59 protein-coding genes, 3 tRNA genes and 2 pseudogenes (1 of these 64 running past the window's edge) are annotated in these 57,101 nt (G+C 45.7%); 41 read left to right on the forward strand and 23 right to left on the reverse strand.

The features are described from left to right. Positions 1-119: 119 nt before the first annotated feature. From GPK90_RS06560 to GPK90_RS06570, 3 genes are all read left to right on the forward strand, one after another. Positions 120-192, forward strand: a tRNA-Asn gene (locus GPK90_RS06560). 143 nt (positions 193-335) lie between these two features. Next, positions 336-407: transfer RNA gene (locus GPK90_RS06565), tRNA-Glu, on the forward strand. A gap of 13 nt (positions 408-420) precedes the next feature. After that, a tRNA-Cys gene (locus GPK90_RS06570) sits at positions 421-491 on the forward strand. A gap of 360 nt (positions 492-851) precedes the next feature. Here the strand turns inward: GPK90_RS06570 and GPK90_RS06575 are convergent. Together GPK90_RS06575 and GPK90_RS06580 are read right to left on the reverse strand one after the other, a co-directional pair. Next, positions 852-1,737, reverse strand: a pseudogene (locus GPK90_RS06575) (transposase); the annotation flags it as partial. 97 nt (positions 1,738-1,834) lie between these two features. After that, positions 1,835-2,248 (reverse strand): hypothetical protein, encoded by a 414-nt coding sequence (locus GPK90_RS06580; protein WP_147352740.1) that lies wholly within the window; start codon positions 2,246-2,248, stop codon positions 1,835-1,837. A 25-nt stretch (positions 2,249-2,273) separates the two neighbouring features. Between GPK90_RS06580 and GPK90_RS19755 the strand changes: the two are divergent. The 8 genes and pseudogenes from GPK90_RS19755 to GPK90_RS19545 all read left to right on the forward strand — a co-directional run. Beyond that, positions 2,274-2,345 (forward strand): annotated as a pseudogene (locus tag GPK90_RS19755) (helix-turn-helix transcriptional regulator); the annotation flags it as partial. 15 nt (positions 2,346-2,360) lie between these two features. Further along, entirely contained in the window at positions 2,361-2,816 is a 456-nt protein-coding gene (locus GPK90_RS06585; RefSeq protein WP_243022345.1) for a hypothetical protein, read from the forward strand. A gap of 246 nt (positions 2,817-3,062) precedes the next feature. Then, entirely contained in the window at positions 3,063-3,899 is an 837-nt protein-coding gene (locus GPK90_RS06590) for a sugar phosphate isomerase/epimerase family protein (RefSeq protein WP_215702553.1), read from the forward strand. Positions 3,900-3,920: 21 nt separating this feature from the next. After that, positions 3,921-4,757, forward strand: coding sequence for a sugar phosphate isomerase/epimerase family protein (locus GPK90_RS06595; RefSeq protein WP_118532685.1), 837 nt, complete (start codon positions 3,921-3,923; stop codon positions 4,755-4,757). Between the two features lie 114 nt (positions 4,758-4,871). After that, positions 4,872-5,123 (forward strand): BtpA/SgcQ family protein, encoded by a 252-nt coding sequence (locus tag GPK90_RS06600; protein WP_243022344.1) that lies wholly within the window; start codon positions 4,872-4,874, stop codon positions 5,121-5,123. Between the two features lie 752 nt (positions 5,124-5,875). After that, the gene (locus GPK90_RS06605; RefSeq protein ID WP_215702554.1) at positions 5,876-7,231 is read left to right on the forward strand and encodes an AAA family ATPase; all 1,356 of its coding nucleotides are present in this window, start codon (positions 5,876-5,878) and stop codon (positions 7,229-7,231) included. A gap of 30 nt (positions 7,232-7,261) precedes the next feature. Next, positions 7,262-8,101: an AAA family ATPase gene (locus GPK90_RS19540; protein ID WP_346011217.1), complete on the forward strand. Its 840-nt coding sequence runs from the start codon at positions 7,262-7,264 to the stop codon at positions 8,099-8,101. Next, positions 8,098-8,604 carry a hypothetical protein gene (locus GPK90_RS19545; RefSeq protein ID WP_346011218.1) on the forward strand — a complete coding sequence of 169 codons (507 nt, stop codon included), beginning with the start codon at positions 8,098-8,100 and terminating at the stop codon, positions 8,602-8,604. The genes GPK90_RS19540 and GPK90_RS19545 overlap by 4 nt, the downstream gene beginning before the upstream one ends. A 117-nt stretch (positions 8,605-8,721) precedes the next feature. On the opposite strand, the gene GPK90_RS06615 is transcribed toward GPK90_RS19545, so the two are convergent. Further along, a complete protein-coding gene (locus GPK90_RS06615) occupies positions 8,722-9,402 on the reverse strand; it encodes a recombinase family protein (protein WP_215702555.1) in 681 nt (226 codons plus the stop codon). A 188-nt stretch (positions 9,403-9,590) separates the two neighbouring features. Between GPK90_RS06615 and GPK90_RS06620 the strand changes: the two genes are divergently transcribed. Continuing rightward, positions 9,591-10,277, forward strand: coding sequence for a recombinase family protein (locus GPK90_RS06620; protein ID WP_215702594.1), 687 nt, complete (start codon positions 9,591-9,593; stop codon positions 10,275-10,277). Between the two features lie 65 nt (positions 10,278-10,342). On the opposite strand, the gene GPK90_RS06625 is transcribed toward GPK90_RS06620, so the two are convergent. The 4 genes from GPK90_RS06625 to GPK90_RS06640 all read right to left on the reverse strand — a co-directional run bounded on the left by GPK90_RS06625 (position 10,343) and on the right by GPK90_RS06640 (position 12,263). Next, a complete protein-coding gene (locus GPK90_RS06625; protein WP_015552225.1) occupies positions 10,343-10,618 on the reverse strand; it encodes a hypothetical protein in 276 nt (91 codons plus the stop codon). Positions 10,619-10,632: 14 nt separating this feature from the next. Beyond that, entirely contained in the window at positions 10,633-11,163 is a 531-nt protein-coding gene (locus tag GPK90_RS06630) for a hypothetical protein (RefSeq protein ID WP_215702556.1), read from the reverse strand. A gap of 453 nt (positions 11,164-11,616) precedes the next feature. Further along, positions 11,617-11,988, reverse strand: coding sequence for a putative toxin-antitoxin system toxin component, PIN family (locus GPK90_RS06635; protein ID WP_252197375.1), 372 nt, complete (start codon positions 11,986-11,988; stop codon positions 11,617-11,619). Then, positions 11,985-12,263 (reverse strand): AbrB/MazE/SpoVT family DNA-binding domain-containing protein, encoded by a 279-nt coding sequence (locus tag GPK90_RS06640; RefSeq protein ID WP_252197376.1) that lies wholly within the window; start codon positions 12,261-12,263, stop codon positions 11,985-11,987. Before GPK90_RS06640 ends, GPK90_RS06635 begins: the two co-directional genes overlap by 4 nt. Positions 12,264-12,533: 270 nt before the next feature. On the opposite strand from GPK90_RS06640, the gene GPK90_RS19760 reads away from it, so the two are divergent. Beyond that, positions 12,534-12,758 (forward strand): ArdC-like ssDNA-binding domain-containing protein, encoded by a 225-nt coding sequence (locus tag GPK90_RS19760; RefSeq protein ID WP_485663354.1) that lies wholly within the window; start codon positions 12,534-12,536, stop codon positions 12,756-12,758. 255 nt (positions 12,759-13,013) lie between these two features. Here GPK90_RS19760 and GPK90_RS19005 read toward each other — a convergent pair whose 3' ends face one another. Then, a complete protein-coding gene (locus GPK90_RS19005; RefSeq protein WP_252197377.1) occupies positions 13,014-13,343 on the reverse strand; it encodes a hypothetical protein in 330 nt (109 codons plus the stop codon). 24 nt (positions 13,344-13,367) lie between these two features. Here GPK90_RS19005 and GPK90_RS06650 point away from each other — a divergent pair, with 24 nt between their 5' ends. Then, complete coding sequence (locus GPK90_RS06650; RefSeq protein ID WP_486463664.1) at positions 13,368-13,679, forward strand: JAB domain-containing protein; 312 nt, start codon at positions 13,368-13,370, stop codon at positions 13,677-13,679. 36 nt (positions 13,680-13,715) lie between these two features. On the opposite strand, the gene GPK90_RS06655 is transcribed toward GPK90_RS06650, so the two are convergent. Together GPK90_RS06655 and GPK90_RS06660 are read right to left on the reverse strand one after the other, a co-directional pair. After that, entirely contained in the window at positions 13,716-15,488 is a 1,773-nt protein-coding gene (locus GPK90_RS06655) for a hypothetical protein (RefSeq protein ID WP_215702557.1), read from the reverse strand. Positions 15,489-15,906: 418 nt separating this feature from the next. Continuing rightward, positions 15,907-16,290, reverse strand: coding sequence for a type II toxin-antitoxin system HicB family antitoxin (locus tag GPK90_RS06660; RefSeq protein WP_215702558.1), 384 nt, complete (start codon positions 16,288-16,290; stop codon positions 15,907-15,909). A 203-nt stretch (positions 16,291-16,493) separates the two neighbouring features. Between GPK90_RS06660 and GPK90_RS06665 the strand changes: the two genes are divergently transcribed. The 7 genes from GPK90_RS06665 to GPK90_RS06695 all read left to right on the forward strand — a co-directional run bounded on the left by GPK90_RS06665 (position 16,494) and on the right by GPK90_RS06695 (position 24,759). Beyond that, positions 16,494-16,688, forward strand: a complete 195-nt coding sequence (locus GPK90_RS06665; protein WP_215702559.1) for a type II toxin-antitoxin system HicA family toxin — start codon at positions 16,494-16,496, stop codon at positions 16,686-16,688. A 686-nt stretch (positions 16,689-17,374) separates the two neighbouring features. Continuing rightward, a complete protein-coding gene (gene rpoN, locus GPK90_RS06670; protein WP_215702560.1) occupies positions 17,375-18,700 on the forward strand; it encodes an RNA polymerase factor sigma-54 in 1,326 nt (441 codons plus the stop codon). 69 nt (positions 18,701-18,769) lie between these two features. Continuing rightward, positions 18,770-19,231 carry a MarR family winged helix-turn-helix transcriptional regulator gene (locus GPK90_RS06675; RefSeq protein WP_215702561.1) on the forward strand — a complete coding sequence of 154 codons (462 nt, stop codon included), beginning with the start codon at positions 18,770-18,772 and terminating at the stop codon, positions 19,229-19,231. Positions 19,232-19,457: 226 nt separating this feature from the next. Next, positions 19,458-20,138, forward strand: coding sequence for a DUF554 family protein (locus tag GPK90_RS06680; RefSeq protein WP_215702562.1), 681 nt, complete (start codon positions 19,458-19,460; stop codon positions 20,136-20,138). A 226-nt stretch (positions 20,139-20,364) separates the two neighbouring features. Next, a complete protein-coding gene (locus GPK90_RS06685; RefSeq protein ID WP_215702563.1) occupies positions 20,365-21,888 on the forward strand; it encodes an amidohydrolase in 1,524 nt (507 codons plus the stop codon). After that, complete coding sequence (locus GPK90_RS06690; protein WP_215702564.1) at positions 21,881-23,302, forward strand: amidohydrolase; 1,422 nt, start codon at positions 21,881-21,883, stop codon at positions 23,300-23,302. The genes GPK90_RS06685 and GPK90_RS06690 overlap by 8 nt, the downstream gene beginning before the upstream one ends. 425 nt (positions 23,303-23,727) lie before the next feature. Further along, entirely contained in the window at positions 23,728-24,759 is a 1,032-nt protein-coding gene (locus GPK90_RS06695; protein ID WP_215702565.1) for a 3-deoxy-7-phosphoheptulonate synthase, read from the forward strand. 274 nt (positions 24,760-25,033) lie between these two features. Here GPK90_RS06695 and GPK90_RS06700 read toward each other — a convergent pair whose 3' ends face one another. From GPK90_RS06700 to GPK90_RS06740, 9 genes are all read right to left on the reverse strand, one after another. Continuing rightward, positions 25,034-25,249 carry a helix-turn-helix domain-containing protein gene (locus GPK90_RS06700; RefSeq protein WP_215702566.1) on the reverse strand — a complete coding sequence of 72 codons (216 nt, stop codon included), beginning with the start codon at positions 25,247-25,249 and terminating at the stop codon, positions 25,034-25,036. Continuing rightward, positions 25,236-25,676 carry an RNA polymerase sigma factor gene (locus GPK90_RS06705; protein WP_215702567.1) on the reverse strand — a complete coding sequence of 147 codons (441 nt, stop codon included), beginning with the start codon at positions 25,674-25,676 and terminating at the stop codon, positions 25,236-25,238. Before GPK90_RS06705 ends, GPK90_RS06700 begins: the two co-directional genes overlap by 14 nt. A 398-nt stretch (positions 25,677-26,074) precedes the next feature. Further along, positions 26,075-26,260, reverse strand: coding sequence for a cysteine-rich KTR domain-containing protein (locus GPK90_RS06710; RefSeq protein ID WP_117751003.1), 186 nt, complete (start codon positions 26,258-26,260; stop codon positions 26,075-26,077). A 1-nt stretch (position 26,261) separates the two neighbouring features. Further along, positions 26,262-27,992: an ABC transporter ATP-binding protein gene (locus GPK90_RS06715; protein ID WP_215702568.1), complete on the reverse strand. Its 1,731-nt coding sequence runs from the start codon at positions 27,990-27,992 to the stop codon at positions 26,262-26,264. Further along, complete coding sequence (locus GPK90_RS06720; protein WP_215702569.1) at positions 27,989-29,764, reverse strand: ABC transporter ATP-binding protein; 1,776 nt, start codon at positions 29,762-29,764, stop codon at positions 27,989-27,991. Before GPK90_RS06720 ends, GPK90_RS06715 begins: the two co-directional genes overlap by 4 nt. Before the next feature lie 104 nt (positions 29,765-29,868). Beyond that, positions 29,869-30,486, reverse strand: coding sequence for a TetR/AcrR family transcriptional regulator (locus GPK90_RS06725; protein ID WP_015553531.1), 618 nt, complete (start codon positions 30,484-30,486; stop codon positions 29,869-29,871). Positions 30,487-30,904: 418 nt separating this feature from the next. After that, positions 30,905-31,819: a DNA-3-methyladenine glycosylase family protein gene (locus GPK90_RS06730; protein ID WP_215702570.1), complete on the reverse strand. Its 915-nt coding sequence runs from the start codon at positions 31,817-31,819 to the stop codon at positions 30,905-30,907. Between the two features lie 163 nt (positions 31,820-31,982). Further along, on the reverse strand, positions 31,983-32,372 hold the full coding sequence (locus tag GPK90_RS06735) for a thioesterase family protein (protein WP_021905862.1): 390 nt from the start codon (positions 32,370-32,372) through the stop codon (positions 31,983-31,985). Positions 32,373-32,545: 173 nt separating this feature from the next. Next, the gene (locus GPK90_RS06740) at positions 32,546-32,785 is read right to left on the reverse strand and encodes a hypothetical protein (RefSeq protein WP_252197379.1); all 240 of its coding nucleotides are present in this window, start codon (positions 32,783-32,785) and stop codon (positions 32,546-32,548) included. Positions 32,786-33,091: 306 nt separating this feature from the next. Between GPK90_RS06740 and GPK90_RS06745 the strand changes: the two genes are divergently transcribed. The 11 genes from GPK90_RS06745 to GPK90_RS06795 all read left to right on the forward strand — a co-directional run bounded on the left by GPK90_RS06745 (position 33,092) and on the right by GPK90_RS06795 (position 44,220). After that, complete coding sequence (locus tag GPK90_RS06745; RefSeq protein WP_215702571.1) at positions 33,092-33,721, forward strand: lactate utilization protein; 630 nt, start codon at positions 33,092-33,094, stop codon at positions 33,719-33,721. A 23-nt stretch (positions 33,722-33,744) separates the two neighbouring features. Further along, positions 33,745-34,134 carry a zinc ribbon domain-containing protein gene (locus tag GPK90_RS06750; protein ID WP_215702572.1) on the forward strand — a complete coding sequence of 130 codons (390 nt, stop codon included), beginning with the start codon at positions 33,745-33,747 and terminating at the stop codon, positions 34,132-34,134. A gap of 3 nt (positions 34,135-34,137) precedes the next feature. Further along, entirely contained in the window at positions 34,138-34,833 is a 696-nt protein-coding gene (locus tag GPK90_RS06755) for an MBL fold metallo-hydrolase (protein ID WP_215702573.1), read from the forward strand. 13 nt (positions 34,834-34,846) lie between these two features. Further along, positions 34,847-36,070 carry a hypothetical protein gene (locus tag GPK90_RS06760; RefSeq protein WP_215702574.1) on the forward strand — a complete coding sequence of 408 codons (1,224 nt, stop codon included), beginning with the start codon at positions 34,847-34,849 and terminating at the stop codon, positions 36,068-36,070. A gap of 32 nt (positions 36,071-36,102) precedes the next feature. Continuing rightward, positions 36,103-36,477, forward strand: a complete 375-nt coding sequence (locus GPK90_RS06765) for a VOC family protein (protein WP_015552238.1) — start codon at positions 36,103-36,105, stop codon at positions 36,475-36,477. Positions 36,478-36,610: 133 nt separating this feature from the next. Beyond that, complete coding sequence (locus GPK90_RS06770; protein ID WP_215702575.1) at positions 36,611-37,885, forward strand: dihydroorotase; 1,275 nt, start codon at positions 36,611-36,613, stop codon at positions 37,883-37,885. Positions 37,886-38,033: 148 nt separating this feature from the next. Next, the gene (locus GPK90_RS06775; RefSeq protein WP_215702576.1) at positions 38,034-38,720 is read left to right on the forward strand and encodes a YjjG family noncanonical pyrimidine nucleotidase; all 687 of its coding nucleotides are present in this window, start codon (positions 38,034-38,036) and stop codon (positions 38,718-38,720) included. Between the two features lie 278 nt (positions 38,721-38,998). After that, positions 38,999-39,823 (forward strand): hypothetical protein, encoded by an 825-nt coding sequence (locus tag GPK90_RS06780; protein WP_117515863.1) that lies wholly within the window; start codon positions 38,999-39,001, stop codon positions 39,821-39,823. 194 nt (positions 39,824-40,017) lie between these two features. Continuing rightward, a complete protein-coding gene (gene malQ / locus GPK90_RS06785) occupies positions 40,018-41,517 on the forward strand; it encodes a 4-alpha-glucanotransferase (protein ID WP_215702577.1) in 1,500 nt (499 codons plus the stop codon). A 350-nt stretch (positions 41,518-41,867) separates the two neighbouring features. After that, entirely contained in the window at positions 41,868-42,080 is a 213-nt protein-coding gene (locus GPK90_RS06790; RefSeq protein WP_015552243.1) for a cold-shock protein, read from the forward strand. A 502-nt stretch (positions 42,081-42,582) separates the two neighbouring features. Continuing rightward, positions 42,583-44,220 (forward strand): ABC-F family ATP-binding cassette domain-containing protein, encoded by a 1,638-nt coding sequence (locus tag GPK90_RS06795; RefSeq protein WP_118297534.1) that lies wholly within the window; start codon positions 42,583-42,585, stop codon positions 44,218-44,220. Between the two features lie 124 nt (positions 44,221-44,344). Here GPK90_RS06795 and GPK90_RS06800 read toward each other — a convergent pair whose 3' ends face one another. Next, positions 44,345-45,703 carry an MATE family efflux transporter gene (locus tag GPK90_RS06800; protein WP_215702578.1) on the reverse strand — a complete coding sequence of 453 codons (1,359 nt, stop codon included), beginning with the start codon at positions 45,701-45,703 and terminating at the stop codon, positions 44,345-44,347. 441 nt (positions 45,704-46,144) lie between these two features. Between GPK90_RS06800 and GPK90_RS06805 the strand changes: the two genes are divergently transcribed. Further along, positions 46,145-46,702 (forward strand): biotin transporter BioY, encoded by a 558-nt coding sequence (locus GPK90_RS06805; protein ID WP_118532689.1) that lies wholly within the window; start codon positions 46,145-46,147, stop codon positions 46,700-46,702. A gap of 110 nt (positions 46,703-46,812) precedes the next feature. Here GPK90_RS06805 and GPK90_RS06810 read toward each other — a convergent pair whose 3' ends face one another. Continuing rightward, a complete protein-coding gene (locus GPK90_RS06810; RefSeq protein WP_215702579.1) occupies positions 46,813-47,556 on the reverse strand; it encodes an SDR family NAD(P)-dependent oxidoreductase in 744 nt (247 codons plus the stop codon). 48 nt (positions 47,557-47,604) lie between these two features. Beyond that, positions 47,605-48,720, reverse strand: coding sequence for an enolase C-terminal domain-like protein (locus GPK90_RS06815; protein WP_118532631.1), 1,116 nt, complete (start codon positions 48,718-48,720; stop codon positions 47,605-47,607). A 188-nt stretch (positions 48,721-48,908) separates the two neighbouring features. Between GPK90_RS06815 and GPK90_RS06820 the strand changes: the two genes are divergently transcribed. Continuing rightward, entirely contained in the window at positions 48,909-49,571 is a 663-nt protein-coding gene (locus GPK90_RS06820; protein WP_118298402.1) for an RraA family protein, read from the forward strand. 102 nt (positions 49,572-49,673) lie between these two features. Here GPK90_RS06820 and GPK90_RS06825 read toward each other — a convergent pair whose 3' ends face one another. Further along, complete coding sequence (locus GPK90_RS06825; protein WP_118298401.1) at positions 49,674-50,309, reverse strand: GntR family transcriptional regulator; 636 nt, start codon at positions 50,307-50,309, stop codon at positions 49,674-49,676. 174 nt (positions 50,310-50,483) lie between these two features. Between GPK90_RS06825 and GPK90_RS06830 the strand changes: the two genes are divergently transcribed. From GPK90_RS06830 to GPK90_RS06860, 7 genes are all read left to right on the forward strand, one after another. Next, positions 50,484-51,578 (forward strand): mandelate racemase/muconate lactonizing enzyme family protein, encoded by a 1,095-nt coding sequence (locus GPK90_RS06830; protein WP_215702580.1) that lies wholly within the window; start codon positions 50,484-50,486, stop codon positions 51,576-51,578. A 13-nt stretch (positions 51,579-51,591) separates the two neighbouring features. Next, the gene (locus tag GPK90_RS06835) at positions 51,592-52,611 is read left to right on the forward strand and encodes an alcohol dehydrogenase catalytic domain-containing protein (RefSeq protein ID WP_215702581.1); all 1,020 of its coding nucleotides are present in this window, start codon (positions 51,592-51,594) and stop codon (positions 52,609-52,611) included. A gap of 45 nt (positions 52,612-52,656) precedes the next feature. Further along, positions 52,657-53,745, forward strand: coding sequence for a C4-dicarboxylate TRAP transporter substrate-binding protein (locus GPK90_RS06840; RefSeq protein WP_215702582.1), 1,089 nt, complete (start codon positions 52,657-52,659; stop codon positions 53,743-53,745). Positions 53,746-53,805: 60 nt separating this feature from the next. Further along, complete coding sequence (locus GPK90_RS06845) at positions 53,806-54,306, forward strand: TRAP transporter small permease (RefSeq protein WP_118532625.1); 501 nt, start codon at positions 53,806-53,808, stop codon at positions 54,304-54,306. Next, positions 54,303-55,589 (forward strand): TRAP transporter large permease, encoded by a 1,287-nt coding sequence (locus GPK90_RS06850; RefSeq protein ID WP_215702583.1) that lies wholly within the window; start codon positions 54,303-54,305, stop codon positions 55,587-55,589. The genes GPK90_RS06845 and GPK90_RS06850 overlap by 4 nt, the downstream gene beginning before the upstream one ends. 73 nt (positions 55,590-55,662) lie before the next feature. Next, on the forward strand, positions 55,663-55,890 hold the full coding sequence (locus GPK90_RS06855; protein ID WP_215702584.1) for an IclR family transcriptional regulator domain-containing protein: 228 nt from the start codon (positions 55,663-55,665) through the stop codon (positions 55,888-55,890). A 246-nt stretch (positions 55,891-56,136) separates the two neighbouring features. After that, positions 56,137-57,101 carry the 5' portion of an amidohydrolase gene (locus GPK90_RS06860; RefSeq protein ID WP_118298395.1) on the forward strand. 352 nt of this gene lie beyond the right edge of the window, so the window shows 965 of its 1,317 coding nt (coding positions 1-965); its start codon is at positions 56,137-56,139; the stop codon falls past the right edge of the window.

Consider the following 57,101-nt stretch of genomic DNA (forward strand, 5'->3'; position numbering starts at 1 on the left):
CAGTAATGCATGGAGCTGACTGTTACTAATCGGTCGAGGGCTTATCCAGGAAGGTCAAGTGAAGATTCAAAGGTTGATGATGTTCAATATGTGGTTTTGAAGGTATGTTCCTTCATTATTCCTCGATAGCTCAGTCGGTAGAGCACGCGGCTGTTAACCGCGCTGTCGTAGGTTCGAGTCCTACTCGGGGAGTTTTTTCATACTATCCAATGTGTTCGGTAAACCTGATGAGATGTGGGTCTGAAACGCCCTGGTCACCAGTTCAAATCTGGTAATCGATGGATTCGCGTTTATCCGGTTGACAGAGGCAAGTAAATATGATAGTATATATTTAAGGCCCCATGGTCAAGCGGTTAAGACATCGCCCTTTCACGGCGGTAACACGAGTTCGAACCTCGTTGGGGTCATTTAGCTAAATATGGCGACATAGCCAAGTGGTAAGGCGTGGGTCTGCAACACCCTGATCACCAGTTCAAATCTGGTTGTCGCCTCTCTTATGAGAGCCTCAGAATCCTTTATTTATAAGGACTCTGGGGTTTTTTCTTTGTGATTTTGATGTTTGCGCGTGTTTGCGGTCTGAAAACAGTGCATTGTATGAAGATTTACCTATCTATATTCATACAATAAATTGAGTAGAAGGCTTCCTTCTCTTTTTGCTGGAATAGGAGTGGAATTAACATGGAAGATTCTGTTCACAGAAAATATAGTTATTATACGAGCCGTAACCGGCATCTGCTACCGGATATTTGGGGTAGAAGCCATAAATATCATGGAACTTATTCATGAGGGGGATGAAAAAGTCCATATCTGAACGGTATTGGTTCACATCAACAACCGCTATTACTCATCCGCCACACCGACCTGGACATTATACGCCGGGAGCAGCTGGTCATTTCCCATATAGTCCTTTTTGATTCGCATGAAAGTAGCGGAATGATCAGTCTTGGAATAGCTATTGCGTCCATCTCCACAGATTTGGATCTTTTCTACATAGTCATTCAGCTTTGACAGATATTCCTGAAGTTTTTCATAATGGCGCTGCTGGACTGACTTTCGATGTCCTTTCCCAGCGACAAACGTTGTTTCATCCAACTGCCAGATTTCTACGTATTTCGATGCGGCTTCCTTTAGGTATTTTGGCGAGTATTCCGTATTAATACTGAACTTTATCCCTGTGTATTGAAGCTCAAGATTAATTTCCTGAAACAGGGAAGTGATCTTCTCAAACAGGCGGTATCTGGATTTTTCAGTCGCTTTCTTCCATACCCAGGAATACTTGTTTGCGTTGGCTTCAAACTTAGAACCGTCAATATATAAATGTTGCAGGTCCGTATGTTCTTTCTCAAAAATTTTTTGATTGATATCACAGAATAGTTTCTCAATAGAATCGCTGAGTATCTCATTGATAAAATATCCAAAAGTCCGATAGGATGGGACTTCATGATCCATCAGATACATGAATCTTAGATTCACTTTGCAGCTGTCTTCCAGCTCACGAAGAGAAACATATCCATTTGTCATAAATCCGAACAGGATTGTTTTCAGCATACTGACCGGGTTATACCGAAGTCTTCCCACCTCATGTTTCGGGATTTCCTTCAGGTATTTCTCCAAATCGATTTCTCCCATAAATCGATTAAATGTCAGCACCGGATCACAAATGTCCAGATAATCTTGAATTAGTATTGGCAAAACTGCCTGTTTGGGGTTAGAATAAGTGTGTGTTATTTTTTTCATTGCAGATTAATTTTAACACAAAAAGAGGACCTTGGATTCATTATGAATCCTTGGTCCTTCTTTTTTATAGGCTATGTTTTTTCACAGCCCCTTTTTGTTAAAAGTGTTTACACGGTTTTGAAATTTTTGTATGTGAATGTGCCAAGTAGGAAATCCCTCCGACTATAATGGTACTAAAGATACTTCCCATAATAGTGCCTATGATTTTTCCGTTTATATAGTCTCTATTCGTATCAGAAATATCTTTATCAACCGCGTCCCAATCAATAGCTTCCGCCTTAGTGTATTTGATAAGCTCACCGTCATCAGATAGGCTGGTCGCGTAAACTGGCTTCCCGTGAACTGCTTCCATCTGATCTGCAGTAACAATTGCCTCTAGTAACGCTTTATCGTTACTAATAAACAGCTGTGTATGCTGTACTTTATACCAAGTAACAGCATTGATGATCCTTTGATCTGCGATCCGCCGGTGTAATATCCTAACATCAACCTCATCCGGCTCTTCTTCCAAGGAGAATTTATTTATATTACGAAAAATCTGTGGCTGGACCACACAGGAATTAGGGGATCGGATCGGGCTTACCAAGCAAACCATCAGCAATTTAGAAAATGGGAAATCCACAATGAGTAAATTGCAATATATTGGTTTGCGATATATTTTTGAATATGAAATTACTCACTCTAAAGCTCCTTATGTAGAACTCTTAAAAAATGCTATGGATAAATTATTAGACGCCAAGCTAACACGTGAGGAATTTAAAAATTATCAAGCAAAATTTTTGTACGAGGCTACAGCTCCGCAAAATAAATTTCGCAAAAAAGCCGTTTCAAGTATTGCACATGCAGCTACTGTTGGTGCAACAGTTGGTGCTGGCATACTGGGCGCTGGTTTATCTCCAATCGGTACAATCGGCGCCGTTGTCGGAATGACAACACCAATCGGTGCAATTGGTGCAATCGGCGCCGCTACAGGAGCGGTTGCTGGAATGGTTACTGGAGCAACAACTGATTGGTTCGCTCGATTAAATTCAAAAGACGATGATGTAGAAATTTTCCAAGATGATAATATGAACGACTAAGTATTTTCATTATGCTGAAATGCACTGTAAATTTATTTTTTCACTCTATAATAGCAAATTGCACAAAAAGAACGTACATCTTTCTATATGATAACGTTATCAATAAATAGAATAACGTTCTTTATAAATTGATGTGATCTATATTTTCAGACACTTTTTTCTTCCCTAGAAATAAAAATCTTTGTAAAGTATTTCATAAAATTATATGATATACTACTGCTATATAATACGAGGAGGAACAACTGGATGATAAAGATAAGGCGGGAACAGATTGCAGGAATGAATATGCACTATAAATACAGAACTTTGGATTATTTCTTTAAAACGCAGCAGGCTCTCGGAATAAAAAATATAGAGTTTTGGTGTGCAAGACCGCATTTCCTGCTAGATGATTATGGGTTTGAGGATGCGGCTGAATTAAAAAAGAATGCAGCAGATTATGGATTGACAATCGGAGCTTTTTCACCGGAGTGTACGATTTATAATTATGCACTTTGCTGTCATGACGAGACGGCAAGGAAGCATTCAATCGGATATTTTGAAAATGGAATCCGTGCAGCGGCAGAAGCTGGTGCGAAAGTGATGGTACTCAATTGCTGCGGCGGTGCAAGAAATGAAGATCCGAGACGTATTTTTGAACGTGCGGTTCAAACCTTGCGTCGGCTTTCAAAAACTGCTGCGGAAGAGGGGGTTGTTCTTGCAGTGGAAACAGTACGGCCAGAAGACGCAACGGTTATTAATATGCTTCCAGAGCTAAAAAAACTTTTGGAGTCGGTTAATGAGCCGCAGATACAGGCTGCCCTGAATTTGACGAGTGCCGGAGTGGCAGGAGAGTCGATGAAAGACTGGTTTGAAGCATTAGGAGACAAAATATATCATATCCGTTTTGTGGATGGACGTCCGCAGGGATGCCTTGCATGGGGAGATGGTTTGAGACCGTTAGAGGATCAATTGATTTGTCTGGATCAGTACAAATATAAAGGATTGCTAAGCCTGGCACTGAATGATGCACGCTACCTGGAGGATCCGGCTGCAGCCGATCGGCAGAATATGCGTGAATTGGAACCGTTTATAATGGATTAATTGTATGAGGAGGAAGCGAAAATGAAAATAGTTGATTTTGATAAACTTTCGGTATTGAATCTTCATTATTGCCAATATACGTTGGATTATTTCCTGGATTGTATGCAGGAACTGGGAATCAAAAATGTAGAATTGCTGGGAGGGCATCAAGGACTTTGGCTGGATCCAAATGAATATCAGGATCCAGAGCCAGTCCGTAAAAAATTACAGGAACACGGTTTGAAGTGCCCAGTATTTACACCACAGAATTGCCGGTTTGGTTATCAATTTGGTGTAAAAGAACCAGAACTGAGAGAAAAAACATTTGGATTTTTTGCAAATGCGATACGTCTGGGGGCTGCGCTGGGGGCAGACAAGATGGAAGCAAATTCTGGATGGGGTTACTGGGATGAAGCGGAGGAGGATGGGTTGAAGCGGGCAGCTGAGATGCATCAGAGACTTTGTGAGGTCGCAGAGGAAAATGGCGTGACAATTGTGGCAGAGACTTTACGGCCGCAGGAATCAAGAATTGGGTATAGTTTGCAGCAAATGAAACAGTTATTTGATTTAGTCGATCATCCGCGCTTTAAAGTTATGATTGATTTGACAGCAATGTCAGTTTCTGGTGAAACGATTCAGCAGTGGTTTGATGTTTTTGGAAAGGAAAACATTGTACATGCACATTTTCAGGATTGTGATCCCTATGGGCATTACATCTGGGGTGAAGGGAAGAGAAACTTAAGAAAGGATTTAGAGGACATGGTAAAAAATGGATATGAGGGATATTTTACGCAGGAACTGACAGCACCAGCGTATTACCTGGATCCATTTCGTTATGACAAAAGAAATGTGCAGAATTTGAGAATGTACATGGAATAGAGGAGAGAAAGAATATGTGGACAGATGAATTATTTCATGTAAAAAAGCCAATCATTGCACTGTTGCATTTGCGGGCGCTGCCGGGGGGATCCTCTGTATGAAAAAGACGCAACGATGGGAGAGGTAATTGAAAATGCAGCCAGAGAGCTTCAGGCGCTCCAGGAGGGAGGAGTAGATGGAGTTTTGATTGCCAATGAATTCAGCCTTCCGTATGAAAAAAAGGTTTCCTACGTAACTGTGGCAGCGATGGGACGGGTTGTGGGAGAATTAAAAAAAGAGATAAAAGTTCCATTTGGTGTCAATATTGTTTCTAATCCATTGGCGACGATTGACTTGGCAGCAGCAGTCGAGGCAGATATGGGATGAAAGTGAGCTTTAGGGAAAGAAAAAAGATATAAATGTAATCTGTAAATAAGCGGGCACTGTGAAATCTGATAGAGTGAAGGTTTTTGCAGTGCCTTTGTGTGTAGAGAGGAGAAAAATAAGATGGCAAATGGGGTAAGCACAACGCAGATACGAGAATTTCTTGCTACTTTACCGGTTAATAAGGTCTTTCATTTATCAGAAATCATGGAACTCATCGAAAAAGAACCTGGATGAGGGATTTAAAAGAGAAAACCAGTATAATCATACGGGGTGCAATGTCTATGATGGCCATACAATTAAGAGTCAGCCGATGGGGTTCTGGATAAGGGCAGACGTATTGCAATATAAAATGGATCATAGAATTCCCATCTGTTGCATATATGGAGAAGTGGTATGGGATAAAACGGGAGAATGGGTTACGACAGGCGAGAGCCGAACTGGCTGTGTGATGTGTGGATTTGGTTGTCATCTGGAGAAAGAGCCGAACCGAATTCAGAGGCTGCGGTGTTCAAAAAATCCGGTACATCGTCGGATGTGTGAAGGAATTTTAAAAATTGAGAATCATGGAGTTACATATGAGGAGGCGTTGCAGAGGTGCCATATTGCGACAACGATAGAAGAGATTCAGTCGGATGCAGAAGATAAGGGGAGGGCTGCATAAACGAATATTTTTTCAGACGATGATAGGAATTTTAAATGGAGTTTGCTATAATGATAACAACGATGGTTGAAGAGCAGGAAAGGAATCAGGGATGACCGGATTTGTACAGAGCAAAATCGAGTTAGAGCGGGATGTACAGAATGAGCTTCTGAACTGGAAGAATAAACGGCATCATACTGTATTACAAATAGAAGGACCATGGCATGTTGGAAAGACGCATGAGGTCAAGAAGTTTGTATATAGCCATTATAAACAGGTCGTCTATGTGAATCTCGTGCGTGATGAATATGGATTTGAAGATCTAATGCTTACAGATCATTTTATGCGGGAATATTGCAGGAATGCAGGAATTGGTGAGTATGTGGATGATGAAAGTACAGTTCTCGTGATTGATGAGATTCAGGAGCGTGCGAATGTCTACAATGCGATCCGTGATCTGCGGGAACAGCTTGGATGCGACATCATTGTCAGCGGCAGTTATCTTGCCAGAACCGTCAATTCCAGAGACTTCTTCCTTCCGGCAGGGATTGCGTACCTTCAAATGTACCCGCTGTCATTCAAAGAATTTTGCAGAGCATTGAATATAGAAGATATATTGGAAACAATCAGCTTGAAGTCAGAATCCAAGGATGAAGATTATCAGAAACTTGAAGAGGCCTATCAGGTATATCGAAAAATTGGTGGGTATCCGCTGGTTGTCACAACATTCATAGAATCCAGACAGATTGACGACTGTATGGTGGTTCTTGAAGATCTGATTCGTACCTTTACGGCAGAGTCAAGTCGATTCTTTACCAATAGTACGGCACTTAGTATTTTCCAGGAAGCGTATAAAGCAGTTCTGGTGCAGATTGCGGAAGAGGAGAAGGGCACTGGAAAGACATTTCTGGAATTTGTCACGAATTTTGTGAAAGACACGGTAAAGGAACCGGTGAGCAGGAATGAGGTGCGCACAGCGGCTTCGTGGCTGTTATATTCCGGAATTATCGGCTACTGCGATCTTTATAATAATGGGGATGTGACAGATGTTGTCAGCAATCGAAGGGCATACTTTGCTGATCCGGGAATCGCAAATTATATTTCCAGTATGGTTACAGTTCCGAAAGACGCGACCGAGGGAATGTTGACAGAGACATTTGCGTATACAGAGCTTAGTCGCTTGTATCAGGCTGCTCCGGGGAAAAAGCGTGTTCGGGGTGACAAGCCGTGCTTTTCTACCTGTGGAGACTATGAACTGGATTTTGTGGTTGTCGATAAAGATGATGTTCGCTATGGACTTGAGGTAAAGAGCGGAAATAATCGTGCCCAATCTTTGGAGTATTATAGAGATAAGAGTATGGTTGACAAAGGGTTCCGGTGTGCACTTTCTCATGGAGGTCAGGGATCACGCTTTGCAACGATACCGATTTATACGATCGGATGCCGATTCCCCTATGAGACAGTATAAAATGGATGAATGAGTGGACGGGAGGACAAGATGCAAATCGATTTAGAAAGAAAAGCATCTAGTAAATTGCTTGCACGGAAGAATAAACCGAACCATTCTACACTTGAAGTGTCAGGGGCAAGACAGGTTGGAAAAACTTATCTGGTCAATAAGTTTGCGGACCGGGAATATAAAAGAAAAATTTATGTAAATCTTCTGGAACTTTCTGGGGAATTACTGGTGAGCCATTACAGAGATCTCATTCAGAACATGAAACAGGGAGAACGGTATGAGAATCCTGTGTATGAGTTGATTAAACGATATGACCCTACGTTTGTTGATGACTCAGACACGGTTGTGATCATTGATGAGATTCAGGAATCGGTAGATATTTATAACCGGATTCGGGAGTTTACGAGAAATCTGGCGTGTGATTTTATCATTACAGGAAGCTACCGTGGAAGAATTATGAATGACGACTTTAAATATTCGGCTGGGGATTTGGACGCAATTGATATTCAGACTCTCAGCTTTGAAGAGTTTTTAATGGCATTAGGAAAGGAAAAGCTATACCAGCAGCTGGATTTATATGGAAACAGCAGTGAAAATACGTACCGGGAGCTGGAAGAGCTTTACCATATATACTGCACGATTGGCGGATATCCGGCAGTTGTGCTAACTTATATGGAGACAGGTAGCATCTCTCAGTGCCAATTGACTCTTGAGAAGATCGTTCGCCTGTTTGCAAATGAGAGCCGGAGATACTTTAAAGACATCTTGGAATACGATAGCTATGAGAACCTGTTTACGAGTGTCGCAAGACTTCTTGTGAGGGAAAAAAGGGATTCGAGGAAGACAGTTTCAGTGAAGAACTTCAAAGCCTTGTTGTGAGAGAATACTCAAGCAATCTTTCAAAAGCTGCGGTAAACCGGGCAATTGACTGGCTCCACAGTGCTGGAATTATTGGATTTGCCGGAAAACTGACTGGATGTGATATTCTGTCTTACAAAGCAAAATCAAGAGCGTTCTTCATGGATCTGGGACTTACAACGTATTTCCTGACCCAGACAGGGTGTAGCGCAGGGGATATTCAGGGGGTGGTCAACGAAAATTTCGTATATCTTGATCTGAAACGGAGAATTTCATATCCAAGGGAAATTGCATTGGAGACCCCGGCGTTTTCTACATGGGGAAAATACGAGATTGACTTTTTTGCGAAGTCGGTCCATACAGACCAGCACACATATGCGATTGAGGTTAAGACCGAAAAAACAGCGGAAAGACCGCAGAAGAAATCTTGGAAAAGAGAAAAGCGGATTATGTTCTGTATGCAAAGGGAAATACACATGGCGGAATCCATGGAAATATTTACACGATCCCGATCTATGGGATAGCGAAGTTTCAGTTTAATTAGAGGAAAGTCGGAAACTAAAGCATTTTACAAATTTTGAGAGCAGAAGCTATGTGGATAGCCGCTGCTCTCATTTTTTTGTGGGGCAGAAGGTGAAAATCTATGCATTAGTTGTCTGCTGTAAGTCCTTGCGATATCGATAATAGGTGTTGCGACTGATGCCGATTACCTTCATGCAGTCAGTCGGACATAGATCTCCGCCAAAGAGTTTGTCCCGCTTGATGATGATATTTTTTGCCTTCCGTTCCTTTTCTGTAATACAGCGACCATGTGGACGACCGAGTTTTTTCCCAGCTAAACGGGCGGTTTGCAGACCCTCAATGGTGCGCTGGCGGAGATCGTCAACCTCTTTCTGTGCCTGGTCAAAGGCGATTTTAATTTGCTTCTCAGCCAATTTCATCAGATACTGCTCCACGCCTTTAAGAATCAGATCAGCATCAGTACCGGTCATTGGAATATCAATCTGAAGAGATTCGCGGTACACAGCAGTATCGATTTGTGGCTCATTTATAAATTCTAATGTAATGCCCCGCTGATAGAGCGCTTTATAATCTGCAAATCCTTCATCTGAAGTACGGGACATTCGGGAAACGGAGTCGAAGACAATCTTGTCATTTTCTTTTACCATTGAGATCAGATTTACCCACTTAGGGCGGTCCTGCGTTCGACCAGTATAAACTTCGATGATCATTATGGCATCTGGGTAGCGGGATTTAATATTGCGAATCTGGCGGTCGATATTTTGGTGCTTGCTGGAAATTCTTGCGTATCCGTATATCAATGAGGTATCCTCCTAGGTGTATGATAAAAAGCTTACGTTTATATTATACAATAATCGCTCAGATAATGAAAGATGTAAGTGTACGAAAAAAACGTCGTTTTTTTATACAGTTTCAACTTGCGTATATTGCCAATCATCTGTACACTATAAATATAACATTTTTTTCATACAATCGGGAGAGATGTGCATTGAACTATGGATATATAAGGATTTCTACAAAATTTCAGAATGTGGAACGACAGGAGCGCAACATCCGCCTGATGTGTCCGGATCCGAACCTTGTTATCATCAAGGAAATTTTTACTGGTAGCACACAGGATCGGCCTAAGTGGCGGAGATATTATCCCAGATTTATGCCTGGAGATAATATCTATTTTGATTCGGTTTCCAGAATGGCCCGTGATGAGGATGATGGAGTAAAGGAGTACCTGGATCTGTATAAAAGAAAAGTGAACTTGTTTTTCTTCGTGGAGCCTGGGATCAACACGGATGTATATCGGGAAGCCTGTCAGATGCAAATTCCACGGACTGGCACGGAGGGTGATATAATTCTGGAGGCCATCGAAGCATATCAAGTGAAGCTTGCAGAAAAGCAAGTCCGTATTGCCTTTCAACAGGCCCAGAAGGAACTGGATGATCTCAGGCAACGAACGATCGAGGGATTAGAAACAGCCAGACGTTCTGGAAAGCAGCTCGGCCGGCCTCGTGGCCGGTGCATCACCGAGAAGGAACGAAAGGCAAAAAATATTATTCTGAAACGTGATACGCTCTTTGGTGGAGATCTTTGTCCATCTGACTGCATGAAAGTAATCGGCATCAGTCGCGGCACTTACTACAAATATAGAAACGACTTATCTAAATTTCCAATTGCATAGTAAAAGGCGGAAATGCATCCATGTGTATTTCCGCCTTAAGTTCCTTTAACATAGGCGACCAGTGATCACCTATTTACATAAAAGATAAAGATATCCATGATAATAAATGCTATTCCAAACACATGGTTAGAAACTTTAAATAATAAGGGAGTATCTTTTTCAAGTATATCTTTTTTAAATTTTGCAAGCATTGCACACTTCAATACGCAGAATACAAAAAAAGCCAAAAGTCCGGTTATTTGTAAATTCTTATAATTGTAATAGGATGCCCATGCAATAAAAATACAAAATAATATCCCTGATAAATTAAAATACGAATAGACATTTCCCTTATATTTCATAGCATACCTCTCAATTAATAAATCTCATAAGATACATAGCCCGGGGTCCAACCTAAAACACCATCGTTTGTATATCCATAGGTATAACTAATATGGAGTACAACTGTATATCCATATATCATACTTCCAGCCGTAAGTAATATATTGGCAGCATAAAGCGCGGCTGCTAAAGTCACATAAGGCGAAGCAGCCATAATTTCACTAGCAATTCCAGCAGCTGTTGCGGCATCGTCAACGTGAATCGTTACATCAATAACGCATGTTTGCCCAATGGATGGGTTCGAAGGAAAAGCTTTCGCCCTTGCGGAATACGGCTGGGTATTTTCATAAGCAAGGTCAACTAACCTTTCAGCTTCAGTTTCTGTAGCTCCGTATTTTGTCATTAATACCTGGATCAGTTCATCCCTGCTGAGAGAATCGAAGTATGCCTGCTCTCTGGCAATTTCCCCGGATGACATGTATAATCTTAATGGTGCAGTTTCTGCAGCCAAGGCAGTTGACGTAAAAGTGGTGCAAATAAGAATTGCTGTAAGAATAAGACTCATAATTCTTTTTCTAATTTTTTTTATAAAAGTACCTCCTTGATTTGATAGTGTCAAATTGTGGGGGTGCTTAAAATAAAAGTATTTATTTGTTCATTGGATTCACTCCTTTTATGTTTAAATATAGTGAAATTAAGTATGTGTTTTGTTTTTCTATGTGTAAATTCTATCATAGTTGCTTTAAAAGCGCAATATTAGTAAATCAATCATAAAAACTCTGCAAGTTTTCAGTTGAAATGTAAGAAATTCTTCATTTTTGACGTGGATGTAGTAATATTGTCATTTTACTATTCGCTTAGCTATATCCGCACCTAAGAAAATGATTTTTTGCAACCGATTTATTTCGAGCAGTTGACCTTTCCCGAATTACAAGGTTGCCTTCCATAAAAAAGCGTGCTGCATAAAGCAACACGCTACAAAGGATCAGACTGAACAAAATCTATTGCTGTCATGATTTTAGGATTTTCCAACCCTGACCTCCAAAAAGTCTTTATCACCAGTAAGAAGGATATCTGCCTTCGCATTCAAAGTCGCACGCAAAATCGGACGATCATTGACGTCTCTTACCTGCATTTCTGAATCATATTCTTCCATCGGTATTGGAACCATTTCCAATGTCATTAGAGCCAATGATAAAAATTTTTCTAATGCTTCTATCCTTTTCGGAAACTTTCGATTAAAAATGCGTCTCATCTCATCAATGTTCTGCTCGCAAATCAATCCATGATTTGGATAAGTAACAGCTTTTTTAAAGGCTGCAAATGGTGTCCCTTTATTGCTTAAAGCTGCAGAAATAAGGATATTGGTATCAATGAGTATTCTCATCATGCCTCACTTTCCGCACGAACTTCTTTTACCAAGTTCATGACGTCTTCATCGGATGTGATACCTGCAGCCTCCGCTTCTCCATCCATTTGTGCCTGTAATATCTGCATGGCATAAATTGCCGAATTAATGACGCGAACACTTCCGTTTTCTACAACAAAGGTAATTCTATCGCCGCTCGAAACGCCAAGAATTTCTCTAACGTCCTTCGGAATTGTAACCTGACCTTTTGCCATAACCTTTGCATTATCAATAAATGTAGTTGTAACTATAAGCATACCTCCTATCTATAGTGGTAGGGAATGTAGGATTTTCCCTACTACTATTATATGATCTTTTTAAAAATTATCTACATATATTTATTGCTTTGATACAACACTTCTCAATAAACAAATTGCGTACGTTGTAATTAGCGTATTCCAATCTTGTAACCCGTTTTATTCCATTTTTGTAACCACTTTGGTTCACAAATTTTGAAATATCCAAAATAGAGCGATTTTAAAAAGTAGGATGACGGAACCAGGAAAAATATTGAAGAGCCGGAACCCATTCACACCTTTTTACGTTGGAAAGAGTATGGATACAGTGTAAAAAAGGGAGAAAAAGCGATTGCTCAGATTGAGATCTGGAAGTACACAAAGAAGAAGAAAACGGATGGAGAGGACACGGAGGAAGAAACTGCAGAACATGCATTTAAGAAGAAAGCCTTTTTCTTTTGCTTTGCACAGGTAGAGCCGATAAGGAGAAAAGCCGATGAGAGCGAAAAAGTATGATATTTTGGATTGACCTATTAGGGTAATATATCCGGCGGGACGGCTCCGGGGGATCTCCCCCGGAGCCGCAAGGGCCCTCATCAGCCCCCCGGACTACGTCCGTGCCTAGTCCCTTGACCTCCCCGGCTGTGGCTGAATCATATATATATATATAAACAGAGAAAATGTATTGTGAACGTTACAGAGAGGGCCAGATTGCTCGGCTGCTGTCTCATCCGGCAGATCTGCCCCAAGCCCCTTCGGGGTACTTTGCTCTTACGGGAGGGAGCGCTGCTCCCCCCCAAGCGAGGCCTTCCCCTCCAGGGGGATTACCGTGACCGGTAAATCCCCGCTTACCCCCATATGAGCTGGCCATTCAGCGGGGCTGGAAATCGCCTGTTTTTCCTTTTCGGTGATTAGCTTTTCGATATCTTTTTTGCTGAGGCCAAAATGGTATTTTAACAAGCGATCAAAAAGCTTTTCATATTCCTGAAGAGCTGCGTTTTTCTGGGAAAGATCGGCCTCGAGTGCAGCAATCTGTTCCGTGATGCGGACTGTTATTGCAGTCCGCAAAAGATCAGTCAGACGGTTCGCTGCCTGTACCATGCGGAGCAACTGCCGGAGGAACATGTGTGGCTTCTCGTGTTCGATGCAAAAAATCATCTGATTGGAAGCTTTGAAATTTCGCATGGATCGTACACACAGGCGTCACTCAATCCGGCACAGATTTTACAAAGGGCGTTGCTTTGCGGAGCGGTCAGAATCGTGCTGGTACACAATCATCCGAGCGGAGATCCGGAGCCGAGCAGAGAGGACCGGACACTCACAGAACGAATCAAAGCGGCAACAAATCTGTGCGGGATCGAGTTTATCGATCACGTGATCGTTGGCAGCGCCCGGTCGGAAGCGTTCTGCAGTCTGCGCGAGGAGGGAATGATTTAAAGGACATGCCGGGGACGAGAAAAGCAGAGCTGAAGCTTATTCATGTAAAAGATTCGATTCTTTTTGATATCCGAATGTACGCCCAAGGATTTCAAAAAGGTTTCCATCAGGTGATATTTGAAGCCTTTTCACGATGTTAGTTTGCCCCATGTGTATACACAACCAGAATGTCAAAAAGATCTCATTTTCACCCATCTTGGAGTTAATTGGGCTGTTTTCATGACCGGCCGCAGTTAAAATAGAGTGCGGATCAGAGTTCTTGATTAACTTAGGATCCACGTTTTTATACATTTGTAGATATTCTTTGCTTAACTCTTCTGACGTGATATCGTTATATGGAACTTTTTCCTTCCCGAGCACCCTTAAAAGTTGCGCCTCTGCAGCGTAATATTTTGTAGAAGCCTCAATATCCAAGAGAGTCAAATTTACAGTGTAGCGCATTGCTATGAGAAAAAGGAACACACAAAAGTGCATACTTGGCTTTTCCAATAAAGGATGTTTGGAAGGATGCTGACTCCAGTTTCTTGTAAGTTTCAGGACGGAAAAATATGCATATTCAATATAAGTATCTTGATTGTTACTTTCAATTTTGATTGGTTGGAGATTATTCTTTTCCCACAACTGTGCAAGCTTGTGGGTAACTTCACCTATATACACATTCCGCTGATCAGCATCAGTTTTACGAGGATCTGCATTTACGGCATGTATTATGGATGTCAAGTATGATTCTGCATTTTCCTTACCAATACGGGTAAAATCTGTATTGCTTCCCCATGTTAAATGCAGTAAATGGAGGATGTTTTCGCACATGTCTGTAATATGGCTTTTGAAATAAACAATATCCGATTTTACGTAGTCTTGTGTTTTGCTTTCTTCCTCTAATAATCGTATCATAAGACGTAATGGTTTATTAGGATCACGAAAAAGTCCACTCGATATTTTTATTGGCAAAAAAGGAATCTGCTTTAATACCTCTTTTTTTATACAGGGCATCTGGTGGGTTCTATCCCCATCAAAAAATTTTACTGGCTTACAGCATTCACTTTTTGAATGGGGTGGTACAATGGAAATTTTTGGTAGCAATGAAGTATAGTCCACGCTTTTAGGAACACTAATCAACGAAGATGTCCATTCATTTCGATCAATCAGTTCACCGCCAAACAATATATCCATAAGATTTTTACCGATGTGTTTTAATTCAATATAGGTATTTCGGATATTGGACTCGTCTGGTGCCTTTATTGTTCGATACAACTCACCTAAATCATGAGCTAACACATACATGTACGGAATTTCTATATCATGAGAAAGCGAGAACTCTGCAAAAGGGGAATTTTCCGAAATCATAAGTCTCATATTTTGGTAAATACGCAACACCCTAAATTTTGAAGTATTCTGTACATTTCCGGCATCGCCAGGATACCATTCTTTCCAGGTTTTTTCAATATATTCAACGCCACTTAACAGAGCCTTCACCATTTGATTAAGATAGGATAAAAACTCTTCTCCATCAATAAAAACTCTTCTTTTAATAATGACGCCATTTTCAGCAGTATAAGCGCTGGAAAGAGTGTTGCATAGTGTATTTAATTTTTGTGGATACATTTCTACACTAATATCGTCATCTGGTTCATTTAAGAGTATGTGAAGGGATTTGTTAATACACATTGTCAGTAAAATGACAATGTGGTTATAAACATCATCGTTTACTGATATAGCCTGTTGCCGATAATAATCCCGTATTTGATCTATCGCAGTAAAATTGTTAAGAGCTTCTGCGTAATCCAGTAGCAGTCTTTCATTACTCATTGTAAACATCTCCTCATATCAGTAAACATCGATATCAAAAGTCTTAGAGACATCAAAAACTTCAATCAATTTGTTATCCATATGATTTTTCACCTCATTGTCCACAGAAGACAGTGCTACTGAAAGCAGCACCGTGCTATAAAGCCGGGGGTTGTTCTGTGATCTGCAAAAAATTTAGTCGCTTAATGCAGAAACAATAGAAGCAACACTGCCAACTACTTTACATGCTACGACTGCAAAATTAAGTAAACCCATAGTCTCTCCTCCTTATTCAAACACATCAATCACTGCAATTATTGCTCTTGCAATATTTTTAATTGTTTTTACAGTATTGGCATCCATGATATTTTCCTCCTGCTTATAAGGCTAATTTGAAAAACAACAGCTACATAAATGCGATTGATTTCCAAAATGGATTTTATTGCTCAATGCCCAAAGCCAACTTGATGCCCTTTACAAGTGCTGCCGAGTAGTTGATTTTATTTTCTTTTGCAAGAATATCCAACCATTGTGGGATGGTCACATTTTTCTTTACATAAATCTCTTTTGTGGCATTTCGGAAATATGGCATCCAGATGTGGATGTATACAACATTTGTTGCATTCATACTTGGATCAGGGAGCTTCTCGCCTCGGCTCTCCATATCCATTATTTCGAGTGCCAGACATTCCTGCGCTGAATGAATCGCTTCGTCCTCTGTATCGGCCTCGGCAATTCCTGCGTTTGGTAAATCGATAAATGTGAGTTGTACAAGTCCATTTTCATGTTTTATAGTTGCTGGATAAATATAATTTTCTTTCATTTTTCCTCCAAGGAAGATTACAATCTGTATTACTTACAATACGTATTGTAATCTTCCTTAATAAAAATGTCAATATATTTTTTTGAAAATTTTCAAATTGTGTTTTAATGTGGTTTGTCGTATACTAAGTATACGAAGTGTTCGTATGTATATAGTAATGATCTTTATGTAACCATTAACTATATTCCTTTAGGGAGGTACATATGACATTTCGCGAGATTGACAAGATTTTAAAAGCCGATGATTATGTTTTGGTGCGTATTACCGGTTCTCATTATCAGTACCGTAAAGCAGGAGTTCCTTATACCATTGTGGTTCCGAACCATAATGGAAAGGATATTTCCATCGGCGTTTTAAAAAATCTTGAAAAGAAAACAGGCTTATCTCTTCGGAGATAGCCTGTTTTTTTATTAGGTAGATGCCGGGGATGAGTGTCCCGGCACAAGGGAGGACCAGCCCCCCTCGATGCTTCAGAGTAAGGCACACAAATACTGCACTGTGTTTTTTATATCCTTTTGAGACATTTTTATAAACAACGCACCATTACAATGTACCGGTATATTAAATCAGAAAAAATGAACTTAGAGCTAGAAGAGGTGAGAGTTATGTGTTTGCGCACTGTTTGCGCCCGCAAACACAAGCATCAATCGGCATGTAAACTCCTTTCTTTATCTGGGTTTCGAGAGATGACAGAAGGTTCAAATCTGGTTGTCGCCTCTCTTATGAGAGCCTCAGAATCCTTTATTTATAAGGACTCTGGGGTTTTTTCTTTACCCTGAAATGTATGCAGATGAAAGAATACGCGGAAAATACAAACAAAATGGGGAAAAAGAGAAGTCATGATTTTTGCTGGCAGTCTTGCGGGAATCTGATTTATCATGATATACTGAGGATGATGACCTGACGAGATAAGAGAAATCATTCGAACTGATATATCCTATACGGCAGGGTTCAAATCGAACGCATGTGAGATATGACGCTTAATTCCGATCAGCGTAAGCAGACCGATTCTTCCCGGAATTGCTGTGTATACGCGCGGAGCGTTTGTCTGACTGAGATACAATTCTGGAAGGCAGGGGATACAATGGAGATAAAGGCAGGAATTTCCTTACAGACAAAGCAGGTGCTTTCACAGCTTCAGGTGGAGTCCCTAAACATTCTTGCAATGTCTATGACGGAACTGAAGGATTTTATGCAGAATGAGGAGATCGAGAATCCACTGGTTGAGTTTACAGCAGGTCAGGGTGAGGAAGCAGCTCCTGTTACTTATAAAGAGACGGAACGGTTTTATAATGGTACAGAACGGGAAGACAGCCGGGAAAATGAGCTATATGAGATAGAGGACAGTGAGAAGTCCATTGAAGATCTGGTGAACATGCAGCTTCATTGGAAGCAGATCGGGGATACAGAGAGGAAGATTGTGGATTTCTGCGTGCAGTCGCTTGAACAGAGTGGATATCTCCTGGTGCCGCCGCAGGAAATTGCGGAGCGGTTGAATGTTTCGAAAGAGCAGGTCGAAAACGTTCTTGTGATGCTGAAAGAGCTGGAACCGCAGGGAATCTTCGCCTCCGGACTCGAGGAATGTCTTATGCTGCAGGTCCAGGGGATGGACGAGGAAGAAAAGTTATCACGGATGATAAATGATCATCTTCAGGACATTGCTGAAGGAAAGATCAGCACGATATCAAGAGCTTTGAAGCTGTCGTCTGCTGAGGTCCGGAAGCTGATCCATATCATCAAAGAACTGAACCCACGGCCGCTGAATGGAGTTGGTGGAGAAAAAGCCCAGTATATTCTTCCTGACGTGCTCCTGAGTAATCAGGACGGACAGTGGAATATTGAACTGAATGATAAGTGGACCGGAAGTCTCGGAATCAATGATTACTATATTCACATGATGGAGACAGCTCAGGATCAGGAATTAAAGTCCTATTTTGAAAATAAGCTGCGCAGAGCCCGCTTTATCATGAACGCGATAGAGCAGAGAAGAGAAACTCTGACGGGAATCACAAGAGAGATCCTAAAGAGGCAGGAACCATATCTCCTTGGAAAAGGGCAGTTAAAACCAATGACTCTGGAGGAGATCGCTGATGCGGTGGAGATCCACAAATCTACGGTCAGCCGTGCGATCCGTGACAAGTATCTGAGGGCACCGTCGGGATGTTTCCTGTTCCGCAGCCTGTTTACAACAGGGATCCCATCGGGAGATGGGAATGGCGACGTGAGCAGAAATGCCGTGAAAGCGAAATTGAAGGAACTCGTTGCTGCGGAGGACAAGAAAAAACCGTGGAGCGATGAACAGCTTGCCGGATTATTGCAGGATGCCGGAATGCCGATCTCAAGACGTACGGTCGCCAAATACCGTATGGAGTTGGGAATTGGTGGGGCGTTCCAGAGGAAAGATGGTTAATGTTTGCCTGAGCTTGGGGAGTTTCCGGTTGCAGAAGTGGAATGCAGAAGCGAAAATGAGGAGAAATAAATGGAAAGCAACAAGTACATCGATTTTGTGGACATGTGGAATCTGATCGAGGCAACATCCACGGAATTTTTCTATGATCGTCTCGCAAAGATCGGACTCCACAGGGGACAGCCTAAAATGCTGAGATTTCTTGGCGAAAATGATGGATGCCGTCAGAAAGATATTGCGGATCGTTTTTTTCTGAGGGCGGCTTCTGTTTCAGGTGTTCTGAATACATTGGAAAAACAGGGCTTGATCGAGCGAAGGCAGAATCCGAGATCCAGACGTGAAACACTGATCTATCTGACAGAACAAGGGAAAGACAAGCTGGTTCAGGTCCATAAATTTTATGAAGAGATCAACGAACTGTGGTTTGAAGATTTTTCAGAAGACGAATATGAGGACCTGATGGAGCTTTTAGGAAAACTACAGAAATCTCTCGAAAAACAGAATCAGAAAGAACAAGAGGACAAAAACAGGTAACGATAAGCGGATATTCTGTGCGAAAAGATACAGAGTATTCGCTTTTTTAACAAGATCAAGGCAGTCCTCTGCCTCTATTGCGTAGAGCAATAAGCGGTGAAAGCGGATTGTGAATATTCTTGGACTAGAAAAAATTGATTGACAGTAAAAAAGAAACAAAGTATATTGTTAGTAATATAATTGTTAGGCACCATACTATCATATGAAGAAAGCGTAGGAAAAGCATATGCCATCTGTAATTTTACTTGATGTAGCCGGTGTTGTTGTCGGGACACTTGCCGGGTGCGGGATGAAGAAGTACATTTCGGGTTCTTTGAATGAGAGTATTAACCTGGCACTGTCTGTTATCTCTGCGGCTGTCGGTGTGGGACTTCTCGGAAAAGCGGTTCATATGTCGGCTGCTGTGCTGGCGCTCCTGATCGGCGGCACGATCGGTCATATCATTGGAATCGACAGACGGCTTGCGAATGTATCGAAGCTGCTCCCGGAAACAGGCGGAAGCGAGACCGCGCAGACACTTCTCGTTGCATTTACCTTGTACTGTATCAGTACGACGGGAATTATCGGTGCATTGACGCTGGGATTTGAGGGAGATACCACGGTGCTCATGACAAAGGCAATCATGGACTGTGTCGCATCGATCTTTTTCGCGGGAAGCAGCGGATGGGTTCTGGCTCTCATCAGTATTCCGCTCGGGATCATGCTGATGGCGTTTTATGGACTCTCGGAGTTTCTGATGCCGCATCTGACGGCGGAAATGATCGGAGATTTCTCCGCCTGCGGCGGTCTGATCCAGCTATTAAATGCGCTGCGGATCGCAAAACTAAAAAATCCGCCGGTTGCGGATTACATTCCGTCCCTGGTCCTGGTATTTTTTATCAGTATGTTCTGGACGAAATATATGTAAAGAACAGACAGCCCACAGGGGAACTTTCCTGTGGGCTGTTCGACAAATATCAGCAGAGAGAAACTGATGGATCATTGCATGATAATAACGTCAGTTTCACAGGCAAAAGAAAGATCTGCCCATAGATGCAGATCGGTATCATTCTCTAAGAAGAAAATACCTGCTTTAGATTTTGCGGATGCATGAATCCATGAAGACGATGATCAAATGAATGGAGGAAAACAGAGTGAAATATGCAGTTGAAAGGTTCAAAGAGGAACTTAGTGTTCTGAATAAAACGATCTGGGAAGCCGCAGAGATCAAGTATGAGGAATACCGTTCGGAAGCGGCTGTGATCGAGGTACTCAGAAAGCATGGGTTCCGGCTCGAAGAACAGGTGGCTGATATCCCGACCGCATTCCGGGCAGTCTATGGAAGCGGGAGACCGGTGATCGGTCTTCTGGCGGAGTACGATGCTCTGGACGGGCTCAGTCAGGCGGACTGCCTGGAGAAGAAACCGCGTCCGGAGACGAGATACGGACATGGATGCGGACACAATCTTCTCGGCACGGCAGTTGTGGCCGCCGCGCTGGATCTTAAAGATTACCTGGAGAAACATCCAGGGAGAGGCACAGTGATCGTTTACGGATGCCCGGCAGAAGAAGGCGGGAGCGGAAAGACGATCATGGCGGGAGCCGGAGTCTTTGATGAGATCGATGCGGCCATCACCTGGCATCCATGCACGATCAATGCGTCGATGGGCTGTTCCATGCTGGCAAACTGTCAGGCGTATTTCAGGTTTCACGGAAAAAGCAGTCATGCGGGAAATTCCCCGGAAAAAGGACGCAGTGCACTGGATGCTGTGGAACTCATGGATGTCGGAGTCAATTTCCTTCGGGAACACATGGAGATGACAGACCGGATCCATTATGCTGTCCTGAACACAGGCGGAACCTCGCCGAATGTAGTCCAGTCGGAAGCGGAAGTCCTCTATCTGGTGCGCAGCAGGACGAATGCCGGAGTAAAGGAGCTTTATGAACGCGTCTGCGATGTCGCGAAAGGGGCTGCATTGATGACGGATACAACGGTGGAGATCGAATTTGACAAAGCATGCAGCAATGTCATTCCGAATCTGCCGCTTGGAAAACTTGCATATGAGACAATGGTAAAACTCGGTCCGCCGGAATACACGGAGGAAGAGAAAGACTATGTAAAGAAATATCATGATCTTGTCGGTCAGGAAGCAGTGTGGAATGATGATGGGGCGGTTCCCCATTATGATATGGAACTGCGGAAAAAACTTGTGAAAGAACATCCGATGGCGGATTTCATTCTTCCCTATAAGATGGTATCCATGCCGGGAACCGGTTCTTCCGATATGGGTGACGTGAGTCAGATCGCGCCGCTGATCCAGATCGAGACGGCATGCTTTACGCAGGGCGCCCAGCCGCATTCCTGGCTGTGGGTGACTCAGGGGATCTCCTCTTTTGCAGAAAAAGGGATGATGTTCGCGGGACAGATTATGTCGGACATGACAAAACGGCTTCTGGAAGATCCGGAGCTTTTAGAAGAGGCGAAAGCAGATTTTAAAAAGAGAACCGGTGGCAAACCATATATCTGCCCGATCCCGGCAGGCGAAGGACCGCTTGCAAGAAGAAAATGCCGGATGGAGGCGGAAAAAGCGAGGCAAGGCGCTGAAATAGGCGCAGTGGAAAAGGATGACGCAGAAGCCGGACATACGGGTGAGAAGGCAGGTGAAAATAATGGCTGACGTAAAAAAATATGAAAAACTGCTGACAGACTTAAACAGCAGTCTCTGGGATCTGGCGGAGATCCGTTTTGAAGAGAAAAAGTCGTCCGCAATGATGGAAAAGATCCTGAAGGAACATGGATTTGAAGTGACGCGTGGAGCTGGTGAACTTCCGACCGCTTATGAGGCGGTATATGGAACAGGCAGTCCGGTGATCGGGCTTTTAGCCGAATATGATGCCCTGGACGGGCTCAGCCAGAAAGCGGACAGTACCGTTCATGAGCCCCGCCCGGAGACAACTCACGGGCATGGCTGCGGACATCACCTTCTCGGGACAGGAGTGATCGGAGCGGCACTGGCACTAAAAGACTATCTGGCAGATCACCCGGGCTGCGGCACTCTGAAGGTGTTTGGATGCCCGGCGGAGGAAGGCGGAAGCGGAAAGACATATATGGCGCGGGCCGGTGTCTTTGACGGGATCGATATCGCTCTCACCTGGCATCCGAGTACGATGAATGCTGCGATGACGGGAAGTCTTCTGGCAAACTGTCAGGCATATTTCCGCTTCCATGGAAAAAGCAGCCATGCGGGAGCGGCTCCGCAGAAAGGCAGGAGCGCGCTGGATGCACTGGAGCTTATGAATGTGGGGATCAATTATCTCAGGGAACATATGGAGATGACGGACCGAATCCACTACGCGATCACCAATTCCGGAGGCGTGTCCCCCAATGTGGTACAGGCTGAGGCGGAAGGACTTTATCTGGTGCGCAGCAGGAATAATGAGACAGTGAAGGAACTGTACCGAAGAGTTGTCAATATTGCAAAAGGTGCGGCGCTGATGACAGGAACAACAGTGGATATCGAGTTTGATAAGGCATGCAGCAATGTGGTGCCGAGTGATACACTTGGAAAACTCCTTTATGACACGATGGTGAAGATCGGGGTGCCTGAGTACACGGAGGAGGAGAAAGCATATATTATGGGATTTCGGCGGGTCATCGGAGATGAGGCGGCGGATCATGACCTCGGAATGCTGCCGGAATTTGATCTGGAGACACGGGAAGAACTTTGCCGGACGCATCCGATGGGTGATTTTATCCTGCCGTTTGAACCGCAGGAGGTTGTGGAGACGGCGTCCTCCGATATGGGAGATGTGAGCCAGATCGCACCGCTTTTACAACTGCAGTGTGCCTGCTTCTGCCTTGGAACCCAGCCGCATTCGTGGGTGGAGGTTGCACAGGGAAAATCCTCCTATGCGGTAAAAGGCATGATGTTCGCAGCGCAGACGCTGGCGGACGCTGCTGTGACACTTTATGAGACTCCGGAGCTGGTAAAAAAGGCAAAAGAGGAAAATGAGATGAGGACCGGCGGAAAGCCGTATGAATGCCCGATCCCGGTGGATGTTGTTCCTGTCCCGTTCCGAAAAAAGGGATAGGTTAAAAGTAACAATGAGGTTACTTTTCATGGGTAGGAATTTTCTGAACTGAAAATTCCGTACAATACAGTGGTGGTAGTGGATTTTGCCGATTCGGAATGCGAAGCATCGGCAAAATCCTGTTACAGTGCGCGGGCAAGGAGTGCCCGTGTACTGTAACACAATGAATGTAAAATATAAAGACATAAGTACTTGAAGTCCCAAAAAAAGTGTACTATAATAGCAGATGTCCCGCATTGACATGTGTGTAGCGCGGGACATTTTTAGAAACGGACACATCAGCAGTTAAAAGCGATAAAGTGCTTCCCGATAAAAAGGATGCGCTCATAAAAGCGGACCCCGTAACTGTGAGGATACTGAACAGTTATGATCGGGCAATTGGAACGGGTATCCGCAGGAAAATCACATATTTGGGGGAGAAGATCATGTCATTCAATTACAAAAGTTTACTTCCGACACCGGCACAGATCAAAGCGGAATTCCCGCTGACACCGGAGTGTGTGGAATTAAAAGTGGCAAGAGATAAAGAAGTTGCGGATGTCATCACAGGAAAGAGCGAAAAGTTCCTCGTAATTATCGGACCGTGTTCTGCGGACCGCGAGGACGCTGTATGCGAGTATATGAGCCGCCTTGCGAAGGTCAATGAGCAGGTAAAGGATAAACTCGTGATCGTCCCGCGTGTATACACGAATAAACCGCGTACCACCGGCGGCGGCTACAAGGGAATGCTTCATCAGCCGGATCCAGAGAAGAAGCCGAATATGTATGAGGGACTTGTTGCAATCCGTAAGCTTCATATGCGCGTGATCAAGGATTACGGATTTACAACCGCTGACGAAATGCTGTACCCGGAAAATTACAGCTATCTTTCCGATGTACTTTCCTACGTTGCGATCGGCGCGCGTTCTGTTGAGAACCAGCAGCACCGCCTTGTATCCAGCGGTATGGACGTTCCGGTCGGAATGAAGAACCCGACCAGCGGTGACCTCGGGGTTATGTTAAATGCGGTCTATGCAGCCCAGCATGGCCACGATTTTATTTACCGCACATGGGAAGTTGAGACAAAGGGCAATCCGCTTGCACACACGATCTTAAGAGGCGCAGTCAGCAAACATGGCCAGTGTCTGCCGAACTATCACTACGAGGATCTGGAGCTTCTCTACAGCCTGTATCAGGAGCGGGAACTGTTGAATCCGGCCTGCATCGTTGACGCAAACCACTCCAACTCCAACAAGCGTTATATGGAGCAGATCCGTATCGTGAAGGAAGTTCTTCACAGCCGCCGTCACTCAGAGGAGATCCACAACTTTATCAAGGGCGTTATGGTCGAGAGCTACTTAGAGCCGGGCAGCCAGAAGATCGGCGAGCATATTTATGGAAAATCCATCACGGATCCGTGTCTTGGATGGGATGATACGGAGAAGCTGATCTATAACATTGCGGATGAGATCAAATAAGAGATAGAAATTATCGGTATCAGCGCGCAGAAAGAGTACACTGAGAAGAGTAAATAGAGCGATTGTTGAGCCATCGGAATGAAGAACGAAAGTTACCATTTGGTAGCTATTCATAAAACAGTAGCACAACAAACTGAAACAGGGTAGCTGCCATACTGGGTGCAAAGCAAAACGGGCGTATCGTCTAAACGGCGATATGTCCGTTTTGTTACGCAGTAGAACGCCATTTTGAGGGGTATGAGTATTCCCCTTGCCGCCACTCATTTTGCCTTTGCTATTTGCTCGGTGGTTGATAGTCCAGTCGGAACTTCATAACAGCCATGAGCAACTTTTCGTTTAATTGCTTCTTCATATCGGCGTTTCCTCCGCTTAGTCTGCCGATATAGGCTTTGTGCCGTTCCTGCACCGTAAGGAGTGCGGCGGTATCGCCCGTGATTGCCCTTTCAATCACTTCATAGGGAACAAGGTTGTATTTACTATTCTTCATCATTCATCTTCTCTATTTCTACCCGCAACTGCTTCAAGGCAGTGTTTTTCTGATAATTGACTATTGTGCGTGGCTTTCCCAATAACGCCGCAATCTGCCAGTCCCTTAGTTGCAGATAATAGCGCATAAAGATAATTTCCCGCCAACTTTCCGATAAGCACAACAAGGCTTTTGCTAACTTTTCACTGTCAACAATTACCATCTGTCCGTTGACTTCAAAGGTAGTCGGCTTATCCTGCAAGACAAAGTATTTATCTGTGCTGTGCGGCGCAAAAGAAGTATTCTCTTGTAAGTATTCAAATGATAGTTCGCACTGCGTTCTGCGCTTCCTCTCCCTGTAATAATTACAGGCTTCATTGTGCAATACGGCTTTGCAAAATGCGTGAAAGCGGCGTTCGATACTTTCTCTGTATTCTGTGGATAACATCATTCTCACCCCCCTTTCCATTTGTAATGAGGGCTATAACAAAACCGCCTGTGCAGCGCAAAACTGAACAGACGGTTATGCTATATGATGTGATAATGCATTTATGATGATGTGAGAGTTCCTCTTGATAGTCGCAATATCCCGTAGGTAGGAACGGGCTTTTTTTTGATAAGCTACTGATTGGAAAACCGTGTTGACATAAAACGGACATGACGATACCTCCAAAGATACCGCCATGTCCCTAAAAATGGGCGACTTTATCACGTCCCCGTAAATCCAATTTTGCAAAAGGAGAACGGCGGCTTTATCTTCATAAAACTGTCGCCTAAGTTGCAATCTGTCAGCAATCGCATAGGTTGTCAAAAAAGAAAGAGCCGATAACCGCATTTCAAACCTGTGTGTTATCGGCTCTGCGTCTTTGCGTCTGGCTCTATGATAACTGATATATTCATTTGTTGTACGCTAATAAGAGTTTCCTGCTTGCATTTTGGGCAGTATAGGGGAAAGTTTTTTAGTTCGGTATCGCCCCGTATTCTCAACCTTGTTTTGCTCTGACATATGGGGCATATTATCCATTCAGTATTCATGCTAAATGCCCCAATCTTGACTAATCATTTGCTGCTTTACCATGTGGGGGTAAATCTTACCCGCGTTCATCAGTTCCCCCGGCGTTCCCTGTTCGGCAACGGAACCGTCTGAAAGCACAACTACTTTATCCGCGCCGCTTACGGTACGCATACGGTGGGCGATAACAAGTACAGTCTTATCCTTTATCAGCCTTGACAAGGCAGCCTGTATCAATGTTTCATTCTCTACATCAAGGCTTGCCGTTGCTTCGTCAAGTAAGATGATAGGAGAATTTTTAAGGAAAGCGCGGGCGATTGAAATACGCTGCCTTTCACCGCCGGACAGTTCGCAGCCGTTTTCACCAATCATACTGTGATAACCGTCCGGGAGCTTTGCCGCAAATTCTTCACAATTTGCCAGTCTTGCCGCCGCAATCACTTCCTCATCTGTGGCGTCCTTCCTGCCTATTCTGATATTCTCCATAATTGTATTGTTAAACAGCGTCACATCCTGAAACACAATAGAGTACAGCGACAGCAAGATTTCCGGCTCTATTTTCGATATGTCCATACCGCCGACAGTGATTTTTCCTTTGCTTATATCCCAAAACCGAGCGGCAAGGCGTGATACCGTAGTTTTACCTCCGCCGGACGGTCCGACCAATGCGGTAACTTCTCCCTGTTTTGCCGTAAAGGACACGTCTTTCAAAACGGTTTCTCCGATATTATAGGCAAATCCTACATGGTCGAACACAATATCATAGCCTTTATTTGTTACATGCTTGCTGCCTGTTTGAATGGGCTGGTCAAGGATTTCGTTCATACGGTTTATGTTTGTTTTGGTGGAGATTACCGCAGCAAGATTTTGTAATGCACCCTCAAGCGGGGCATACAGCCTTGAAGCTACAAGTAAAAACATAAAAAACAGCGGAATATCAATCTCCCCACGAATAAGTAGAGCAGAGCCTACAAGCGCAACCGTAGCAATCCCGAGCTTTAATATCAACGTAGAGGAAACAACGAAAAGGGCAGTCCCAAGTTCTGTTATAATATGCCGCTTTTCCACATTATCAATTTTCTTATCCAGCCCTTTCAGATAACTTTCTTCCGCATTGTTCGCCTTTAAGTCCTGCAAACTCTCGATACACTCCTGTACGCCGCTTTCAAGCGCGACATTTGCCGCTACGGATTTACGATTAAAGTATTCCTGTATGCGGGCTGAAAGGAATGTAATTGTAAATGCTATCGGCAAAACCCAAACAGCCGCAAGAGCCATACGAAAGTCTATAGCAAACAGGCAAATCGCAACCAGCGTTGTTGAAATAAGGGAGCCTGCCAAAGCGGGTACATAATGGGAAAATGCCTGTTCAAGTGTGGCACAATCACCCATAATGGAGTTTGTTAAATCGGCAAGGTCTTTTTTTCCAAAAAAGGATAAGGGGATTTTGCGGAGCTGCTCTGCTAACGAAATGCGTCTTACTCCGCTTTCCACATAAGTCGCTAAATAGGTGGCGTTATATTGAAACCAAGTTACAACAAAGATAAGGCATAGGCAAACCAAAGCGCCAACCCCATAGAAAGCAATGCGGCTTCCATTTACGCCCCCGTTCATGATATCAATAACAAAATTATAGAGCAGCCCCACCGGAAGCATAAACGATATATCCTGCAAAACGCAGGCAATACAACCTTTTATCAAATCGACAGCTCCTTGTCTTGATAACGCAAATCGTCTTTGCAATGTTTTAATCATGCTGTTACCTCCTTTGCAATTTTCCATTCTGCTGCTTCGGAATAATTCTTCCACATTCTTGCAAATATGCCGTTTCTCTCTATCAACTCATTATGCGTGCCGCTCTCGACAATCTCACCGTCTTGCATTACATAAATACAATCAACACCTATGATTGACGATAGCCTGTGTGCAATCATAATAACAGTTTTTCCCTTTGAGAGAGCAGATAAAGCCTTCTGGACACGCACCTCATTATCGGGGTCAGCAAATGCGGTCGCTTCATCCAGAATTAGGATAGGCGCATTTTTCAAAATTGCGCGGGCAATCGCTATTCTTTGCTGTTCACCGCCGGACAGGTACACGCCGTTTGTACCCACAACCGTATCAATGCCATTCGGTAATTTTTCGATAATATCCAGGCATTGTGCAACTTCCAGTGCATGAGCGATTTCTTCGCGTGAGGCGTCAGGCTTTGCCATACGCACATTTTCCAATATGGACGCTTTGATAAGACGGCTATTCTGAAATACAAAGGACACCTTATTCATCAATGTTTCCTTTGGAATGTCGCGTATGTCGATATTCCCTATTAGTATGCGCCCTTTTTGCGGGTCAAAAAATCTTGTTACAATATTTGCAAGGGTCGTCTTGCCGCCGCCGGACGCACCTACCAATGCAATCACCTGTCCCGGTGCAACCCGAAGTGACACATCATTCAGCGCGTTTTTTTCTCCGTCATAGCTGTAACTAACGTGTTCTAATGTAATTCCATTGTCTTTAGGGGTATTATTCACGCTGCTTTCAGACAATGGTTTTTCGTTTAGCACTTCATCAATTCTGCCTAATGCGTCCCCTACAATCATTGCGTCCTCGCTCATAAACATAATTTTTGTGAGTGTTGTACCGATGACAGGAGTAATCACAATATAGAAGATAAGGTTTAGAAGCAGTTCATTTGTTACGCCGCCCCTTGTAAAGAGAATACCTCCGGCAATCAGAAACGCGAATACGCCGTTGATTGCCGTTGTGTAGCACATCATAGGCAGACGCATTTCTTTTGTATAGGCAATAACCCATTTTTCATAGTTATCAATGGTGCTCTTAAATCGTTTGAAGGAAAAGATAGTCTGACCAAAGGCCTTTACCACTGGAACACCCCTTACATATTCCACCGCCTCATTAGACATCTCCGAAAGAGCGTTCTGGTACTCTTTCATCTTTTCCTGCATCCCTTTTCCAGTCATGCCCATCATAAACAGAAAACCAAGCACAACCGGAACAAGGCTCAAAAGCCCTAACCGCCAATCGAAAGCAAGCAGTAAAACAAGCAGCCCTATGGGGGTGGCAATCGCTCCCGCTTTGTCGGGGAGCCTGTGTGCAAGATAGGTTTCCGTTGCAGCGCTTGAGGTGTTGACAATCCTTCGCAGATTGCCGCTTCCGTACTTTTCTGTTACCCCCAGCGGCAGGGCTGTGATGTGCCGCATAAGCTCTTTTCGGATATTGGCGGCAACCCGGAATGCGCTCATGTGCGAACACATCAGACCGGCGATATAGACAACAATAGAGAGTACCGCAAACAATACCGCAGACCAGCCGTAGCTTGTGACATTCCCCGCCTGTGAGAAGTCCGGGGAAACTTCCAGTATGTCGTGAATGATACGCCATATATACCAAAACGGCACAAGAGCCAACAGCGCACTCATGACTGACAGTACCCAGGAAAGATAGGTCAATATTTTATGCCCTCCGGCATAACCCATCAATCTTGATAGATTAGACTGTTTTTTCATTGAAAAACCTCCTTAAAATTTTTATGATAAAAGAGATTATGGAAACCTCAAATATCCACTTTTTGAGTTAGCAACAACTAACTTGCATGTAAAAATTATAGGGCTTATTGCCCCATAATTTTCATCCACCCTGCGGTGTAAAAGGCTCTCATTTCTTTTAGATAATGCTTTGCTTCTTCAAGCGGCATTTCATGTATAATCAATTCAAAAAAAGTGTTGAACATTCCTGTGATTAAGATATGCTCCAACCGTTCATCAATGGGTGGGGCAGGTCTGCCGAGCTTTTCAAGAACTATTAAATAATCATGTGTTGCATTTGTTTCTATTTCCACCATTTCGTCAATCAGCTTTGAAAAGCGCGTTCCCTCGGAACAACAAAGAATGAGCTTAAATTCATTCAAGTGTTCATAGGCGTACAAAAGCATTTCATACATACACTCGCCGGAAGTAGAGGTAAGATTGTCAGGCTGCTCCTCTGGCGGGATTTCTGCAAATTCTTTTTGCGCCTTGCGAAAGCAATCTAATAGAAAGTTGTAATGTTCGCCGACTAACGCTTCAAATAATTCTTCCTTGCTGTCATAGTAACCATAAAACGCCCCAGTTGTCACGCCCGCCGTCTTGACAATATTCCGCAAAGAAGCGGACTTAAAGCCTTTTTCAAGAAATTCTTGCATGGCGGCTGAAAGAATTAAGTGTAATGTCGTCTGCTCTACTTCATTCATTAACTCACTCCTCTCATATAACATCGTTATATATCACTGTTATATGATACAGTAAAGAGGGAGCTTTGTCAATAGTTTGAAAATTTTGCATTATAGAATTGGCATTTTTCGATTTTCTCCGTATTAAGAAGTGAGAAAACTTTTTGAAAAACCTTTCTCTGAAACTTTGGCAAAACCGCCTCCTGCGGTGTTGTAGGTAGTGAAAGGAGAACTGCGAATGGAAAATAGAAAACGGAACGTGCAAATATCCTATGACCTTGTGGGAATACTCCCCGCGTCCTTGCTCGCTGACCTGTAAAACGGAGAAACGGCATAGCCGAAGCTGTGCCGTTTCTCGAAAACAACTCTATGCTGTTTTATGAGTGACGACCTTTCCGGTGGCTTTTTATTCACCAGGAAATTTCGATGGAATCACCTGTTATATTTGATTCCGTTCGTATCCTGCAGTATTTTTTTGCGAAAATTCTCTCTCATAAAAGAAGATATACTGCTGCAGCACACCTGCAAATCCCGGATATTTCGAGAAGTTCTCCGCGATCAGCGCCTCGCAGAGCCGCGTTTCCGGGACATGTCCGGTACAGTGGCTTTTCGGGGCGTACTCCCGCAGCAGGATCTTTTTGATCCAGGTGTCCACCGGGAAAGCACCGATATGGTGAAGGCCGAAGAGGCAGATGCAGTTGGCAACCTTGACGCCGATTCCATAGCAGGAAAGAAGAGCTTCCATGGAGTCCGCATAGTTCATCCCTCGCAGGCGGTCAAGATCCAGCTTTCCGGAGCAGATGTCCTCGCAGGTCCGCTTGATGTACTTGGCGCGGTAGCCGAGCTTTAAGGCGAGAAGATCATCCAGAGAGGCACGGTTTAACTCTTCAGGGGTTGGAAAAGCATAATAGTATCCAGAGACAGTCGGGGGAATTTTATGTCGTGTCCCATATTTTTCGCTCAGCGCTTCCACCAGTGCCCGGATCGCAGGGATCGTTTTCTGCTGTGAGATAATAAACGTAATGATCATCTCCCAGAGATCCTGATTCAGGATCCGTATCCCATTGCCGAAAGCTGCCGCCTTCGAGAGATAATCATCCATCGGATCGATCGCCCGGATATAAGCATCATAATCCGTCTCAAGGTCAAAATAATGTTCCCAGAATGCGAACTCATCATTTGGACAGTGGAAAGTCACCTCATCTCCATGCTGTTCTATGATGAGAAAATGTCTGCCGCTGATAACCCGGTAAGCCGTCTGTGAACGATTCGGATCACACGGAACCATGCGGAAACACTGACCGGAGTCGGCAATCTGGCGGATGTTGAAGTTTTTTAAAGCTTTTGTGATCATAAAGTCTCCATAAAGATGTATGAAATAGTTCCCGGATAAAGTGGGAAAGTATTCGAAGTTCCATGCAAAGTGCGGGAACTGCAGGTATCAAAAATACCACCCGGCAGGAAATTCCAGCGGGTGGTAAAAATGAATTGCATATTTCAGTCTGGCGGAAGAAAAATTACTGCTCAGCTTTCTTATTCGCTTTCGCCTGAAACTTCTCATTCTGGATAATGAAGCGCTCGTGGCGGCCTCCGCCGATCTTTCCTTTGGCATCGTAAGCGGCAACATCAAATACGAGGCGGCGTCCGTCTACCTCGACAAGTTCAGTCTCGCACCATACGGTCATTCCAAGCGGTGTCGGTGCGTCGTGTGTTACGTTTAAGAGTGTACCCACAGTACCGCAGCCCTCGTCGAGCTGATCAGCAACGCTCATCCAGGCGGTCTTTTCCATTAAAGCGGTCATAGCCGGTGTCGCGAACACGTCGAGTGTGCCGCTTCCCATTGTTTTTGCGGAGTTTGCGTCAGAGACAACAACTTCCTGTCTTCCTTTTATTCCAGTTTCCAGCATAAGTTTGTCCTCCATGATTAAATGAATACCACAGTTTACAATACCGGAGATCCTGACAGTGACAGCGAAGATCCGGGATTTAAACCGGGAAAGTGTGGTCAGCGCGGCGTTATCCTGCCTGACACTGACATATAAAGTATAGAATACTCATACATAAATTGCAAGAAAAAGACTTACTGGTCTGTGATCATTTTTTTCAGATTCTCAAAAAGCTCCAGATCGGATTTTGTCACGCGGATGTTGGAGGCAAGTTCCTTTCCGTCCGGTTCGATAACCTTAAATTCGATGATCATGTTTTCCTGAATGCCATGTTTGTAGACCGCACGCCAGAAAGCCGGGAATTTCGGATGATTTCTGGTAAAGGTCTGCCAGGAGCTTTTGAACTGCAGAAACATCATTGGATTTATACTCAAAATATTTTCCTCTTTCCTAAAATTGTGTTTCGGATAGTCACGCAGCGGGTCAAATGGACGCCGATGCCACTGTTTGCGCAAGGCACGAACAGTAGCATGCTGATGAATTCCAGTATAAAATATTTGAGCAGGAATTGCAAGATATGGGAATAGTATGCTACAATTAGCACTGAGAAAGTGGTTGCTGTATACGGATCGGAATTTTCCGAACTGAAAATTCTGCTCAATACAGCGGTGGATTTTGCCGATCTGGAATGCGAAGCATCGGCAAAACGATGGTCAGCAGTTGTAAAGGAGCGAGATACAATGCTGGAGGACGCAAAAAAACGGATGGCCGAAAATGTCATTTGTAATTTGAAAAAAAGAAATATGGAGGGGATCTATTGCCGGGATAAGGAAGCGGCAGTGGAAACGGTCCTCTCGCTGATCGAACCTGGCGCTTCCATCGGCTGGGGCGGCTCGGCATCGATCCGGGAGCTGGGAATCCTGGCTGAATTGGAAAAATCCGGGCATGAGATGCGGGATTACCCGATGAAAGATAAAGAGACGATGGGAAATCCGTCATATCTCGGCTCCTGCAGTGCGGACTGTTTCCTTATGGGAACGAATGCAATCACTGTAAAAGGCGAACTGGTCAATATTGACGGTGCGGGAAACCGTGTGGCCTGTCTGATCCATGGACCAAAGCAGGTGATTATTGTTGTCGGAATGAATAAGATAGTGCGGAGTATTGAGGATGGGATCGACCGGATCCAGACGCAGGCTTGTCCGATCATTGCAGATGCTACCGGCCGGAAAACGCCATGTGGTGTAAAGGGAGTCTGCATGGACTGCCAGTCCCCCGACTGTATGTGCTGTTCGATCGTTGTTACACGGAGATCCCGATATGACGGACGGATCAAGGTTGTGATCGTTGGGGAAAATTTAGGCTATTAAAATAAGATTACTGGAGGAACCCAATGTTTTTTATTGGCGGAATTACTCAGGGAACAAAAGAGCTGGTTTATAACGCGGCGGCGATGATCTGTGGCCGCTGCGGGAGATATGGACGGTATCAGGTGTTTATGACCTATATGTGCCTGTCCTTTTTCTTTATTCCAATCTTTAAGTGGGGACGAAAATATTATGTGAAGACAAGCTGCTGCGGGACCGTTTACCAGCTGGACGAGGAAGTCGGAAAGCGGATCGCCGCAGGAGAGGATGTGCCGATCCGGGAGGAAGACCTTACCCTTGTTTCAGAGGGGCATGATGCCCCGGCCTGGGATGTGCCGGTGAAGCGGTGTTCAAACTGTGGCTATGAGACGAAAGAAAATTTTGACTATTGCCCGAAGTGCGGAAAGAGGTTTTAAGACATGAAGATCACATACATTCATCACAGCGCATTTCTTGTGGAGACGGAATCGGCGTATCTGCTGTTTGACTATTTTCAGGGAAAACTGCCGGAGTTTTCTGAGGAAAAGCCGCTCTATGTGTTCGCCAGTCACAGACATCCGGATCATTTTTCAAAGGTGATTTTTGAACTGGAGGAGAAACATCCGAAGATCTATTATATTCTGGCATTTGATATCTGGAGTAAGCGGGTTCCGGAATCTTGTAAAGGAAAGACAGAATTTTTAAATCCGGGGCAGGTGCTGGATGATGGAACGCTGAAGGTCGAGGGATTTAAGTCTACAGATGAGGGCGTCGCGTTCTGGTGCAGTGTGGATGATCTGGAGATTTACCATGCAGGCGACCTGAATCACTGGTATTGGGATGGGGAAGATCCGCAGTGGAATAAGAACATGGCGAAAGCGTACCAGGAAGAGATCTCGAAGATGCACGGGCGGACAGCGGATATTGCGTTCCTGCCGCTGGATCCGAGACTCGGTGAATATTTTTACTTGGGAATCGATGATTTCGTGAAGGAAGTCGACGCGAAACATATTTTCCCGATGCACTTCTGGGGGGAATACGATGTGGCGGAGCGGCTGAAAAAAATGCCGTGTTCGGCGGGATACCGTGACAGGATCGTTGAGATCCATGAAGAGGGAGAAGGCTGGGAAATCTGAGAGGGGGAATAAAATGCAGCTTGCGACCTCAATGAATATCGGGAAAGTGATGGATGAAGAAGCGAAAAGAGAACGGTTTGCTTCCTGGTATATTACATTACCTGGAATTCCTGAGTACGAAAAAGAAATGATAGAGAAGTCATTGAAATATAACGTGTGGAAAGAACTCATAACACTATTCGTTATTTATATGATCTTATCATTGACATGGTTTTTCGGCGCTGGGCTGTATGATCCTTTTCAGAGCATAACGGGCTATAAACTCACAGGAAAAAAGAATGTCATCGCAGTTGTACAGGAAGATGGACAGTCATTGCGTCTGAAAGATCCAAATAAAGGTGAGCATGTACAGTATACACTTGCCGAACTTGGAATGGATCCGGTACAGTATTCTTACGGAAACAGGCTTCAGACATACTGGGAGAAGGAAACGGATGGTGAGTATCATTTCCTTGCCATACTGCCGGAAAAACAGGTATCGAAAATAGAAGGCCTTTATTACGGGGTGATAGGAGTCGGATATTTTACGATCCTTATTGGCGGAATCAGCGTATTTTTCATTCGAAGGAAGCGGTACACAGGATGGTTTCCGCGCTTCTACGACAGGATGGAAAAGTTTTATTCAGAGTATGATGTCTGGAAAAAGTACAGTGTTGAAAAGGGATATGACACAATAGATGCCATTATTGCTTACGGAAATGAAAATCAGTCCTCCTTTGTAAAAAAATTTTCCTGTACCCGGCTTACAAGAGAGGAAGAGAAGAAAAAGAAATCAAAGATAGTCGCTGCATGGTTGATGACCATAATTGGCGCGACAGGAATCGTACTGATCATTTCACTGCAGGTGAGTACTGCGTCAGAAATCAAACAAAGGAAAAATGAGGCAAGAACGGCAGCTGTTTTAGAAAAACTGCAGGCTGCGATCAACGAAAAAAGGCCCGGTCCTGCTGATGGATCAGAAAATTACAGCTATGCAGATATGATCGACCGGGCGAGAAATACATTTCCGGAAGAAGATGTTTACTACAAGCTTCTGACAACCGAAGAGTACGTTGCTCTAATTGTCACAACAAAGAAAAAACAAAATGTCTGCTTTGACCGGTATGTACCGGTACATGGCTCAATTGGCGAAGAGGGAACGGAGTATAAGCTTGAAATTTCCATGGTATCAGATGCAATCCAGCCGGATGACATTTTGCATAATTATACAGGGATTCTTTTGTCCCCGACATCGTAATGTGAACAAATATAAATTGAGAGGAGAACACCATGAAATTCACATTTGCGCACAATAATTTTAATGTCACAGATCTTGACAAGTCCTTAAAATTTTATGAGGAAGCTCTTGGATTAAAGGAAGTAAGAAGAAAAGAAGCGGCGGACGGGAGCTTTATCCTGGTTTACCTCGGAGACGGCGTGACACCGCACCAGCTGGAACTCACATGGCTCAGGGACTGGGAGAAGGATCACTATGATCTTGGAGACAACGAGTTCCATCTTGCATTCCGGGTAGATGATTTCGAGGCGGCTCACGCAAAGCACAAAGAGATGGGATGCATCTGCTTTGAAAATGAGAAGATGGGGATCTACTTTATCACAGATCCGGATAATTACTGGCTGGAGATCGTGCCGACAAGAAAATAATGAAAAGGTCCGACAGCCAGATATATGAAAAATTCACACATCAGGCAGAAATGACGGAAACTGTTCTCACTGGAAAAATAGCAGCCGGTCAGAGATAGGAAACATAGAAACAGATAAAACAGGAGGAGCTAAGATGATTCTGATTAAAAACGGACGAGTAGTAGACGCAAAGAGCAATACCGACGGGATCCTGGACGTTGTCATTGATGGCGGAAAGATAAAGACCATCGGAAAAGTGGAAGATGATGGAAGCTATGAGCAGGTGATCGACGCAGACGGCTGTGTCGTAGCGCCGGGCCTCATTGACGTCCATGTTCACTTCCGTGATCCGGGACTTACATACAAAGAGGATATCCAGACAGGTTCCGCTGCAGCGAAAAAAGGCGGATACACAACGGTTGTCACCATGGCAAATACAAAACCGCCGGTAGACAATGTGGAGACCGTAAAATATATCATCGAAGAAGGAAAGAAGACAGGCATCAATGTTCTTCCGGCCGCATGCGTTTCTGTTGGAATGAAGGGGCAGGAGCTCACGGATATGGACGCCTTAAAGGCAGCAGGAGCCGTTGGATTCACAGACGATGGAATCCCGCTGATGAACGAGAAACTCGTCTACGAGGCCATGAAGAAGGCGAAAGAGCTAAATGTACCGCTGAGCTTCCATGAGGAAGATCCGGCATTCATCTCCGAGAACGGAATCAACGCAGGTGCAGTCGCAAAAGAGCTTGGAATCACAGGTTCCCCGGCACTTGCCGAGGATTCTCTCGTGGCTCGTGACTGCATGATCGCCCTGCACACAGGCGCGTCAGTCAATATCCAGCATATCAGCTCCGCCACATCTGTAAAGGCTGTGAAGCTTGCGAAAGAGCTTGGCGCAAATGTGACAGCGGAGGTCACACCTCACCATTTCACATTAGATGAGACCGCTGTTTTAGAACATGGCGCAATGGCGAAGATGAACCCGCCCCTTAGAACCGCGAAGGACCGCGAGGGCATTATCGAGGGAATCAAGGACGGTTCCATCGACATGATCGCCACCGACCACGCTCCGCACAGCGCGGAGGAAAAGGCAGTTATCCCGGTATGGAAAGCACCGAGCGGAATTATCGGTCTTGAGACTGCTCTCGGCCTTGCGGTGACAGAGCTTGTGAAGAAAGGCCACCTGACTACCATGCAGCTTGTGGAGAAGATGTGCGTGAATCCGGCGAAGCTGTATCACTTTGATAAGGGATATCTGACAGAGGGCGGGGATGCCGATATCGTGATCTTCAATGAGAACGAGGAATGGACCGTTACAGATGATGAGATCGCGTCCAAGTCCCACAACACGCCGTTTATCGGAACAAAGCTTTTCGGACGTGTGAAGTATACGATCTGCGGCGGAAAGATTGTATACAAGGATTAAGAACATACAGCAGAGCTCCCTGGCATCGGGCTGATAAGACTCAGAGAGTCCGGTTGGAGCTGGATCCGGGGAGTGCAGCTGTTTTCAGCAATGCAGGAGGAGGCAAAGCTGAGAAGTGTGAGAAATAAAGAACAGGAGAAAACAAGTCATGAAAAAATACCAGGTGCTTCTTTTGGATGTGGATGGAACACTTCTGGATTTCGACAAGGCGGAGAGGATCGGCATCGATCGGGTACTCACCCACTTTGGCGTACCGGCTACAGAGGAGAATGTGCAGAAGTACCACCATTTGAACAAAAGCTACTGGCAGAAGTTAGAGCGCGGGGAGATCACGAGAGAGCAGGTGTTAAACCTGCGATTTGAGGATTTCTTCAGTGACTTCGGAATCAAGGTAAATGGCGCTGAGGTCGATGGATTGTACCGCCAGACATTAAATGAGAGTGCGTTTCTCTTAGACGGAGTCATGGACCTCCTTAATGGCTTAAAGAATCATTATGAGCTTCATATCGTCACAAACGGCGTGGCGGAGACCCAGTATAAACGCCTCGCGGCAGCAGGCCTGGACAAGCTGTTTCAGGGAATCTATGTTTCCGAGGAATCCGGATACCAGAAACCGCAGCAGGAGTATTTTGATTACTGCTTTGAAAAGATGGGCAGAAACGATGTGGAGAACATGCTGATCATCGGTGACTCCCTGACTTCTGACATCCGTGGAGGAAACAATGCCGGAATCGATACTCTGTGGTACAATCCGCACCACCAGGAGAACACGGCCGGGGTGCATGTGGATTACGAGGCGGATACGCTGGAAAAGATAGGTGAGATGCTGAGTTAATTTCGGAAAGACAGCAGCAGGCAATTTTTCTGAAAAGTTATGTAAACTAAAAGCGCCTGGAACGAGATAAAATCCATTTGAAGGCTGGTTTTAATGCCGGTATCTTTCATAATTGCAAAAAGTCATAGCAATACTAAGAAACATTGTCAGACATCTTGACAAATACGAGGATTTTTCTTATAATTAAGCTTTCCCGGAGAGCATTGTCCGCCGCATACGGATCCGGTGAAGGGACAGAAAGAGCGGCGGCGAATATATAGAAATGAGGGGTGTATTTCATGAACAAGAACACGACAGATATCACATTATCAGCTTACTTTAACGACATCGTGATCGGATATTACGAGGACGAGGATCTGGTAAAACAGTTTGGAAGACAGCTTGGATTCGACGTGGATATGGACACCTTTATGGCGGTATCATTCCAGTATCCGTCTGATATGAACGTAAAACCGGAAGACCGCGAGAAACTTACAAATGCGGCAAATGCGATCATCGCTCTCTCCGACATCAACAAAAAGATCGGCGGCAAACAGATCATTACCTGCGACAGCGGTGACTGTGTGATCCTGATCATGAAAGATAAGTCCGGAATGCGCGACCTGATCCCGCAGATCAAGGAGACTGCTCTTCAGGAAGTTGAAAAGATCGAGTCCGACAGAAAGATCCGTGTCGGCATCGGTACGATCGAGAGCGGCATCAAAGGCATCAAGCATACATACAGCAATGCCCAGGATGCAGTAAAAGCCGGCGAGATCTTCAAGAAAGACCGTGTGATCCTTGAATACATGGGAATGGAGATCTACAGCAGTATCAACCAGATGGTTGTAAACTTCGGTGACCGCCTTACCAGAACCGTATTAAAACAGCTCGGTGAGACTGAGAAGCGGGTTCTCGCGAAATACTACAAATGCAAAGAGGACATCGCTGAGACTGCAAGACAGCTCGGAATGTCTGAGGATGATGTAAAAACAAGCTTAAATATGGTCCGCATCAACACCGGACTTGACGTAAACGATACAGAGGATAACTTCAAGCTACACTTCATTATGATCGCGAAGAAAGTTCTTGAGAATGACGAGAGAATCAAGAAGAATCGTTAATTCACCAGGAAATTTCTGCAGCTGTCTGCGTAAGGCATGAACAGCAGCGCGTAAAAGGTGGACGATACAGAAGAAATCAGCAACAGCCCTGCGCATAATATGTGCCGGGCTGTGAGCCGTTATGGACGGTAAAATGCTGAATGGTAAAAGACGACAAACCGGCGGGGATCTGCCGGACAGAAGGGGATACACATATGAAGACAATGCTGGAGCGCGGAGCCGGAATTTTAATGCCGGTGTCAAGTTTGCCGTCACCGTATGGAATCGGTACATTTGGCAGTGCGGCCTATGAGTTTGTGGACTTTTTGAAGAAGGCAAGACAGAAATACTGGCAGGTTCTGCCGGTCGGACCGACAAGCTACGGGGACAGCCCGTATCAGTCGTTTTCCGCGTTTGCGGGGAATCCGTATTTTATCGATCTGGACACACTGGTGAAAGAGGGACTTCTCACACAGGATGAGATCAACGCCTGCTACTGGGGCGATAATCCGACCCAGGTGGCATATGATGCAGTGTTCTGGTACCGTTTCCCGCTGCTTAAAAAAGCGTATGCGAGAAGTGAGTACCGGGAGGAACAGGGCTACGAGAAGTTCTGCATGGACAGCTGGTACTGGCTGAACGATTACGCGTTCTACATGGCACTAAAGTTCCATTTTGATAATAAAGAATGGCTGGCCTGGCCGGAAGACATCCGCTTCCGCAAAAAAGAGGCAGTGGAGTCCTACCGTGAGGAGTTAAAGGACGAGATCGACTTCTGGAAATTCCTGCAGTATAAGTTTTACCAGCAGTGGGGAAAACTCCGCACATACGCGAATGAACAGGGAATCTCCATCATCGGTGATATTCCGATCTATGTGGCGCTTGACAGTGCGGACGTCTGGACACATCCGGAATTATTCCTTCTGGACGAGGAAAACCTGACTCCGCTCAAGGTTGCCGGAGTTCCGCCGGATGCCTTCAGTGAGACGGGACAGCTCTGGGGCAACCCGCTGTACCGCTGGGATGTCCAGGAAAAGACAGATTTTGCATGGTGGAAGGAGCGTATGAAAGCGTCCGCCCGCCTGTATGATGTAGTCCGCATCGACCACTTTATCGGCGTGACCCAGTATTACGCGATCCCGGCCGGTTCCGAGGACGGAAAGACCGGAGAATGGTTAAAGGGACCGGGAAAGAAACTCACGGATGCGATCAACATGGTCATCGGGGACACGAAGATCATCGCGGAGGACCTCGGGATCTTTGTTCCGGAAGTCAAGGAACTTCTCGAGGAGACCGGCTATCCGGGAATGAAGATCATCGAGTTTGCATTCAGCGGTGACCGCTTCAACGAGCATCTCCCGCATATGTACTCTCCGAATTCTGTCGTTTACGGCGGAACTCACGACAATGAGACTCTGGTGGGCTATTTTAAGCCGGAAGAGCGCCAGTGGTGGGAATTACAGTACATTGCGGATTACATGGGCGTCTCCCATCAGCATGAGGTCGTAGACAAGGTCCTGAAGACCGCCTATGCGTCTGTCGCGAGTGTTGTCATCTTCCAGGCTCAGGATATCCTGAAACTGGACAACTGGGCGAGAATGAACACTCCGGGAACAGTTGGAAACAACTGGAGATGGAGAATGAAACCGGACGAACTGAACCAGGATCACATCAACCATCTTTCATGGCTTGTGGATACATTTGGACGGTTCTGACGGTGCGGTCACAGGACAAAAATACCGAGTGACAGAGTCGGCTTTTGTCGATAACAACAGATGTGTGCCGTACGCGGTACAGTGCCGGAAAATAAGGAAAAACGGGCGGTTTGTAAGGGGAAAACAGACCGCCCGTTTCTTGGAAATTCGATTGACACCGGACCGGAATTGTGATATTGTTAAGTTAATTCCGATGCACTATTGAACTCACATGTTTTTGTAAGTCATTTGCGCGATACGATGAATTACAAAAGCATGTGAGTTTTTTGAAATAAAGACCATCAGCGATGTGTGGAGATTTCCAGTAGGGCTTAGTACGGAAAAATTCAATTTTTTATGGAGGTACCAAAATGAACAACGGTACAGTTAAGTGGTTCAATTCTGAGAAAGGCTACGGATTCATCTCCAACGACAACGGCGGCGACGACGTATTCGTACACTTCTCTGCAATCGTAGGCGACGGCTTCAAGACTCTTGAAGAGGGCCAGAAGGTTACTTTCGACACAGAGCAGGATCCGAAGAACAGCAAGAAGCTTCGCGCTGTTAACGTAGTTAAACTCTAATTCGAATAAAAGAGAAAACAAAGAGCTGCCGTTCCGGGAATATCCGGAGCGGCGGTTTTTTGTTTGTTGAACAGGAAATTCCGATGGAACTTCCTGTTAAATAAAAAGGCATTGCATGCCTAAGATGCGCGCTCGCGTGAAGATGAAGGATGTCGCAGGCGACCGCGCTCGGCGCGAGAATGTGCCAGGGCATATTCTTTTTATGATAGAAATTTCTGCACCTCTATAAAATTTCCCCCTAAAACAGGCTTTTTTCAAGAAAAGCCTTGCAAAATGCGGCATTTCCTAATAGAATAAGAAGGACTTTGGTAACTGCTCGGCTTGATTTTATGATTTGTGGACAGTTGCCATTTTGATTATGCCCGGATATATCGATCTGCGGCAGAGTGTTTGTGCCCGGCGCGGGATGCGCTAAGGCGCATTTTGTGTTATGATCCACATTGTACGTGGATCCGTAAGTATTTCACAGGTACCCCTTGTCAGTCAAAAGGAGATTTAGAAAATGATTAGTGCAAATAATGTGACACTCCGTGTCGGCAAAAAAGCTTTATTTGAAGACGTAAACATTAAATTTACAGAAGGAAACTGCTACGGTCTCATCGGTGCCAACGGTGCCGGAAAGTCCACGTTCTTAAAGATCTTATCCGGTCAGCTCGAACCGACAAACGGTGAGGTTGTGATCACTCCGGGCCAGCGTCTTTCTTTCTTACAGCAGGACCACTTTAAATACGACGAATATACAGTTCTTGATACCGTTATCATGGGCAACAAGCGCCTCTACGATATCATGAAGGAAAAAGACGCGATCTACGCAAAAGAAGAGTTCACTGATGAGGACGGGATCAAGGCAGCAGAACTTGAGGGCGAGTTCGCAACAATGAACGGGTGGGAAGCAGAGTCTGACGCTGAGAACCTCTTAAACGGTCTCGGAATCGAGACAGAGCTCCACTACAAAATGATGAAAGACCTCCTCGGCGCGCAGAAGGTCAAGGTTCTCCTCGCACAGGCGTTATTCGGCAACCCGGATATCCTGCTCCTCGACGAGCCGACCAACCACCTGGATCTCGATGCGATCGCATGGCTCGAGGAGTTCCTGATCAACTTCGAGAACACGGTCATCGTTGTATCCCATGACCGTTACTTCTTAAACAAGGTCTGCACACAGATCGCTGATATCGACTACGGCAAGATTCAGCTCTATGCCGGAAACTACGACTTCTGGTTCGAGTCCAGCCAGTTAATGATCAAGCAGATGAAGGAAGCAAACAGAAAGAAAGAGGAGAAGATCAAAGAGTTACAGGAGTTCATCCAGAGATTCTCCGCGAACGCTTCCAAGTCCAAACAGGCGACATCCAGAAAACGTGCCTTAGAGAAGATCGAGCTCGATGAGATCCGTCCGTCCAGCAGAAAATACCCGTATATCGACTTCCGCCCGGCGCGTGAGATCGGTAATGAAGTGCTTTCTGTTGAAGGACTTACAAAGACGATCGACGGTGTAAAGGTTCTCGACAACATCTCCTTTACACTCGGAAGAGAAGATAAAGTTGCACTTGTAGGCCCGAACGAGATCGCGAAGACAACACTCTTCAAGATCCTTGCAGGCGAGATGGAGCCGGATTCCGGAAGCTACAAATGGGGTCTCACAACGACTCAGGCGTACTTCCCGAAGGACAACAGCGCCGAGTTCAACAACGATGATACGATCGTAGACTGGCTGACCCAGTATTCCCCGGAAAAGGATGTTACTTATGTCCGCGGATTCCTCGGAAGAATGCTGTTTGCCGGTGAAGACGGTGTGAAGAAGGTAAAAGTTCTCTCCGGTGGTGAGAAAGTGCGCTGTATGCTCTCCAAGATGATGATCTCCGGCGCGAACGTGCTGATGTTCGATGAGCCGACTGACCATCTCGACATGGAGTCCATCACTGCGTTGAACAACGGAATGAAGAAGTTCCCGGGTGTAATCATCTTCTCCTCCCGTGACCACCAGGTTGTAGAGACAACTGCAAACCGTATCATGGAGATCGTCAACGGACAGCTGATCGATAAGATCACAACCTACGACGAGTACCTTGAGAGCGATGAGATGGCGAGAAAGAGATTCACATATACTCTTACTGAGAGCGAAGAGAATGATGACTGATCTTGCGGCCTGACTGATCTGCTATAAAAATCAGCAGCGTGTAAAAATAAAAAAAGAGCACAGGTTCTGTGGATTCCATGGATTAAACTAAGGAATCTACAGAGTCTGTGCTTTTTTGATCAAATCAGTTTTCCCCGGCTTTTGCCAGGATCCCCTTCATTGAAACGATATATACGATCGCCGACACGATCGGTCCGGCGATATCGGAGACCGGTTCTGCAAAGAATGCCGCTTCCGCGCCGAACATTGCAGGCAGCAGGAACAGGGAGACGAAATATAAGCCCTTTCGGAAGAATGAGAGCGGCAGAGCGACCTGTACCTGACCGAGCCCGGTGAAACCGTCGACGATCTCATACTGGAACGCCAGCGGGATGATCGCCAGCGTGAAGATCCGGATCGCCCGGAGCGCCTCAGCGGCAACCGTCGGATCGGATGTAAAGAGACGGACGAACAAGCCGCCGACGGTGCGTGCGAGGATAAACAGCAAGGTGGTGTACGCCGCTGCCAGGATAAAGATATATTTCTGGGCACCTTTTACGCGGTCGGTGTTTCCTGCTCCGAAATTGTAAGCGAGGACCGCCTGGGTTCCGCTCGTGATGCCCCCGAGAGGCATAGTGACGACCAGCATGAAGCTCTGCGCGATCGTCGCGCAGGTGATGAGAAGATCGCCGCGTGCCGCACCGCCGTATTTCTGAAGGATCGCGTTCATCGTGATGATCATGACATTGTCCATCGCGATGATGATGAATGGGGTGAAGCCGATCGTCAGGATCCTGCGTATCAGCCGCCAGTCATAACCGCCGAAAGTGATGCGTACCGGCACAGTCTTTCCGAAGAGCGTTTTCAGCACGAAGGCGCAGCTTGCCGTCTGGGAGAGGACTGTTGCCGTCGCGGCGCCGGAGACCCCCATGTGAAAACCGAAGATAAATACAGGATCCAGGACAATATTTAACACCGCACCGATGATGACGGAGTACATACCGGTTTTCGCAAATCCCTGACAGATGATAAACTGATTCATGCCGGTTGACATGAGCGCGAATACGGTCCCTGTCAGATAGATCGTAAAGTACGCGTTTGCGTAGGGCAGTGTGGTGTCGCTCGCACCGAAATACCGCAGCATCGGGATCCGGATCGGGTAGATACAGGCGACCATGAGGACAGAACACAGCGCGAGCATTAAAAAACAGTTGGCGAGGATCCGTTCGGCGGCCTTGTTATCGCCTTGTCCCATCTTCATGCTCATAAGCGGGGCACCGCCGATCCCGACGAGAAATGCGACGGAGCCGATCATCGTCACAACGGGACCGCAGACACCGGCCCCGGCGAGCGCCATATCGCCGGAAACAGGGATGTTTCCGATATACATGCGGTCAACGATGCTGTAAAGAACGCTGACAAACTGCGCCAGCATACTGGGGACCGCGATGCGGATCACAAGTTTTTTTATATTGTCACGGCCGAGATCATTTTCTGCTGCCATAATTACCTCCTGATGATTTACTCCAGGTCGAAAACAGGATGTGTGTAAGATCTGGTGTGATCCTGATCAGTGCAGGCTGAGATCAGCTGCATGTGGCTGTAAAAGACCTCTGAATGTGTCGGAACATGATCTTTTTCAGGATCACAGCCCATAGAGTATAGCACGATTTCCGGAAGCGGTAAATGGAATGAAAGAAGATTGTAAATTACTTTTTTCCGGGAAGAAGGATCTGGATGCGGCGGCATTTGTCAACAATGGGACAAAGAAATGTAAACTATAAAACAAAAACAAGTTGACAAATGGACGAAACATGCGTATGATATGGGAAGAGTCAATTATAACAATTCCATCTTGAGATACATATGCCGGAATGCAGAATCCAGAAGATCCACAGTTCAGATCACGGCAGCGGAAACGATGGATGTTGGGAGGAAAATAAAAATGGAAAACACAGCAGCAAAACACCACATGTCAACTGCACAGATGACGGTGACAGCGCTGATGACAGCGATCACCTGTATTCTTGCCCCGATGGCACTTCCGATCCCGGTAAGCCCGGTACCGATCAGTCTGACAAACCTGGTGATCTTCTTTATGGCATATATTCTTGGAACAAAGCTTTCCGTAGCGAGCTATGTCTTATATCTGCTCCTGGGAACCGTAGGACTTCCGGTATTCTCCGGATTTTCCGGCGGTGTCGGCAAGCTTCTCGGACCGACCGGCGGATATCTCATCGGTTTTATCTTCCTTGCAGCGATCGTCGGCTTCTTCGTTGAGAAGTTCCCGACAAAGATCTATATGCATGTGATCGGCATGATCCTCGGTATGGCAGTCTGCTACGCGTTTGGTACGGCATGGCTTGCAGGCCAGCTTGGAATGAGCTTTGTCGCAGGACTCGGAGTCGGCGTGATCCCGTATCTTCCGGGCGATACCGCAAAGATCATCATCGCGATCATCGCAGGACCGCAGATCCGCAAGGCAGTATCCAGATTCATGTAGGTATTTCATAAAACTCATATACATCTAAAAAAGTCCGCAGCAATTTTTATGCTGCGGACTTTTTGATGACCGGGGAAATTCGCGGAATCTCCGATCCGGACAAAACCGGATCAATATCCGTAAGCCAGTGCGCCTCCATCAACCGCGAAATCCTGCCCGGTGATGTAGGTGGCACCATCGCTGATCAGGAACTTAGCCATTGCACCGAGATCCCTGGTATCGCCGAACGCATGAACCGGCATTCTTGCGAGGATCGCGGCTTTTCTTTCTGGAGTCATGACCTGCTTGTTCATCTCACTCGGGAACCAGCCCGGCGCGATGCTGTTGACACAGATGTTGTCGTTTGCCCACTCGATGGCGAGCCCGCGTGTCAGACCGCAGACCGCAGATTTGCTGACGCAGTACGGAACGACTTCGGTGAAGCCGAGATGCGCGGCCATGCTGCTGATATTGATGATGCGTCCTTTATGTTTGCTCTCTTTTAAATACGGGTAGCAGATCTGGCTCAATGCGAACAGACTTGTCACGTCCACATCCAGGATCTTTTTAAAGTCATCCATCGGGAAAACTTCCGCGCGTGCCTTTTTGGTGATCCCGGCATTGTTTACGAGAAAATCGAGACCGGATTTTCCTGCGATCTCTCCGATCAGATTTTTCATTGCATCATAATCCGTGACATCTCCCTTTACATGGATCACGCCGGGAGCAGACGGCGCAAGACCTTCTTTTTCCTTTCCGGTACGGCTGATCACATATACGGTTGCCCCGTTTTCGGCCAGTACATTTGCGATCGCGTATCCGATCCCGCTGCTTCCGCCGGTAACGATACCGGTGCGTCCCTCAAATTCTTTCATGATGATATATGCCTCCTCAAAATCATAAAACAGATCGAAGATCTGTAGTTATAAGCTCTGGCAGCGATAGCTGTGACAGTTTTCGTTGATCAGATCCCAGTCGAGCTCGGCCCCGACACCAGGTTTGTCAGGTACATAGATATATCCGTCGCGGATCGGCAGATCACCTTTCATGGGAAGTCTGTAGTTATCTTCCGGGACAAAGTACTCGAAATATTTACAGTTCCGGATGCTGCAGCTTACATGCACGTTTGCAAGATCCATGTAATTCATGGTCGTTGTGTGGATCTCACAGTTTAATCCGAAGCTGTCTGCCATGTGGGCAATCTTTAAAGTCCCTGTGACGCCGTCCTTCCAGCTTACATCTGCGCGGACGATATCGGCTGCATGCTGTGCCACACTCTGCGCAACGCCCCAATGACAGCCTCTGGTCGTCTCTGTAGCGGCGATCGGGATGTCTACGGTCTTGCAGAGTTCGGTGTATTTGTAAAGTTCGAAATCGCGGAACGGCTCCTCAAACCATTCATATCCAAGCCGCTCCAGCTGTCTTGCGACACGGATGGCATCGTCCAGCGTATACTCGCCGACCGGGTCACTCATGAGCGTATAATCCGGACCAACGGCCTCCCGGACAGCTTCGTGGACTTTCATGTCAAATTCAACCGGTCCGCCCGGATGTGCCTTGTATCCTAAAATCCCTTTGCTCTTATAATAAAGTGCTTCGTCGACATATTCCTGCACAGTGGCGTGGAAATTTCCGCTGGCATATACCGGAAGCTTTGTGCGGTAAGCGCCGATATATTTATAAAGCGGAAGACCGGCTGCTTTTGCACACATATCCCAAAGTGCGACATCCACCGGACCCGGAAGAAATACGGGAAAAAATGCTTCATGACGGTCAACATTCCACAACTCATAAAAGATCGCCTCATGATCGTGCGGATCACGTCCGAGCAGGATCGGAGCGATACTGTCGTGGAGATAACTTTCGGTTACACCGCCGCTGCGGGCAGCCATACAGGTTGCGGTCCCTTCGGTTCCGTCATCTGCGGTCAGCCGGATCGCGAAAACATCCCAACCCATTTTGGCGCCGCCCTGACGTTTTTCGTCGAAGAGACATTTATCGCGGGTTACCCACCATGTCTCGAACTTTGTAATGATCATAATGATTCTCCTGAAATGAATAAAGTCTCTGCACTGTAAGATAAAAACTCCATTCCGGAAGTTTTCAGCGCAGAATGTCACAATTACACAACATAGATATATCACAATACCAAATTTGATGATTGAATTATATCACATATTGCACTATAATACAAATATAATATAGAAAATAAAGGAGAAAGTGCACAATGAGCAAGTGGAACGACGACAAAGAACTCTTTAAGCTTATGAAAGAAAAACTCTATACTCCGGTCGTAGGAGACATCCTTGATACCATGGGATATAATCACCAGTTCCTGCCTCCGGAGATCATGCCGTTAAAAGATGACATGAAACTGGCCGGGAGAGCGTGTACGATCCTGGAACATAATGTATATGAAGCACAGAAAAAGCCGTTTGGACTTCTGACAGAAGCACTTGACCAGCTGAAGGAAGATGAGATCTATATAGCGACGGGAGCGGGAAACAGTGCTCTCTGGGGAGAACTCCTCACGGCGACAGCCAGGACACGCGGAGCTGTGGGAGCAGTTCTTGACGGATATACACGTGACACTCCGCAGGTCCTTGCACAGAATTTCCCGGTATTTGCAAGGGGACGCTGGGCGCAGGACTCTTCGATCAGAACGAATGTGGTGGACTTCCGCTGCACGATCGAGATCGGCCAGGTTACGATCCACGATGGTGACATTGTGTTCGGAGATATGGACGGTGTGCTGATCATTCCGAAAGAAGTGGAAAAAGAATGTATCGAGAAGGCGTTTGAAAAAGCAGCGGGTGAGAAAAAAGTCCGCAGTGCGATCGAAGGCGGGATGAGCGCGACGGAAGCGTTTAAAGTATTTGGCATCCTGTAATAAAGAGGACGAATATTAAAAACGAAGACAAAAAAGACGGGCTGCCGTGATCCGGAATCGGATAATCCGATACGGGATCACGGCAGCCTTTTGGTTTTATTGTCAGTTATCGTTTTCCATCATTTTCAGTGATTTGATCAGGGAGTGGTTGATGTGCAGGATGATCGCGTCCTGGACGGCATCTTCGTTCTCCCTTAAAAGCGCATCGATAATGGCGCGGTGCTGTTCAAGGTTGTCAACACGGTTCTGGTCATCCTTCAATGCGGCGTAGACGGCGAGGCGCATCTGCTGGATCATCACAGACTGATACAGGTTGATCAGGATCTCGTTCCCGGTGATATCGACCAGATAGGAATGAAAAGAAGTATCGATCTGAAATTCATCATAATCCGGACCGGCGGCAGCCTTTTCAAACTGCTTCAGATATTCTAAAAGCCTGCTCTTGGAGTACATGGAGATATATTTCCTACAGACAGTCGGCTCGATCAGCTTACGTGTCTGATAGAGATCGTCGATACTTTTTTCGGTAAAAGGAGTGATCCGCATTCCCTTGCGCGGGAAAATGTCGATCAGATTCTCTGCCTGCAGCATGAGCAGCGCCTCGCGGAGTGGCGTTCTTCCAAAGGATGTCTCTTCCAGAAGCTGCTTTTCATTAAGTTCCTGTCCCGGCAGGTATTCACAGGATACGATCTTGCGATAGAGATATTCATATGCCTGATTTGTCAATGCTTCTGCCATTGTTCTCCTCCTTTTTGGTAAATATGCTGTAACAAGCATATATAATTTTGTGACAAATTGCAAGTGAAAATTCACAGAAATCCATTGAAATATATCACAAAATAGTGTAATATGATGATAGATATATCACATAGCAAAAACAAAGACAAAATAATAACGGGAGGAACAGGAAAAATGAATGAAAATGAGACATATATCAAAGATATACGAATCTACCAGGCTGTCAGCAAACTGAGCCATCCGATCGCAGATTCCACTCATGATATCAGCAAGATCGCGTTTTACGTTCTTGAGGTTGAGACAAAGGGCGGAGTGATCGGTCAGGGATATCTTTTAAGCTTCCATTACAGCCCGAACGCAATTGAAGGCGCCTTAAAAGATATGAAGAATTTCGTACTCGCGAAAGATTATCATGTATATGAGACCGCACAGGTCCAGAAGGATTACGAGATCGAAAGTGAGTATTTCGGAATCGTCGGACTTCAGAGATGGGTACTGGCAACTTTAAACGTAGCAATGTGGGATGCATGGGCAAGAACCATGGGACAGCCGATCTACCGGATGTTCGGATGCCACAGAAAACCGATCCCGGTATACGGAAGCGGCGGATGGATCAGCTACACGGACGAGGAACTTGTTGATGAGGTCGTAAACTATCAGAAACGTGGATTTACAGCAGTCAAGATCAAAGTCGGAAGTCCGGATATGGAGCGTGATATCCGCAGATTAAACCTTGTAAGAGAGGCAACCGGTCCGAATATGAAGATCATGATGGATGCGAACCAGGGTATGGACGTTCCGTCAGCCGTTAAACTGATCAGCAATGTAGAACATCTCGGAATTTTCTGGTTTGAGGAGCCGGTCGTTAATACAGACTTTGAAGGATATGCAACGATCCACTCAAAGACAAAGGTCAGCCTTGCAATGGGTGAGAGAGAGTACTCCACAGTTGCTCTCCGCGAACTGATCGGAAGACGTGCCCTTGATCTCTGGCAGCCGGATCTGATCCGTCTCGGCGGTGTTGAAGCATGGAGAGACAGCGCGGCACTTGCAAACGCTTACAATATTCCGGTACTTCCTCACTACTATAAAGACTATGATGTACCGCTTCTCTGCACAGTTGCAAATCCGTATGGCGCAGAGAGCTTTGACTGGATCGATGCGATCATCGATAATCCTATGGTCATCGACAATGGTTTTGCCCGTCCGCGTGAAGGTGAAGGATGGGGCTTCCGCTTCCTGCATGAGTTCATGACAGAGGTAAAATAAGGAGTGATCTGAAATGAGAGCGATCGTTCTTCCGGAACCGTGGAAGGCTGTGACAGCCGAAAGAGAAATTCCGGTTCCAAAACAGGGAGAGGCATTACTGAAAATGGTCTGCGGGGGGATCTGCGGAAGTGACCTGGCTTCCTACCGCGGCCAGTCCGCATATGTCAGCTATCCGCGTACGATCGGACATGAATTCGCAGCCGAGGTTGTGGAAGTCGGCGAGAATCCGTATGGGATCAAAAAAGGAATGCTGGTGACGGGAAACCCGTATTTCAACTGCGGGACCTGTTATTCCTGCCGGCGCGGTTATGTGAATGCCTGCATCCACAACGAGACGATGGGTGTCCAGAGGGAAGGAGCTTTCAGCGACTACTTCACGATGCCGGTCGAGCGGCTGTTTGACGGCGCAGGGATCGATCCGAAGGAGCTGGCGCTCGTTGAGCCATTCTGTATCAGTTACCACGGTGTGTCCAGAGCGGAATTAAAACCGGGAGACAAGGTGCTGATCTTTGGCGCGGGAGCGATCGGGATCCTGGCCGGTGTTGCGGCAAAAAGTTTCGGAGCGAAAGCTTATATCACGGATATTGCCGAAGAAAAGGTAAAAAAAGCAGTCAATGATTTCGGGCTGGACGGCGGATTTGTCAATGACAGCCCGGAAAAGCTGACGGAATTTATCGGGACGGTCACAGGAGGAGACGGATTCGACGCAACGGTGGAAGCTGTTGGCGCCCCGGCAACATTCTTAGCTTGTGTGAAGGCAGTTGCCAGCCGCGGAAAGATGGTTGTGATCGGTGTCGCGAAGAAAAATGCGGATTTCAATTTCCTGGAAGTTCAGAGAAAAGAATTGAATATGTATGGATCCAGAGGTGCAACCTCAGACGATTTCCGGGCAGTATTAAAACTTGTCCGCGAAGGATTTGTGGATCTTACAAAACTGATTTCCAGAACATATTCTGCAGATCATGCGGAAGAAGCATTTGAAGATCTCGATAAAAATTATGGGGAAATCGTAAAAGCTGAATTCGAGTTTTAAACAGAAACTGTAAAAATGTATTTTATTTATGGGAGGAAAAAACTTATGAAGAAAAGAGCAATGGCAGCCGTATCAGCAGTTATGTGTGCATCCATGGTACTCAGCGCATGTGGCAGCAGCGCATCCACAAGCACAACCGCAGCACCGGCAGAGACAAAAGCAGCTGAGGAGTCCAAAACAGAAGAGACGGCCGCAGCGGCAGCATCCGGAGACGTTGTAACGATCAACATCGGTTTTGAGAACACGACCGAGGAGCCGATCGGACAGGCTGTTGAAAAATGGGCAGAGCTCTTAAAAGAAGAGAGCAATGGCACCATGGAACTCAAAGTATTCGCAAACAGCGCACTCGGAAACAAGAGTAAACTGATCGACCAGATGGTCATGGGTGAGAATGTGATCACGATCGCAGACGGCGCTTTCTATGCTGATTACGGTGTTCCGGATCTTGGTATCCTCTATGGACCGTTCTTCTTCGATAACTGGGATGAGGTATGGAAGCTGATCGACAGTGACTGGTATAAAGACCAGTGCAGCAAGCTTGCCGACAAAGGACTTACCGTTCTTGGCTCCAACTGGATCTATGGTGAGCGTGAGTTAATGACGAAAGACAAAGCAGTTGTACCGGCAGATATCAAGGGTAAAAAGATCCGTCTCGCAAACAGCCAGATCTATGTAGAGGGCTTCAATGCATTAGGCGCTACCGCAGTGCCGATGGCTCTTGGTGATGTATACACAGCATTACAGAACGGTACTCTTGACGGCGTTGAGAACCCGCTTTCCACATTATACGGACAGAGTTTCCAGGAAGTTACAAAGAACATCCTTATGACAGGACATATCTTAAACTTCACAACATGGTGTATCGGAACAGATTACCTCAACACTCTGACCCAGGAACAGCAGGACCTCTTATTCAAGACATGTGAGGAAGCTGGTCTCTACAACAACGAGAAACAGGAAGCTGCAAACGAAGACTACCGCAAGAAACTGGAAGATGCAGGCGTAACCTTCACAGAGCTGACAGACGAAGAGAGAGCACAGTGGAAGGAAGCAAGCCTTTCCTTCTATGAGAAAGGTTCTCAGTTTGGCTGGAGTGATGGTTTGTACGATACAGTAAAAGCTGCAATCCAGTAGAAAGAGATCTGTCAGGGGCTGTCATTTTTGACAGCCCTGTAGATAAGGATGGTGAAAACAATGAAAAAATTCCTGGATATCTTAGACAGAATCGAGGTTGCAGTGGCATCTCTGGTGCTGGCAGTGCTGATTGGCGTTACATTTGTTGGAGTACCAATGCGTTACATATTCAGTCGGCCATTTACGTGGGAAGAAGAATTTCAGCTTGCATGTATGGTGTGGATCACATTCCTGGCAGCACCTGCAGCGTTCCGCACGAAGAGCCATGTGGCGATTGAAATTTTGGTGGACGCACTTCCCAAAAAGATACGTAAAGGAATAGAACTTTTAATTCCTGTAATCGTGTACGCAGTACTGATTTATTTCCTGTTTAGGAGCAAAGACTATATCAATGTTATGCTGCGTACAAACCGTAAGACGCCAATCCTTATGATCCCGTATGCATGGATCTATGCGATTGCTCCGGTTTCCATTGTACTTATGTTGATCAGCTATACAGAAGAAAAATATTATGAATTAAAGGAACTGTTTAAAGACGGTGGAAAGGGGGAGAACGTATGAATTCAGCTGTTGGTATTATGGCGATCATTCTCCTTGCCCTGCTGTTTTTTAAAATTCCGGTATTTGTGGCAGTGCTTGGAGCTTCCGTTGTTTATTTTATACTGACTCCGGGTATTAATCCGGCTGTATTTGCACAGCAGGCGATTACCGGTTCCGAGAGTGTGACACTTCTTGCAATCCCGTTTTTCGTATGTGCAGGTGTTCTCATGAACTACACGGGGGTTACAAAGAGAATCATGGATTTCTGTGCGGTCCTGACCGGAAGAATGTACGGTGGACTTTCACAGGTAAATATCCTTCTTAGTACATTGATGGGCGGACTTTCCGGTTCCGCACTTGCGGATGCCGCGATGGAGGCAAAGATGCTGGTTCCGGAGATGGAATCCAAAGGGATTGGCAAAGCATTTTCCACGGTAGTAACTGCGGCTTCCAGTATGATCACACCGTTAATCCCGCCGGGAATTGGACTGATTCTCTATGGCTGTATTGCGAATGTATCAATCGGTAAATTGTTCATTGCCGGTTTTGGTCCGGGTATTCTTCTTTGTATAACAATGATGTTTATGGTGTCCAGAATTTCAAGAAGACGCGGTTATCTTCCGCTCCGCAAAGACAAAATGACGGGGACGATGTTCTGGACGTCCTTTAAACCGGCGATCCTCCCGTTATGCCTTCCGATCATCATCATCGGCGGCGTTCGTCTCGGCATCTTCACGGCCACAGAGGCTGGTGCCGTTGCAATCGTATATGCAGCTGCCCTCGGATTAGGCTACAGAGAGTTGGGACCGAATGAAATTCGTCAGGGCTTAAAAGAGACTCTTATGACAACGTCATCCATCATGCTGATCGTTGCGGCGGCGTCTACATTCTCCTGGATCCTCACAAAAGAGATGATCCCGCAGATGTTTACCCAGTGGATGATCTCTGTGATCCATAATAAATGGATTTTCCTTGTTGCTGTTGATATCTTCCTGATCTTTGTCGGCATGTTCGTAGAAGGAAATGCCAGCATGATCGTCCTCGTGCCGTTATTTGCGCCGGCCGCGACAGCATACGGAATCGATCCGATCCACTTCGCGATGGTATTTATTTTCGCAAATGCCATCGGTGCTTTCACACCGCCGATGGGAACCCTGATGTTCGTAACCTGCGGTGTCACAAAGTGCTCAACAAAGGATTTCATCAAAGAGGCTGTTCCGTTCTATGCACTGTTATTCGGCTGCCTTCTGATCCTTACCTTTATCCCGATCTGCTCGACCGGACTCGTAAACATCATTTATTAGGCGCAGAAATCATAAAAACTGATAGAAAACACGCTGGTTTCATGACCGCGCTTATCAGTATATGGAGCCGGATATGAAGGAGATGGAACATATCCGCCGGAAGGGATATACGCTCGTTGACTGCGAAGAGCAGAGCTACAAGCAGGAAGCGGCATGCCCGATCTTTGATTTTTATGGTGATATCATGGCAGCGCTGACATTTGTGTCGATCAAAGATGGAAATACGAGAGAACTGGTCAGAAGGATCTGTCTTTTACGACAATTTGCGGAACAGATCTCCAAGTCAGTGCGACAGAGATAAAAAGACCGGAGAATACAGTTGGCAAGTGGGCTGCTGCATGAAATGTGCGGCAGCCTACTTTTTATTTACCAGGAAAAGAAATATTCTTGACATTTACCTATAAAACTATGTATGATAAGTTCTACACTATACCAGTAGATCATGAATGATCAGAGGGGTCCGCAGACACAAAACAGAGCACTGGTCCGGGAAGGGACAGTCGATGGGCAGATCCCGCAAGTGTAGTGAAGGAGGAAACAAAAGACCATGAAACAGGTTCATGAAACATTAGACCGGATCCTTCCGGAGATCATCGCGATGAGTGAGGACATTTACCGCCATCCGGAACTTGGATTCAAGGAATTCAGAACGAGAGAAAAAACGATCGAGGCTCTGGATAAAGCAGGGATCCCGCATGAGGATGTTGCTTACACGGGAATCCGCGCTGTGCTGGATTCGGGAAAACCGGGTCCGAATATCGGTCTGATCACGGAATTTGACGCAGTTCCGACTTTCGGACATCCGTATGCCAGCGAGGACAGCTATGCCGCCCACACATGCGGTCATTACGGTCAGCTCGGCGTCATGATGAGTTTATTCCTGGCGATCAAAGAATCAGGGATGTTGAAAGATCTCTGCGGCAAGGTTACACTTCTTGTAACGCCGGCAGAAGAATTCTGCGATATGGATTACCGGAAAGAGCTGATCAGAGAGGGAAAGATCTCCCACCCATCAGGAAAACAGGAAATGATCGCCACAGGCGTGTTCGACGATGTGGATCTCATGCTTTCCTGCCATGCAATGGGGATCGACATGACAAAATATCATGCGGAGATCGGCTCCAGCTTAAACGGTTTCATCATGAAACGCGCGATCTTTACTGGAAAGGCGGCGCATGCGGGCGCAAATCCGGAAGGTGGTGTAAATGCATTAAATGCAGTCAATCTCGCAATGACCGGAATCAACTTCCTGCGCGAGACATTCCGCGCTGATGATGCGATCCGTGTCCATTTCTTCGTTCCGGAAGGCGGACAGTCCGTCAACACGATCCCGGCAAGAACGCAGCTGGAAATGTATGTCCGGGCGAAAACCGTTCCGGCGATCTTCGAGACGAACGCGAAAGTAACGCGTGCGATCCGCGCAGGTGCACTTGCGATCAACTGTGATCTGGAGATCCAGGATACTCCGGGATACTTCCCGCTTCATCAGGACGAGAACCTGACAGCGCTTGT

Origin of the sequence: Clostridium sp. MCC344 (assembly GCF_018785365.1) — a bacterium.
Taxonomy (GTDB): Bacteria; Bacillota; Clostridia; order Lachnospirales; family Lachnospiraceae; genus Pilosibacter.

Excerpts from the sequence above, each read along its gene's own strand:
- GPK90_RS06585 (WP_243022345.1), top strand. The coding sequence starts at position 2,361 with ATGAGTAAATTGCAATATATTGGTTTGCGATATATTTTTGAATATGAA.
- GPK90_RS06590 (WP_215702553.1), top strand. The coding sequence starts at position 3,063 with ATGATAAAGATAAGGCGGGAACAGATTGCAGGAATGAATATGCACTAT.
- GPK90_RS06595 (WP_118532685.1), top strand. The coding sequence starts at position 3,921 with ATGAAAATAGTTGATTTTGATAAACTTTCGGTATTGAATCTTCATTAT.
- GPK90_RS06600 (WP_243022344.1), top strand. The coding sequence starts at position 4,872 with ATGGGAGAGGTAATTGAAAATGCAGCCAGAGAGCTTCAGGCGCTCCAG.
- GPK90_RS06605 (WP_215702554.1), top strand. The coding sequence starts at position 5,876 with ATGACCGGATTTGTACAGAGCAAAATCGAGTTAGAGCGGGATGTACAG.
- GPK90_RS19540 (WP_346011217.1), top strand. The coding sequence starts at position 7,262 with ATGCAAATCGATTTAGAAAGAAAAGCATCTAGTAAATTGCTTGCACGG.
- GPK90_RS06625 (WP_015552225.1), bottom strand. The coding sequence starts at position 10,618 with ATGAAATATAAGGGAAATGTCTATTCGTATTTTAATTTATCAGGGATA.
- GPK90_RS06630 (WP_215702556.1), bottom strand. The coding sequence starts at position 11,163 with ATGAGTCTTATTCTTACAGCAATTCTTATTTGCACCACTTTTACGTCA.
- GPK90_RS06635 (WP_252197375.1), bottom strand. The coding sequence starts at position 11,988 with ATGATGAGAATACTCATTGATACCAATATCCTTATTTCTGCAGCTTTA.
- GPK90_RS06640 (WP_252197376.1), bottom strand. The coding sequence starts at position 12,263 with ATGCTTATAGTTACAACTACATTTATTGATAATGCAAAGGTTATGGCA.
- GPK90_RS19005 (WP_252197377.1), bottom strand. The coding sequence starts at position 13,343 with ATGGTACAGGCAGCGAACCGTCTGACTGATCTTTTGCGGACTGCAATA.
- GPK90_RS06655 (WP_215702557.1), bottom strand. The coding sequence starts at position 15,488 with ATGAGTAATGAAAGACTGCTACTGGATTACGCAGAAGCTCTTAACAAT.
- GPK90_RS06660 (WP_215702558.1), bottom strand. The coding sequence starts at position 16,290 with ATGAAAGAAAATTATATTTATCCAGCAACTATAAAACATGAAAATGGA.
- GPK90_RS06665 (WP_215702559.1), top strand. The coding sequence starts at position 16,494 with ATGACATTTCGCGAGATTGACAAGATTTTAAAAGCCGATGATTATGTT.
- rpoN (WP_215702560.1), top strand. The coding sequence starts at position 17,375 with ATGGAGATAAAGGCAGGAATTTCCTTACAGACAAAGCAGGTGCTTTCA.
- GPK90_RS06675 (WP_215702561.1), top strand. The coding sequence starts at position 18,770 with ATGGAAAGCAACAAGTACATCGATTTTGTGGACATGTGGAATCTGATC.
- GPK90_RS06680 (WP_215702562.1), top strand. The coding sequence starts at position 19,458 with ATGCCATCTGTAATTTTACTTGATGTAGCCGGTGTTGTTGTCGGGACA.
- GPK90_RS06690 (WP_215702564.1), top strand. The coding sequence starts at position 21,881 with ATGGCTGACGTAAAAAAATATGAAAAACTGCTGACAGACTTAAACAGC.
- GPK90_RS06695 (WP_215702565.1), top strand. The coding sequence starts at position 23,728 with ATGTCATTCAATTACAAAAGTTTACTTCCGACACCGGCACAGATCAAA.
- GPK90_RS06700 (WP_215702566.1), bottom strand. The coding sequence starts at position 25,249 with ATGATGAAGAATAGTAAATACAACCTTGTTCCCTATGAAGTGATTGAA.
- GPK90_RS06705 (WP_215702567.1), bottom strand. The coding sequence starts at position 25,676 with ATGATGTTATCCACAGAATACAGAGAAAGTATCGAACGCCGCTTTCAC.
- GPK90_RS06710 (WP_117751003.1), bottom strand. The coding sequence starts at position 26,260 with ATGAATACTGAATGGATAATATGCCCCATATGTCAGAGCAAAACAAGG.
- GPK90_RS06715 (WP_215702568.1), bottom strand. The coding sequence starts at position 27,992 with ATGATTAAAACATTGCAAAGACGATTTGCGTTATCAAGACAAGGAGCT.
- GPK90_RS06720 (WP_215702569.1), bottom strand. The coding sequence starts at position 29,764 with ATGAAAAAACAGTCTAATCTATCAAGATTGATGGGTTATGCCGGAGGG.
- GPK90_RS06725 (WP_015553531.1), bottom strand. The coding sequence starts at position 30,486 with ATGAATGAAGTAGAGCAGACGACATTACACTTAATTCTTTCAGCCGCC.
- GPK90_RS06730 (WP_215702570.1), bottom strand. The coding sequence starts at position 31,819 with ATGATCACAAAAGCTTTAAAAAACTTCAACATCCGCCAGATTGCCGAC.
- GPK90_RS06735 (WP_021905862.1), bottom strand. The coding sequence starts at position 32,372 with ATGCTGGAAACTGGAATAAAAGGAAGACAGGAAGTTGTTGTCTCTGAC.
- GPK90_RS06745 (WP_215702571.1), top strand. The coding sequence starts at position 33,092 with ATGCTGGAGGACGCAAAAAAACGGATGGCCGAAAATGTCATTTGTAAT.
- GPK90_RS06750 (WP_215702572.1), top strand. The coding sequence starts at position 33,745 with ATGTTTTTTATTGGCGGAATTACTCAGGGAACAAAAGAGCTGGTTTAT.
- GPK90_RS06755 (WP_215702573.1), top strand. The coding sequence starts at position 34,138 with ATGAAGATCACATACATTCATCACAGCGCATTTCTTGTGGAGACGGAA.
- GPK90_RS06760 (WP_215702574.1), top strand. The coding sequence starts at position 34,847 with ATGCAGCTTGCGACCTCAATGAATATCGGGAAAGTGATGGATGAAGAA.
- GPK90_RS06765 (WP_015552238.1), top strand. The coding sequence starts at position 36,103 with ATGAAATTCACATTTGCGCACAATAATTTTAATGTCACAGATCTTGAC.
- GPK90_RS06770 (WP_215702575.1), top strand. The coding sequence starts at position 36,611 with ATGATTCTGATTAAAAACGGACGAGTAGTAGACGCAAAGAGCAATACC.
- GPK90_RS06775 (WP_215702576.1), top strand. The coding sequence starts at position 38,034 with ATGAAAAAATACCAGGTGCTTCTTTTGGATGTGGATGGAACACTTCTG.
- GPK90_RS06780 (WP_117515863.1), top strand. The coding sequence starts at position 38,999 with ATGAACAAGAACACGACAGATATCACATTATCAGCTTACTTTAACGAC.
- malQ (WP_215702577.1), top strand. The coding sequence starts at position 40,018 with ATGAAGACAATGCTGGAGCGCGGAGCCGGAATTTTAATGCCGGTGTCA.
- GPK90_RS06790 (WP_015552243.1), top strand. The coding sequence starts at position 41,868 with ATGAACAACGGTACAGTTAAGTGGTTCAATTCTGAGAAAGGCTACGGA.
- GPK90_RS06795 (WP_118297534.1), top strand. The coding sequence starts at position 42,583 with ATGATTAGTGCAAATAATGTGACACTCCGTGTCGGCAAAAAAGCTTTA.
- GPK90_RS06800 (WP_215702578.1), bottom strand. The coding sequence starts at position 45,703 with ATGGCAGCAGAAAATGATCTCGGCCGTGACAATATAAAAAAACTTGTG.
- GPK90_RS06805 (WP_118532689.1), top strand. The coding sequence starts at position 46,145 with ATGGAAAACACAGCAGCAAAACACCACATGTCAACTGCACAGATGACG.
- GPK90_RS06810 (WP_215702579.1), bottom strand. The coding sequence starts at position 47,556 with ATGAAAGAATTTGAGGGACGCACCGGTATCGTTACCGGCGGAAGCAGC.
- GPK90_RS06815 (WP_118532631.1), bottom strand. The coding sequence starts at position 48,720 with ATGATCATTACAAAGTTCGAGACATGGTGGGTAACCCGCGATAAATGT.
- GPK90_RS06820 (WP_118298402.1), top strand. The coding sequence starts at position 48,909 with ATGAGCAAGTGGAACGACGACAAAGAACTCTTTAAGCTTATGAAAGAA.
- GPK90_RS06825 (WP_118298401.1), bottom strand. The coding sequence starts at position 50,309 with ATGGCAGAAGCATTGACAAATCAGGCATATGAATATCTCTATCGCAAG.
- GPK90_RS06830 (WP_215702580.1), top strand. The coding sequence starts at position 50,484 with ATGAATGAAAATGAGACATATATCAAAGATATACGAATCTACCAGGCT.
- GPK90_RS06835 (WP_215702581.1), top strand. The coding sequence starts at position 51,592 with ATGAGAGCGATCGTTCTTCCGGAACCGTGGAAGGCTGTGACAGCCGAA.
- GPK90_RS06840 (WP_215702582.1), top strand. The coding sequence starts at position 52,657 with ATGAAGAAAAGAGCAATGGCAGCCGTATCAGCAGTTATGTGTGCATCC.
- GPK90_RS06845 (WP_118532625.1), top strand. The coding sequence starts at position 53,806 with ATGAAAAAATTCCTGGATATCTTAGACAGAATCGAGGTTGCAGTGGCA.
- GPK90_RS06850 (WP_215702583.1), top strand. The coding sequence starts at position 54,303 with ATGAATTCAGCTGTTGGTATTATGGCGATCATTCTCCTTGCCCTGCTG.
- GPK90_RS06855 (WP_215702584.1), top strand. The coding sequence starts at position 55,663 with ATGAAGGAGATGGAACATATCCGCCGGAAGGGATATACGCTCGTTGAC.